At 38.1% G+C, this 57,671-nt stretch carries 52 protein-coding genes, 2 tRNA genes and 1 pseudogene (1 of these 55 running past the window's edge); 39 read left to right on the top strand and 16 right to left on the bottom strand.

From position 1 onward, the window contains the following. The 3 genes in view from LB465_RS15130 to hemL are tightly spaced (at most 6 nt apart) and all read left to right on the top strand, a layout consistent with a single transcriptional unit that may run on beyond the window. A protein-coding gene (locus LB465_RS15130; RefSeq protein WP_224470764.1) for a 1-aminocyclopropane-1-carboxylate deaminase/D-cysteine desulfhydrase crosses the window boundary here: on the top strand, positions 1 to 793 show its 3' portion. The gene continues 146 nt to the left of window position 1, outside the view; 793 of the gene's 939 nt are visible here — the last part of the coding sequence; its start codon lies beyond the left edge, outside the window; it ends in the stop codon at positions 791 to 793. A gap of 1 nt (position 794) precedes the next feature. Next, positions 795 to 1,625 carry a glucosaminidase domain-containing protein gene (locus LB465_RS15125; protein ID WP_224470763.1) on the top strand — a complete coding sequence of 277 codons (831 nt, stop codon included), beginning with the start codon at positions 795 to 797 and terminating at the stop codon, positions 1,623 to 1,625. A 6-nt stretch (positions 1,626 to 1,631) separates the two neighbouring features. Further along, positions 1,632 to 2,921: a glutamate-1-semialdehyde 2,1-aminomutase gene (gene hemL / locus LB465_RS15120; protein ID WP_224470762.1), complete on the top strand. Its 1,290-nt coding sequence runs from the start codon at positions 1,632 to 1,634 to the stop codon at positions 2,919 to 2,921. A gap of 262 nt (positions 2,922 to 3,183) precedes the next feature. On the opposite strand, the gene LB465_RS15115 is transcribed toward hemL, so the two are convergent. From LB465_RS15115 to LB465_RS15105, 3 genes are all read right to left on the bottom strand, one after another. After that, positions 3,184 to 4,644, bottom strand: a complete 1,461-nt coding sequence (locus LB465_RS15115; RefSeq protein ID WP_224470761.1) for a glutamate synthase subunit beta — start codon at positions 4,642 to 4,644, stop codon at positions 3,184 to 3,186. A 2-nt stretch (positions 4,645 to 4,646) separates the two neighbouring features. Next, complete coding sequence (gene gltB / locus LB465_RS15110) at positions 4,647 to 9,173, bottom strand: glutamate synthase large subunit (RefSeq protein ID WP_224470760.1); 4,527 nt, start codon at positions 9,171 to 9,173, stop codon at positions 4,647 to 4,649. Positions 9,174 to 9,411: 238 nt separating this feature from the next. Further along, the gene (locus LB465_RS15105) at positions 9,412 to 10,554 is read right to left on the bottom strand and encodes an acyl-CoA dehydrogenase (protein ID WP_224470759.1); all 1,143 of its coding nucleotides are present in this window, start codon (positions 10,552 to 10,554) and stop codon (positions 9,412 to 9,414) included. A 93-nt stretch (positions 10,555 to 10,647) separates the two neighbouring features. Between LB465_RS15105 and LB465_RS15100 the strand changes: the two genes are divergently transcribed. The 8 genes from LB465_RS15100 (at position 10,648) to LB465_RS15065 (ending at position 16,681) form a co-directional block, all read left to right on the top strand. Continuing rightward, positions 10,648 to 11,712 carry an anhydro-N-acetylmuramic acid kinase gene (locus LB465_RS15100; RefSeq protein ID WP_224470758.1) on the top strand — a complete coding sequence of 355 codons (1,065 nt, stop codon included), beginning with the start codon at positions 10,648 to 10,650 and terminating at the stop codon, positions 11,710 to 11,712. 65 nt (positions 11,713 to 11,777) lie between these two features. Beyond that, a complete protein-coding gene (locus LB465_RS15095) occupies positions 11,778 to 13,004 on the top strand; it encodes a Glu/Leu/Phe/Val dehydrogenase dimerization domain-containing protein (RefSeq protein WP_224470757.1) in 1,227 nt (408 codons plus the stop codon). A 221-nt stretch (positions 13,005 to 13,225) separates the two neighbouring features. Continuing rightward, a complete protein-coding gene (locus LB465_RS15090) occupies positions 13,226 to 13,927 on the top strand; it encodes a MotA/TolQ/ExbB proton channel family protein (RefSeq protein WP_224470756.1) in 702 nt (233 codons plus the stop codon). A gap of 1 nt (position 13,928) precedes the next feature. Continuing rightward, complete coding sequence (locus LB465_RS15085) at positions 13,929 to 14,321, top strand: ExbD/TolR family protein (RefSeq protein ID WP_224470755.1); 393 nt, start codon at positions 13,929 to 13,931, stop codon at positions 14,319 to 14,321. Positions 14,322 to 14,329: 8 nt separating this feature from the next. Beyond that, complete coding sequence (locus LB465_RS15080) at positions 14,330 to 15,148, top strand: energy transducer TonB (protein ID WP_224470754.1); 819 nt, start codon at positions 14,330 to 14,332, stop codon at positions 15,146 to 15,148. After that, a complete protein-coding gene (locus LB465_RS15075; RefSeq protein WP_224470753.1) occupies positions 15,149 to 16,369 on the top strand; it encodes a bifunctional folylpolyglutamate synthase/dihydrofolate synthase in 1,221 nt (406 codons plus the stop codon). It begins immediately after the preceding gene. A 66-nt stretch (positions 16,370 to 16,435) separates the two neighbouring features. Then, positions 16,436 to 16,510, top strand: a tRNA-Val gene (locus LB465_RS15070). Between the two features lie 96 nt (positions 16,511 to 16,606). Continuing rightward, a tRNA-Val gene (locus LB465_RS15065) sits at positions 16,607 to 16,681 on the top strand. 241 nt (positions 16,682 to 16,922) lie between these two features. Here the strand turns inward: LB465_RS15065 and LB465_RS15060 are convergent. Beyond that, positions 16,923 to 17,645 carry a hypothetical protein gene (locus tag LB465_RS15060; protein WP_224470752.1) on the bottom strand — a complete coding sequence of 241 codons (723 nt, stop codon included), beginning with the start codon at positions 17,643 to 17,645 and terminating at the stop codon, positions 16,923 to 16,925. A gap of 240 nt (positions 17,646 to 17,885) precedes the next feature. After that, complete coding sequence (locus LB465_RS15055; protein WP_224470751.1) at positions 17,886 to 18,938, bottom strand: flavin-containing monooxygenase; 1,053 nt, start codon at positions 18,936 to 18,938, stop codon at positions 17,886 to 17,888. Between the two features lie 96 nt (positions 18,939 to 19,034). Here LB465_RS15055 and LB465_RS15050 point away from each other — a divergent pair, with 96 nt between their 5' ends. From LB465_RS15050 to LB465_RS15040, 3 genes are read left to right on the top strand one after another with little or no spacing between them, the layout of a single operon-like run. Continuing rightward, positions 19,035 to 19,805 carry a creatininase family protein gene (locus LB465_RS15050; RefSeq protein ID WP_237690534.1) on the top strand — a complete coding sequence of 257 codons (771 nt, stop codon included), beginning with the start codon at positions 19,035 to 19,037 and terminating at the stop codon, positions 19,803 to 19,805. 14 nt (positions 19,806 to 19,819) lie between these two features. Next, positions 19,820 to 20,152, top strand: coding sequence for a CidA/LrgA family protein (locus tag LB465_RS15045; protein ID WP_224470750.1), 333 nt, complete (start codon positions 19,820 to 19,822; stop codon positions 20,150 to 20,152). Continuing rightward, entirely contained in the window at positions 20,152 to 20,856 is a 705-nt protein-coding gene (locus tag LB465_RS15040) for an LrgB family protein (RefSeq protein ID WP_224470749.1), read from the top strand. Before LB465_RS15045 ends, LB465_RS15040 begins: the two co-directional genes overlap by 1 nt. On the opposite strand, the gene LB465_RS15035 is transcribed toward LB465_RS15040, so the two are convergent. Further along, on the bottom strand, positions 20,833 to 22,104 hold the full coding sequence (locus LB465_RS15035) for a cation:proton antiporter (protein WP_224470748.1): 1,272 nt from the start codon (positions 22,102 to 22,104) through the stop codon (positions 20,833 to 20,835). The two genes, LB465_RS15040 and LB465_RS15035, sit on opposite strands and share 24 nt — an antisense overlap. 275 nt (positions 22,105 to 22,379) lie before the next feature. Between LB465_RS15035 and LB465_RS15030 the strand changes: the two genes are divergently transcribed. From LB465_RS15030 to LB465_RS15005, 6 genes are all read left to right on the top strand, one after another. Next, positions 22,380 to 23,573, top strand: a complete 1,194-nt coding sequence (locus LB465_RS15030; RefSeq protein ID WP_224470747.1) for a GAF domain-containing sensor histidine kinase — start codon at positions 22,380 to 22,382, stop codon at positions 23,571 to 23,573. A gap of 205 nt (positions 23,574 to 23,778) precedes the next feature. Next, complete coding sequence (locus LB465_RS15025) at positions 23,779 to 24,165, top strand: hypothetical protein (protein ID WP_224470746.1); 387 nt, start codon at positions 23,779 to 23,781, stop codon at positions 24,163 to 24,165. A gap of 11 nt (positions 24,166 to 24,176) precedes the next feature. Next, on the top strand, positions 24,177 to 26,543 hold the full coding sequence (gene ppsA, locus LB465_RS15020; RefSeq protein ID WP_224470745.1) for a phosphoenolpyruvate synthase: 2,367 nt from the start codon (positions 24,177 to 24,179) through the stop codon (positions 26,541 to 26,543). Between the two features lie 11 nt (positions 26,544 to 26,554). Then, positions 26,555 to 29,182 carry a cation-translocating P-type ATPase gene (locus tag LB465_RS15015; RefSeq protein ID WP_224470744.1) on the top strand — a complete coding sequence of 876 codons (2,628 nt, stop codon included), beginning with the start codon at positions 26,555 to 26,557 and terminating at the stop codon, positions 29,180 to 29,182. 78 nt (positions 29,183 to 29,260) lie between these two features. Continuing rightward, positions 29,261 to 29,701 (top strand): hypothetical protein, encoded by a 441-nt coding sequence (locus LB465_RS15010; protein WP_224470743.1) that lies wholly within the window; start codon positions 29,261 to 29,263, stop codon positions 29,699 to 29,701. 103 nt (positions 29,702 to 29,804) lie between these two features. Continuing rightward, positions 29,805 to 30,104, top strand: a complete 300-nt coding sequence (locus tag LB465_RS15005) for an HPF/RaiA family ribosome-associated protein (protein ID WP_224470742.1) — start codon at positions 29,805 to 29,807, stop codon at positions 30,102 to 30,104. A gap of 102 nt (positions 30,105 to 30,206) precedes the next feature. Here LB465_RS15005 and LB465_RS15000 read toward each other — a convergent pair whose 3' ends face one another. Together LB465_RS15000 and LB465_RS14995 are read right to left on the bottom strand one after the other, a co-directional pair. Next, positions 30,207 to 30,704, bottom strand: a complete 498-nt coding sequence (locus LB465_RS15000) for a DUF456 domain-containing protein (RefSeq protein WP_224470741.1) — start codon at positions 30,702 to 30,704, stop codon at positions 30,207 to 30,209. Between the two features lie 15 nt (positions 30,705 to 30,719). Next, positions 30,720 to 33,398 carry a cation-translocating P-type ATPase gene (locus LB465_RS14995; RefSeq protein ID WP_224470740.1) on the bottom strand — a complete coding sequence of 893 codons (2,679 nt, stop codon included), beginning with the start codon at positions 33,396 to 33,398 and terminating at the stop codon, positions 30,720 to 30,722. Between the two features lie 311 nt (positions 33,399 to 33,709). Between LB465_RS14995 and LB465_RS14990 the strand changes: the two genes are divergently transcribed. From LB465_RS14990 to LB465_RS14960, 7 genes and pseudogenes are all read left to right on the top strand, one after another. Continuing rightward, entirely contained in the window at positions 33,710 to 34,072 is a 363-nt protein-coding gene (locus LB465_RS14990) for a BlaI/MecI/CopY family transcriptional regulator (RefSeq protein ID WP_224470739.1), read from the top strand. Next, on the top strand, positions 34,072 to 35,523 hold the full coding sequence (locus LB465_RS14985; RefSeq protein WP_224470738.1) for a M56 family metallopeptidase: 1,452 nt from the start codon (positions 34,072 to 34,074) through the stop codon (positions 35,521 to 35,523). Before LB465_RS14990 ends, LB465_RS14985 begins: the two co-directional genes overlap by 1 nt. A gap of 22 nt (positions 35,524 to 35,545) precedes the next feature. Then, positions 35,546 to 36,664 carry a tetratricopeptide repeat protein gene (locus LB465_RS14980; RefSeq protein ID WP_224470737.1) on the top strand — a complete coding sequence of 373 codons (1,119 nt, stop codon included), beginning with the start codon at positions 35,546 to 35,548 and terminating at the stop codon, positions 36,662 to 36,664. A 51-nt stretch (positions 36,665 to 36,715) separates the two neighbouring features. Further along, positions 36,716 to 37,114: an ExbD/TolR family protein gene (locus LB465_RS14975; RefSeq protein WP_224470736.1), complete on the top strand. Its 399-nt coding sequence runs from the start codon at positions 36,716 to 36,718 to the stop codon at positions 37,112 to 37,114. A gap of 68 nt (positions 37,115 to 37,182) precedes the next feature. After that, a complete protein-coding gene (locus LB465_RS14970; protein ID WP_224470735.1) occupies positions 37,183 to 37,752 on the top strand; it encodes a hypothetical protein in 570 nt (189 codons plus the stop codon). 100 nt (positions 37,753 to 37,852) lie between these two features. Beyond that, a pseudogene (locus LB465_RS14965) lies at positions 37,853 to 37,993 on the top strand (type II toxin-antitoxin system HicA family toxin); the annotation flags it as partial. A 6-nt stretch (positions 37,994 to 37,999) separates the two neighbouring features. Continuing rightward, a complete protein-coding gene (locus tag LB465_RS14960; RefSeq protein ID WP_224470734.1) occupies positions 38,000 to 38,404 on the top strand; it encodes a type II toxin-antitoxin system HicB family antitoxin in 405 nt (134 codons plus the stop codon). Here the strand turns inward: LB465_RS14960 and LB465_RS14955 are convergent. Both LB465_RS14955 and LB465_RS14950 read right to left on the bottom strand, forming a co-directional pair. After that, positions 38,401 to 38,676, bottom strand: coding sequence for a YciI-like protein (locus LB465_RS14955; protein WP_224470733.1), 276 nt, complete (start codon positions 38,674 to 38,676; stop codon positions 38,401 to 38,403). The two genes, LB465_RS14960 and LB465_RS14955, sit on opposite strands and share 4 nt — an antisense overlap. A 2-nt stretch (positions 38,677 to 38,678) precedes the next feature. Next, on the bottom strand, positions 38,679 to 39,818 hold the full coding sequence (locus tag LB465_RS14950; protein WP_224470732.1) for a glycosyltransferase family 2 protein: 1,140 nt from the start codon (positions 39,816 to 39,818) through the stop codon (positions 38,679 to 38,681). Between the two features lie 186 nt (positions 39,819 to 40,004). On the opposite strand from LB465_RS14950, the gene ruvC reads away from it, so the two are divergent. The 8 genes from ruvC (at position 40,005) to LB465_RS14910 (ending at position 46,986) form a co-directional block, all read left to right on the top strand. Then, positions 40,005 to 40,556, top strand: a complete 552-nt coding sequence (ruvC, locus tag LB465_RS14945; protein WP_224470731.1) for a crossover junction endodeoxyribonuclease RuvC — start codon at positions 40,005 to 40,007, stop codon at positions 40,554 to 40,556. A 32-nt stretch (positions 40,557 to 40,588) separates the two neighbouring features. Further along, complete coding sequence (gene hemW, locus LB465_RS14940) at positions 40,589 to 41,722, top strand: radical SAM family heme chaperone HemW (RefSeq protein ID WP_224470730.1); 1,134 nt, start codon at positions 40,589 to 40,591, stop codon at positions 41,720 to 41,722. A 228-nt stretch (positions 41,723 to 41,950) separates the two neighbouring features. Then, positions 41,951 to 42,697: a cyclase family protein gene (locus LB465_RS14935; protein WP_224470728.1), complete on the top strand. Its 747-nt coding sequence runs from the start codon at positions 41,951 to 41,953 to the stop codon at positions 42,695 to 42,697. Positions 42,698 to 42,717: 20 nt separating this feature from the next. Further along, on the top strand, positions 42,718 to 43,068 hold the full coding sequence (locus LB465_RS14930; protein ID WP_224470727.1) for a DUF4260 domain-containing protein: 351 nt from the start codon (positions 42,718 to 42,720) through the stop codon (positions 43,066 to 43,068). A 1-nt stretch (position 43,069) separates the two neighbouring features. Continuing rightward, complete coding sequence (locus LB465_RS14925) at positions 43,070 to 43,684, top strand: DUF4230 domain-containing protein (RefSeq protein ID WP_224470725.1); 615 nt, start codon at positions 43,070 to 43,072, stop codon at positions 43,682 to 43,684. Positions 43,685 to 43,738: 54 nt separating this feature from the next. Then, complete coding sequence (locus LB465_RS14920; RefSeq protein WP_224470723.1) at positions 43,739 to 44,104, top strand: MmcQ/YjbR family DNA-binding protein; 366 nt, start codon at positions 43,739 to 43,741, stop codon at positions 44,102 to 44,104. Then, on the top strand, positions 44,097 to 45,875 hold the full coding sequence (locus LB465_RS14915) for a MutS-related protein (protein ID WP_224470721.1): 1,779 nt from the start codon (positions 44,097 to 44,099) through the stop codon (positions 45,873 to 45,875). The genes LB465_RS14920 and LB465_RS14915 overlap by 8 nt, the downstream gene beginning before the upstream one ends. 103 nt (positions 45,876 to 45,978) lie before the next feature. After that, entirely contained in the window at positions 45,979 to 46,986 is a 1,008-nt protein-coding gene (locus LB465_RS14910) for a metal-dependent hydrolase (RefSeq protein WP_224470719.1), read from the top strand. An 18-nt stretch (positions 46,987 to 47,004) separates the two neighbouring features. Here LB465_RS14910 and LB465_RS14905 read toward each other — a convergent pair whose 3' ends face one another. Then, complete coding sequence (locus LB465_RS14905; protein ID WP_224470718.1) at positions 47,005 to 47,301, bottom strand: type II toxin-antitoxin system RelE/ParE family toxin; 297 nt, start codon at positions 47,299 to 47,301, stop codon at positions 47,005 to 47,007. Next, positions 47,289 to 47,471 carry a hypothetical protein gene (locus tag LB465_RS14900; protein ID WP_224470716.1) on the bottom strand — a complete coding sequence of 61 codons (183 nt, stop codon included), beginning with the start codon at positions 47,469 to 47,471 and terminating at the stop codon, positions 47,289 to 47,291. Before LB465_RS14900 ends, LB465_RS14905 begins: the two co-directional genes overlap by 13 nt. Before the next feature lie 151 nt (positions 47,472 to 47,622). Between LB465_RS14900 and LB465_RS14895 the strand changes: the two genes are divergently transcribed. Beyond that, positions 47,623 to 49,329 (top strand): DUF885 domain-containing protein, encoded by a 1,707-nt coding sequence (locus LB465_RS14895; protein WP_224470714.1) that lies wholly within the window; start codon positions 47,623 to 47,625, stop codon positions 49,327 to 49,329. A 71-nt stretch (positions 49,330 to 49,400) separates the two neighbouring features. Continuing rightward, positions 49,401 to 49,982, top strand: coding sequence for a PhnA domain-containing protein (locus tag LB465_RS14890; RefSeq protein ID WP_224470712.1), 582 nt, complete (start codon positions 49,401 to 49,403; stop codon positions 49,980 to 49,982). A 1-nt stretch (position 49,983) separates the two neighbouring features. Here the strand turns inward: LB465_RS14890 and LB465_RS14885 are convergent, their stop codons facing one another. The 4 genes from LB465_RS14885 to LB465_RS14870 all read right to left on the bottom strand — a co-directional run bounded on the left by LB465_RS14885 (position 49,984) and on the right by LB465_RS14870 (position 54,017). Then, complete coding sequence (locus tag LB465_RS14885; RefSeq protein ID WP_224470711.1) at positions 49,984 to 50,682, bottom strand: ABC transporter ATP-binding protein; 699 nt, start codon at positions 50,680 to 50,682, stop codon at positions 49,984 to 49,986. 45 nt (positions 50,683 to 50,727) lie between these two features. Further along, on the bottom strand, positions 50,728 to 51,540 hold the full coding sequence (locus LB465_RS14880; RefSeq protein ID WP_224470709.1) for an O-methyltransferase: 813 nt from the start codon (positions 51,538 to 51,540) through the stop codon (positions 50,728 to 50,730). A gap of 127 nt (positions 51,541 to 51,667) precedes the next feature. Further along, the gene (locus tag LB465_RS14875; protein WP_224470707.1) at positions 51,668 to 52,030 is read right to left on the bottom strand and encodes a four helix bundle protein; all 363 of its coding nucleotides are present in this window, start codon (positions 52,028 to 52,030) and stop codon (positions 51,668 to 51,670) included. A gap of 115 nt (positions 52,031 to 52,145) precedes the next feature. Then, a complete protein-coding gene (locus LB465_RS14870; protein WP_224470705.1) occupies positions 52,146 to 54,017 on the bottom strand; it encodes an ABC-F family ATP-binding cassette domain-containing protein in 1,872 nt (623 codons plus the stop codon). A gap of 165 nt (positions 54,018 to 54,182) precedes the next feature. Between LB465_RS14870 and LB465_RS14865 the strand changes: the two genes are divergently transcribed. Together LB465_RS14865 and LB465_RS14860 are read left to right on the top strand one after the other, a co-directional pair. Continuing rightward, complete coding sequence (locus LB465_RS14865) at positions 54,183 to 54,980, top strand: polysaccharide biosynthesis/export family protein (RefSeq protein ID WP_224470703.1); 798 nt, start codon at positions 54,183 to 54,185, stop codon at positions 54,978 to 54,980. After that, positions 54,981 to 57,452 (top strand): polysaccharide biosynthesis tyrosine autokinase, encoded by a 2,472-nt coding sequence (locus LB465_RS14860; RefSeq protein ID WP_224470702.1) that lies wholly within the window; start codon positions 54,981 to 54,983, stop codon positions 57,450 to 57,452. It abuts the gene before it with no gap. Positions 57,453 to 57,671: the final 219 nt, after the last annotated feature.

Genomic DNA, 57,671 nt, shown 5'->3' with positions numbered 1-57,671 from the left:
CAATATTCTTGAAGCTAAGAAACAAGAAAAGAAAACCTTGTTGACTTTTGGTGGAGCTTATTCGAACCATATAGCAGCTACAGCTGCGGCTGGAAAAATTTCGGGTTTAAATACTATTGGAGTTATTAGAGGAGAAGAATTAGGAGAAGATCTCGAGAAAACTTTAGCTCAAAACAGAACTTTAAATTTTGCTCATTCCTGCGCAATGCAATTCAATTTTGTTTCCCGGGAAGCGTATCGGGAAAAAGAAACATTAGAGTTTCAGCAGAAACTTAATGAAGAATTCGGTGAATTTTATTTGATTCCCGAAGGTGGTACCAATGAATTAGCGATAAAAGGTTGTGAGGAGATTTTAAGCGAGAAAGATAAAGAATTCGACTTTATAGCTGCTTCAGTAGGAACAGGAGGAACACTTTCTGGCTTGATAAATGCCTCTACCGAAAATCAGAAAATACTGGGATTTCCTGCTTTAAAAGGTGATTTTCTTTCCGAAGAAATTAAAAAGTACAGCACTAAGAATAATTGGGAATTAATACTAAACTACCATTTTGGCGGTTATGCTAAGGTAGATTCGCATTTGATAAATTTTATTAATAAATTCAAAGAAAAATATCAAATTCAATTAGATCCGGTATATACGGGAAAATTAGTTTTTGGTATTTTTGACCTGATAAAAACCGGATATTTTCCTTCCGGGAGTAAGATTTTAGCCGTTCACACCGGTGGTTTACAGGGAATCCAGGGAATGAACACACTTTTAAAAAATAAAAAATTGCCTCTAATCACTTTTTAATATGAGAATCAACCGGTTTTTTGTTTTGCTTTTTCTGTCATTATTTGCGGTTTCCTGCGGAAGCAAGAAAAAAGTAGTCACTACTAAAAAAGATTCAAATAGAGAGAATGCTATTGAGTCTGCTGAAAATAGAGTGGTAGAAGGGATGAAGCCTTTAGGAGAAACTCCCAAATTACCACCTGTGAATCCCAGGTTGTACACCGTAGAAGATTATATTAGGGATTTTGCGGCTGTGGCAATGGAAGAGATGCGACTTTACGATATTCCCGCAAGTATTACCCTGGCCCAGGGAATTTTAGAATCTGGTGGAGGTAAAGGAGACCTTACCATGCGGGCCAATAATCATTTTGGAATTAAATGCCACGACTGGAAAGGAGCACGAGCTTATCATGATGATGACGCTCGAGATGAATGTTTTAGAAAATATAAAGACGCACGTTATTCTTACAGGGACCACTCTCTGTTCCTAACAGAAAGAAAACGTTATGCAGATCTATTTGAATTGGACAGAGATGATTATAAAGGCTGGGCTAAAGGTTTGAGAAAGGCAGGTTATGCTACTGATAGACGTTATCCTGATAAATTAATCAGTTTAATAGAGCGTTATAGGCTTTATCAATTTGACGCCACTGTCTTAGAACGGCCTTCCCCAAGTTATACGTACACCCCTGAATCACCCGAGTCGGTTACTTACACGGTTAAAAAAGGCGATACTTTATATGGGATTGCGAAACAGCATAATACCACTGTAGAAGAATTACAGCGATTTAATAATTTAAGAGATACTAATATTTCCGTTGGGCAAATGTTGGTGATTATCTCTTCAGAATAAAAATTTATGATTTATAAAAGAAGTAGTGAATTGTTTGCTTCGGCACAAAAAGTAATTCCCGGTGGGGTTAACTCTCCGGTGAGAGCATTTAAGGCGGTGGGCGGAGAGCCTATTTTTATCAAAAGAGCCGAAGGAGCATATTTGTATGATGAAGATGGAAACAAATTAATAGACTATATAAATTCGTGGGGTCCGTTAATCTTAGGTCACGCGCACAAACCGGTAATTGATGCGGTAATTGATATTGCCAAAAAAGGAACTTCTTTTGGTACACCTACCGAAATTGAAACCAAAATCGCAGAATTAGCGGTAAAAATGGTTCCGAATATCGATAAGATAAGAATGGTGAATTCTGGGACCGAGGCTACCATGAGTGCGGTTAGACTTGCTCGTGGTTTTACTGGAAAAGAAAAGATCATCAAATTTGCCGGCTGTTATCACGGGCATAGCGATTCTTTTCTCATCCAGGCCGGGAGTGGTGCGATTACTTTTGGAACCCCAAATAGCCCGGGAGTTACAAAAGGTACGGCAAAAGATACATTGCTTGCAAAATATAATGATCTTGAAAACGTAAAGTCTTTAATTGAAGCCAATAAAGATGAAATTGCCTGTCTTATTATAGAACCGGTGCCGGGAAATATGGGATGTATTCCTCCAAATAAAGGCTTTTTAGAAGGTTTACGCGAACTTTGTGATCAACACGATATCCTATTGATTTTTGATGAGGTAATGAGTGGGTTTAGGCTTGCTGCAGGTGGTGTTCAGGAACGATTGGGAGTGAATGCAGATATTGCTTGCTTCGGAAAAGTTATTGGAGGTGGTTTGCCGGTTGGTGCTTTTGCTGCCCGAAATGAAATTATGGATTACCTTGCTCCCATTGGTCCTGTTTATCAGGCGGGAACTTTAAGCGGAAATCCTTTAGCAATGGCTGCCGGACTAGCGATGTTAACCGAATTAGATAATAACCGAAGCATTTTTGAAAGTATAGACAAGAAGACCGCTTATCTTCACGAAGGAATAGAAAAAGTACTTTCTGAAAATAAGGTTGCACATACCATAAACCGTATAGGTTCTATGATCTCGATTCATTTTGGGGAAGAGCCGGTGGTAGATTTTGAATCTGCCGCTAAATCAGCACGAAATGGGATTTTCAATAAATTTTTCCACGGAATGTTAGAAAACGGAATTTATATTGCGCCAAGTGCTTTTGAAACCTGGTTTATAAGTGATGCACTGTCCTATGAAGATCTTGATAAAACTATTGAAGCAGTAGATAAAGTTGCTAAAACGCTTTAATTCGTCAAACTAATTTTCGTCCGTTCAGGCGGGTTTATTTCAGGATCTAAGATGATCCGAAATGTTAGAAGCGGAAACAATACAGTTTTACTCGATAATCGAGATTGAATGCTCCGAGGCTTGTCTCGAAATCAAATTATATTTTTCAATTATAATGCTTCGTGAGCTTGCTCCGAAGTAGTTTACTGGAACAATAATTAAAAAAAGATAAAAGCGCCCGAAATCCGGGCACTTTTAAATTACAATTTATTCAAAATTCAAATTAAGCAGCGGGAAGATCGCCTTCCCCTTTTCTTGGTAACATAGATTTTCCCATTAGGTATTTATCTACGTGATAAGCTGCTTCACGGCCTTCAGAAATTGCCCAGACAATTAAAGATTGTCCGCGGCGCATATCCCCTGCAGCAAAAATGTTTGGAACGTTGGTTTGGTAGCTTTCATCACCTTTTATATTGGTTCGGCTATCCAGTTGCAAACCTAATTGTTCACTTAAGGTTTTTTCAGGTCCGGTGAAACCTAAGGCCAAAAGCACCAATTCACAAGGCCATTCTTTTTCTGAACCTGCTATTTCTTGAAGCTGTGGTCTTCCGTTTTCACCTTTAACCCATTCTATATTTATGGTTTTTAAAGCTTTTAATTTTCCTTCTTTATCCCTAATAAATTCTTTAGTATTAATACTCCAGTTACGCTCTACACCTTCTTCGTGAGAAGAAGTGGTCTTTAGCGTAAAAGGCCAGTAGGGCCATGGATTTTCATTATCTCTATGCTCTGTTGGCATTGGCATAATTTCAAAATTCGTGACAGATTTTGCACCGTGTCGGTTAGAAGTTCCTACACAGTCAGAACCGGTATCACCACCTCCAATAACAATGACATTTTTACCTGCAGCCGAATATTCTGCGGTTAGTTCTTTTAATCCGTCAACAACTTCGTTGTTGTTTTTAAGGAAATCCATTGCCTGCATTACACCGTCACCTTCAATACCTTCTATTGGAAGATTACGGCGTTTAGTAGCGCCACCGCAAAGTACTACGGCATCAAATTCTTTAAGTTTTTCAGCTTCATAATTTTCACCTACATGAACCCCTGTTTCAAATTTAATCCCTTCTTCTTTCATAACGTTTACCCGACGATCTATCACTTGCTTTTCCATCTTAAAATCGGGGATTCCGTAACGTAAAAGTCCGCCAATTTTCTTGTCTCTTTCAAACACGGTAACCTCGTGCCCGGCGCGGTTCAATTGTTGGGCTGCTGCGAGCCCGGCAGGACCAGAACCTACAACTGCAACTGCTTTTCCTGTTCGAGATTCTGGAGGTTGGGGTGTAATCCAACCTTCTTTGAATCCGCGTTCTACGATATATTTTTCAATAAGTTCAATCGCAACCGGCGGATCTGTGATCCCGAGAACACAAGCCGATTCGCAAGGTGCAGGGCATAATCTGCCTGTAAATTCAGGAAAATTATTTGTTCCGTGTAAAATTTTAAGTGCTTTTTTCCAGTCGTTTTTATAAACCGCGTGATTAAAATCGGGAATCAAATTCCCAACCGGGCAACCGCTGTGACAAAACGGAATCCCACAATCCATACATCGCGCTCCCTGAACACCTAATTCCTCGGGAGACATTTCTTTAGTAAATTCTTTATAATCTTTAACTCGTTTTTCAACAGCTTCTGTCTCTTCAACCTTACGGTCATATTCCATAAAACCTCTTATCTTACCCATAATTATGCTGTTTTGAGTTCTACTTGTTCTTTTTCCATTTTCTCTTCTTCCATTTTTTGTAATGCTTTTTTAAATTCGGTTGGCATCACTTTTATGAATTTACCGGCATTTTCGTTCCAGTTTTCAAGAATTTCCTTTGCTACATCGCTCTCGGTGTAGCGGTAGTGATTTTCAATAAGTTCTTTTAATTCTTTTTTATTTTCTTCTGAAGGATCTTCTAAACCAATCATTTCCATATTGAAATTATGATGGTCTACAGTAGAATTGTCGGGGTTATAGATATAAGCAATTCCCCCGCTCATTCCGGCAGCGAAATTTCTCCCTATTCTTCCCAGAATTACTGCAATTCCACCGGTCATATATTCACAACCGTGATCTCCAATTCCTTCAATAACGGCTTTGGCACCGGAGTTTCTTACGCAGAAACGCTCACCGCCCATTCCGTTAATATATGCTTCACCATCTGTAGCGCCGTAAAGTGCGACATTACCAATAATGACGTTCTCGTTAGATTTAAAGGATGCTTCCTTGGGCTTTCTTACACTTAAAGTTGCTCCAGAGAGCCCTTTTCCTAAATAATCGTTTGAATTACCATTAATATTCATCGTTAGACCCTTGGTAGCAAAAGCACCAAAACTTTGCCCACCGGAACCGGTGAAATTTAAAGTAAGCGTGCCATTAGGTAATCCTTTTGCCCCGTGAATTTTTGAAATTTCATTACTTAAAATAGCACCGGTTGTACGGTTAATGTTGCTAATTGGGAAATCCAGGCTCATTTTTTCTTTTCGATAAATCGCCGGATGCGCCTGCTTTAATATTTCGAAATCCAGCACGTTTTCAAGATTGTGATCTTGGGTTTCGGTATTATATAGCGGCATATCTTCATCGATCTTCGGCTTATATAGAATATTAGAAAGGTCTAACCCCTGAGCTTTGTAATGTTCTATCGCCCGGTTCATGTCCAGCTTTTGACTCTGGCCAACCATTTCGTTGATATTCCTAAAGCCGAGATCGGCCATAATCTGTCTTAATTCCTGCGCGATGAAATACATAAAATTAATTACGTCTTCAGGAGTACCTTTAAATTTCTTACGAAGTTCAGGGTCTTGTGTTGCGATTCCAACGGGACAGGTGTTTAAGTGGCAGGCACGCATCATAATGCAACCTGAGGCGACAAGCGGTGCCGTAGAAAAACCAAATTCTTCTGCACCAAGTAAAGTAGCAATAGCTACATCACGACCGGTTTTTAATTGGCCATCACACTCAACAACAATCCTGTTTCTAAGATTATTTATAAGTAATGTTTGCTGGGCTTCGGCGATTCCTAGCTCCCAGGGCAGACCTGCGTGTCTAAGCGAGGTGAGGGGAGAAGCTCCCGTACCGCCGTCAAAACCTGAAATAAGAACGACATCGGCTTTTGCTTTTGCCACACCGGCAGCAATAGTTCCCACGCCAACTTTAGAAACGAGTTTAACGTTGATTCTGGCTTCGCGGTTCGCATTTTTAAGGTCGAAGATTAATTGCGCCAAATCCTCGATGGAATAAATATCGTGGTGAGGTGGTGGTGAAATTAATCCTACATAAGGAGTGGAATTTCTGGTTTTAGCAATATCGGGATTTACTTTTGGTCCCGGCAGTTGCCCACCTTCTCCGGGTTTTGCACCCTGAGCCATTTTAATTTGAATTTCTTTAGCGTTGCTCAAATAATTAATAGAAACCCCAAATCTTCCTGAAGCAACCTGTTTTATAGCAGAATTCCTCCAGTTTCCATCAAGATCTTTATGGAAACGCTGCGGATCTTCTCCTCCTTCTCCCGAATTACTTTTTCCCTGCATACGGTTCATAGCAACCGCAAGGTTTTCGTGCGCCTCTTTACTTATGGAACCAAAAGACATGGCGCCTGTTTTAAAACGTTTTACGATCTCTGTCCAGGGTTCTACTTCATCAACTGGAATAGGATTTAAATCACGGAACTTAAACATTCCGCGAAGCGTCATTAAACGTTCGCTTTGGTCGTTGATTAATTTTGAATATTCTTCGTAAGCTTTAGTGCTGTTTTGCTTTACCGCCTGTTGCAATTTAGCCACACTGGCCGGATTAAACATATGTCTTTCTCCGGTTCTTCTCCAGCGGTAATCACCTCCAATTTCCAGATCCAGATCGGTATCTGTTTTCTTTGGAGCAAAGGCGTTTTCAAAGCGTTTTTGAATTTCTTTTTCTACTTCATACAATCCAATTCCCTCAATTCGGGTTGGTGTATTGGTGAAATATTTATCTACAAATTTCTGGTTTAATCCAAGGATTTCGAAAATTTGGGCACCACGATAGGAGTGAAGGGTAGAAATACCAATCTTATTCATAATCTTCACAATCCCTTTTCCAATCGCTACGTTAAAATTCTCTACGGCAACTTCAGGATCATCAACTTCAATTTCCTTTTCTTCGACGAGGCTGTAGATAATTTCATTTACCATATAAGGATTAATGGCGCTGGCACCATAACCGAATAATAAAGCGAAATGATGTGGTTCTCTTGGTTCAGCCGATTCTATTACAATTCCGAAGGAAGATCTTCTGTTGTATTTCTTCACTCGGTGATGCACAAAAGAACAAGCCAAGAGCGAAGGAATTGGCGCTAATTTTGGATCAGCATTTCGGTCTGTAAGAATTATCACATTACATCCATCATCTACTGCATCATTTATTTCGTAAATAATTTCATCGAGTCTTGTTTCGAGTCCATTTAGACCTTTTTCGGCTTCGTACAAAATCGAAATAGAGGCGGTTTTGAAATCGGGATGCTCTATATATTTTATTTTATCCAAATCCTCGTTGGAAATCACGGGATTTTGGATTCTTAATTTCTTGGACTGCTCCGGAATGATATCGAACAAATTTCGGTCTTCCCCAATTGCAAGGCTGATATCGGTTACAATTTCTTCCCTTATTCCGTCTAAAGGCGGGTTTGTAACCTGCGCAAATAATTGCTTAAAATAATTGAATAACAGCTGCGATTTGTCTGAAAGTACCGCCAAAGGAATATCCGCACCCATAGAGCCAATCGCCTCTTTTCCCTGAAGCGCCATCGGGCTAATTATGGTTTTTATGTCTTCCTGTGTATATCCAAAAAGCTTTTGCCTGGTATTGATGTCTATTTTCTCAACCGGGGTTTTATTCCCGGTATAAGCTACTTCAGATAGATTAAGTAAATTCTCGTCTAACCATTTACGATAAGGTCTTTCTGAAATTATTTTTTGCTTTACTTCCTCATCACCAATAATTCGGCCTTCCTGCATATCTACCAGGAACATTCTCCCCGGCTCTAATCTTCCGTGCAATTCAACATTTTCCGGTTTAACCTCTAAAACCCCGGTTTCAGAAGACATAATTACGTAACCATCTTTTGTAAGCGTGTATCTGGAAGGACGTAAACCATTTCTGTCTAATAGTGCACCTATATATTTCCCATCCGTAAATGGAATAGAAGCCGGTCCATCCCAGGGCTCCATAATACAGGCATTATATTCGTAAAATGCTTTCTTTTCATCGGCCATGGTAGGGTTTTTCTCCCAGGCTTCCGGTACCATCATCATAATAGCTTCAGGTAAAGAACGCCCGGTTTGTAGCAACAGTTCCAAAACCATATCCATAGAGGCTGAATCTGATTTTCCTTCCGGAACAATAGGGATAACCTCCTTTAGGTCTTCTCCAAATTTTTCGCTTTCAAAAAGCTCTTCCCTGGCTTTCATTCGGCTTAAATTTCCGCGAAGCGTGTTTATCTCCCCATTGTGACACATATAGCGGAAGGGTTGTGCTAAATCCCAGGTTGGAAAAGTATTGGTGGAAAAACGCTGGTGTACCAAAGCAAGTTTGGTGACAACATCTGGTTCGTTAAGGTCACGGTAATAGATGTTGATATCCTGTGGCATCAACAAACCTTTATAGATAATGGTATTTGTTGATAAACTTGGCAGGTAAAAATATTCTGCTTCAGAAAGTTCTGATTTTTCAATTCTATGTTCGGCGATTTTTCTGGCAGCAAAAAGTTTTGCATTAAAACTTTCATCAGATACATCGTCTCCTTTTCCTATAAAAACCTGTTGTACATTGGGTTCAGTGAGTGAAGCGATGCTTCCCAAACACGCTCTATTCACTGGCACTTCACGCCAGCCAATAAGATTAAGCCCTTGCCCAATAATTTCTTCCTCAAAAATCTCACGACAGATTCTACGCTGATTTTCAGACTGTGGAAGAAAAACCATTCCTACTGCATATTCCTTAAAATCCGGAAGTTTGAATTCACAGGTTTTTTTGAAGAAATCGTGAGGTATTTCAATTAATATTCCGGCACCATCGCCAGTTTTGCCATCTGCACTTACCGCCCCTCTATGTTCTAAGCGAATAAGAATATCTAAGGCTTTATGAATTATATCGTTTGTACGCTTGCCTTTTAGATTACATATAAATCCTGCGCCACAATTATCATGCTCAAATTCGGGTGAATAGAGCCCCTGTTTTTTTAATTTCATGTCCTTGTCGTCCTTAAGTTATCGTCTCAAAATTACCTATTTAGATAAATATTATGAAGCGTTTGTTCCTTAAAGTAAGAAGAAATTCAGTAAAAACAATTAAATTTATTAAAAATGATAATTATGTAATTTGACCCCATTTCTATTATTGATTCTATAAATCAAATATTTGTTTTAGGGCATAAAAAAAGTCCGATTTTAGAAAAACCGGACTTAATTACAATAATTAACAAGAAAATTAATCTTTAAGGATAGCCCTTGAAATTACAATTTTTTGAATTTCTGAAGTTCCTTCGTATATCTGGGTAATTTTTGCATCACGCATTAAACGTTCTACGTGGTATTCTTTTACATAACCATTCCCACCGTGCACCTGTACAGCTTCGGTAGTAACATCCATCGCGGTTTTTGAGGCGTAAACTTTAGCCATTGCACCGGTAAGGTCATAATTACCGCCCTGGTCTTTATCCCAGGCTGCTTTCATTACCAAATGTCTTGAAGCTTCAATTGACGTGTACATATCGGCCAGCTTAAATGCGATAGCCTGGTGATTACAAATTTCGGTGCCAAAAGCTTTACGTTGTTTGGAATAATCTAAAGCCAATTCGTAAGCTCCCGAAGCAATCCCTAATGCCTGGGCAGCAATCCCTATTCTTCCGCCAGAAAGTGTTTTCATAGCGAATTTGAAACCGAAGCCATCTTCGCCAATTCTATTTTCCTTTGGAACTTTAATATCGTTGAAATTTAAAGAATGCGTATCGCTTCCGCGAATTCCCATTTTCTGTTCTTTAGGTCCAATTTCAAAACCTTCGGTTCCTTTTTCTACTATAAAGGCATTAATTCCTTTATGTTTTTTCTCGCGATCGGTTTGGGCAATTACAATATAATAATCGGCTGAATTCCCGTTGGTAATCCAATTTTTTGTTCCGTTTAATAAATAATGATCTCCTTTATCTATAGCGGTGGTGCGCTGTGAAGTTGCATCGCTTCCAGCTTCCGGTTCAGAAAGACAGAATGCTCCAAGTTTCTCCCCGGTAGTAAGTTTAGAAAGGTATTTTTCTTTTTGTTCCTGGTTTCCGTAGGTGTCAAGCCCCCAGCAAACCAGGGAATTATTAACTGACATTACCACAGAAGCAGAAGCATCAATTTTTGAAATTTCTTCCATTGCAAGAATGTAAGATATGGTATCCATACCGCCGCCGCCAAATTCTGGAGAAGCCATCATGCCAAGAAAACCAAGCTCTCCCATCTTCTTCACCTGCTCGGCAGGGAACTCCTGTTTCTCGTCTCTTTCTATCACACCAGGCAATAATTCGTTTTTAGCGAAATCACGCGCGGCATCGCGAATCATTATATGTTCTTCTGTAAGTTTGAAATCCATATTATTATTTTAATTTAGGAAAATCTAATTTTAGTCACCAAAGGTAAAGTTTTGGTGTGTAATTTTCAATTTAGTTTCATTAATTTTACGAATATGAAAAAAGCTAATTACAAAGTTATTGGTGTGATGTCGGGGACATCCTTAGATGGTATTGATATGGTCTATGTTAATTTCGACTTTAAAAACTCCTGGAGTTATAAGATATTAAAGGCTGAAACCATTCCTTATCCCTTGAACTGGCAGGAAACTTTTGCTGCAGCCATTAATTATTCAGACGAACGCTTAGAAGCGCTAAATAAAAAATACACAAATTTTTTAGCCGGAATCATCTCCCGTTTTATTGAAACCCATCATATAATGGATATTGATGCAATTTGTAGTCACGGGCATACTATTAAGCATGAGCCCGAAAATAATTATACTTTACAAATAGGGAATTTACCAGAACTTGCTTATCTCACAGGTCAAACAGTAATTTGCGATTTTAGAGTTCAGGATGTTGAACTGGGCGGGCAGGGCGCACCCCTTGTTCCAATTGGTGATCAGTTGCTTTTTTCAGATTATAAATATTGTCTCAATTTAGGTGGATTCGCAAATATCTCTACCCAAAAAAATGAGGAACGTCTTGCCTATGATATTTGTGCCGTAAATACTGTTTTAAATTATTACGCTCAAAAATTAGGAAAAGAGTTTGACGAAGGTGGGAAACTGGCAGCTTCCGGTAAACTGAATAAAGAATTACTCAAAAAGCTGAATAAGCTGACTTTTTATAATCAAAAACCACCAAAATCCTTAGGCATAGAATGGGTTAAGTCTGAAGTTTTCCCCATTTTGGAAGAATATGCAGAAAACCTTCAGGATATTCTTCATACTTACACTGTTCACGTGTCTCAGCAGATCGCAAAAACGCTGGATGACAATTCCGACTCAAAAGTTTTTATGACCGGCGGCGGAACATTTAATAATTTTTTAATCAGGCTTTTGAAAAAAGAGTCTAATTGCCATTTCACGATTCCTTCAGATGAAATTATAAATTATAAAGAGGCTTTGATTTTCGGATTATTGGGCGTGCTAAAACTTCGAGATGAGGTAAATGTATTAAAATCGGTAACCGGCGCTAAAAAAGATCATTCTTCAGGAGTAATTTACGAGATCTAAACTTTTTGCTGAAAAATTAAAAATATACCTCTTAGTTTATATATTTGCGAAAAATTAGAGTATAAATGAAGGAATTATTAAAATTATACGAAAATAAAGAACCCGAAATAGTTTTTAACTGGAAAGATTCTGAAACCGAAGCCGAAGGTTGGACTGTAATTAATTCTTTACGTGGCGGTGCTGCCGGTGGAGGAACGAGGATGCGTGTAGGATTAGACCAAAATGAAGTGCTTTCTCTTGCTAAAACCATGGAAGTGAAATTCACCGTTTCAGGGCCTCCAATTGGAGGAGCGAAATCGGGAATAAATTTCGATCCAAATGATCCTCGAAAAAAAGGCGTTTTGGAGCGTTGGTATAAAGCTGTTTCCCCATTGTTAAAGAGTTACTACGGCACCGGTGGCGATCTAAATGTAGACGAAATAAATGAAGTAATTCCTATTACTGAAGATTGCGGGGTTTGGCATCCACAGGAAGGCGTTTTTAACGGGCATTTTAAGCCTAGTGAAGCCGATAAAATTAATAGGATTGGACAGTTACGTCAGGGTGTAATTAAAGTTTTGGAAAACACTCGCTTTTCTCCAGATGTTACTCGAAAATATACTGTGGCCGATATGATTACCGGTTACGGCGTTGCCGAATCAGTGAAACATTACTATGATATTTATGGTGGCGATGTTACAAAGAAAAAGGCAATTGTTCAGGGTTTTGGTAATGTAGGTTCTGCAGCAGCGTATTACTTGGCGCAAATTGGCGTTAAAGTAGTTGGAATCATAGACCGTGCAGGTGGTTTAATAAATGAAGACGGATTCACTTTTGAAGAAATTAAAGAGCTTTTCCTTAATAAAGAGGGAAATACTCTTAAGCACGATAACCTGATTCCTTTTGAAGAAATCAACGAGAAGATTTGGGAAATTGATGCAGAGATCTTTGCTCCTTGTGCAGCTTCCCGTTTAATCACGCAAGACCAGATTAATAGTCTTATTGAAAGAAAATTAGAGGTAATTACCAGTGGAGCAAATGTTCCTTTTGCCGATAAAGAAATTTTCTTTGGTTCTATTATGGAATCTACCGATGAAAAAGTTAGCCTTATTCCCGATTTTATAGCAAACTGCGGAATGGCGAGGGTTTTCGCATATTTTATGGAGAGAAGAGTACAAATGACCGATGAGTCTATTTTTAATGATACTTCTATGACCATTAAAAATGCAATTCAAAATACCTACGATCATAATAGTAGTAAAACCAATATAAGTAAGACCGCTTTTGAAGTTGCACTGAAGCAATTGGTATAAATTTTTGATTAATCTTTTAATTTTAGTTGATTGAGATTATTTCTGAAGATCCCGCTTTCGAGCGGGATTTTTTTATGAATAAAAATTATTAAAAATCAGATTCAAAAAATAAAAAATTCCCAATTGGGATAAAGCAGTTTGCACTGCTGATTATTTTACTAAATTTGGATTACAATTAAATCTGGTTTATCACGTTACATTAAAAACCCAATTAGAAACTTATGCTATACTTTTTTCAGCAGGACGGCGTTGCCGAAGCCGCCCAGGAGGCAGAGCCGGTGGTAGAAGAAAAAACCCTGTCTTTATTCGATTTAATGCTTAGTGGAGGCCTTGGAGGCCAAATTATTATTCTTATTTTATTTATCCTTTTGTTCGCTGCAGTTTACATTTACTTTGAAAGGCTTTTTGCAATAAAATCGGCCAGCCAGGTAGATAAGAATTTTATGCTCCAGATAAAAGATAATGTTTTAAATGGGAATATTGAATCGGCTAAAATGCGTTGTGCACAAAGTGATTCTCCAGTAGCGAGATTAACTGAAAAAGGAATTTCCAGAATAGGAAGTCCTTTGGACGATATTAATACCGCTATAGAGAATGCAGGCCGCTTAGAAGTTTACAAACTTGAAAAGAACGTAAGTATTTTGGCAACCATTGCCGGAGCTGCACCTATGATTGGGTTTTTGGGAACTGTTATCGGTATGGTAATTGCCTTTCATGAACTGGCAACAAGTAGTGGCCAGGCTCAAATGGGAGCGCTAGCCGAGGGTATTTATACCGCGATGACCACAACCGTTGCCGGACTTATTGTAGGTATTATCGCTTATATTGGTTATAACCATTTAGTGGTAAAAACCGATAAAGTAGTGCATCAAATGGAAGCTACGGCAGTAGATTTCCTTGACCTGTTAAACGAGCCCGCTTAATATGAATTTGAGAGGAAGAAATAAAGTAAGCCCCGAGTTTAGTATGAGCTCAATGACAGATATTGTGTTTCTGTTATTGATCTTTTTTATGCTTACCTCGCCGGTAATTACTCCAGAAGCTTTAGATCTAATACTTCCAAAAGCCAAAGGGAAAACGACCAGTGTTCAAAATGTAGCGGTGAGCATTACTAAAGACCTTCAATTTTATGTTGACGATGAACGCATTTCACAGGCAGCATTAGAAAGCACCTTAAGGACGAAACTGGCAGGCAAAGAAAAACCAACTATTGTATTAAGGGCAGACGAAGGGGTGCCTATCGAAAAGGCCGTAAATGTTATGGATATCGCAAATCGAAATAGTTACAGAATCGTTTTAGCGGTTAAACCTGAATAAATCTAATTATGTTAGAAACCAAACACGAAAAAAAATCTTTTACCATCACGGTTGTTTTGCACGTGCTGTTAATTGCATTGTTATTTCTGTTGGGTTTTAAATATTTAGATCCACCACCAGAGAGTGGTATTGCTATAAATTTTGGTACATCTGAAGTTGGTTCCGGAGAAGAGCAACCTACCGAGCCGGTAAAATCTGCTCCTCAACAAACCACTGTACCTGAAGCTCAAACACAGCCAGAACCGGTTATAGAGGAAGAAGTTGTAACACAGCAAATGGAGGAAGCTCCGGTGATTCAGGAAAAACAAAAACCAAAGCCGGTAGTAGAAAAAAAACCAGAAAAACCTGTAGAAGAACCACCAGCTAAAAAGCCCGAACCCAAACCAGACCAGTCTACTACCGATGCTATGAGTAGTATTCTAAACGGCCCGGAGCGTTCCGGTACCGAAAGTGGAGGAGAAGGCAACGATAATCAGGCAGGAGATAAAGGCGACCCAGACGGTGACCCTAATGCAAGCTCTTACTACGGAACTGGCTCAGGCCTGGATGGTGATGGTAATTATCGCTTAGGTGGAAGGCGTGCTTTAAATAAAGAAAAATTTGTTCAGGATTGTAATGAATCCGGGATTGTGGTGGTGCGTATTGAAGTAAACCAAAACGGACAGGTAATTAACGCTACACCGGGTGTAAAAGGAACAACTAACAGCGCTGCCTGTTTAACAGATCCTGCAAGAAGAGCGGCGATGGCAACTCGTTTTAATAGCGATAGCAATGCACCTTCTCGCCAGGTTGGAACTATAATTTATAACTTCAAACTTTCTGAATAAGTGGAGGCATATACTAAAACTGTTGAATGGATGTTTCAGCAGTTGCCTATGTACCAAAGAGTAGGTGCGCAGGCATTCAAAAAAGATCTTTCCCGCACCATAAAACTTGCAGAACATTTAGGTAATCCGCATAAGAAGTTTAAGTCAGTTCATATTGCCGGCACCAATGGCAAAGGTTCTACCAGCCATATGTTGGCTTCTGTTTTACAGGAAGCCGGTTTCAAAGTTGGGTTATATACTTCCCCGCATTTAAAAGACTTTCGGGAGCGAATTAAAGTCAACGGAAAATTTATTCTTAAAAAATCTGTAGTAGGTTTTATTAAAGAACACAAAGATTTTCTAACGGAAAATGAACTTTCTTTTTTTGAAATGACCGTGGGAATGGCTTTCGATCATTTTGCCAGGGTAAATGTAGATATCGCTATAATTGAAGTTGGCTTGGGCGGTCGTCTTGATTCTACTAATATTATTACTCCTGAAGTTTCAGTCATCACCAATATAGGATTAGATCACACCGCATTTTTAGGAGATACGTTACCCGAAATTGCGCGTGAAAAAGCCGGAATTATAAAAGATAATATTCCGGTAATAATAAGTGAAAAACAAAAAGAAACTACGGCGGTTTTTACTGAAGAAGTTCAAAAACATAATTCGGAAATTTACTTTGCACAAGATTTAAAACTTCCAAAATATCACACAGATCTAAAGGGTGATTACCAGAATAGGAATATTAAAAGTGTAATTGCTACGGTGAAAGTTTTGCGAGAAAAAGGCTGGGAAATTCCGGAAGAATGTCTTAAAAACGGACTTAATAGCGTAAAACTGCATACCTCGCTACAGGGCCGCTGGGATATTTTAAAGGAAAAGCCTAAAGTAATTTGTGATACCGCTCATAATAGTGAAGGTTTAACTTTGGTCTTCAAACAACTGAAAAAGGAGAAATTTCAGCATCTACACATTGTCTTAGGCGTGGTGAACGATAAAGATTTGAATAAAATTCTTCCTTTATTCCCTAAAACAGCCATTTATTATTTTTCAAAACCAGATGTTCCTCGAGGATTGGAGGCCGAAATTTTACAAGAAAAAGCGTCTGAATTTGAATTGGAAGGTAGATTATTTAGTTCAGTTCCAGAAGCCTACGATGCTGCAGTAGACGCGGCCTTGGATGAAGACCTGGTGTTTGTAGGGGGGAGCACTTTTACGGTAGCAGAAATAATTTAATTTTTTTGAAATTTTTCTTGGTGTAGATTAAAAACTAATCTATATTTGCATCCGCATTCAGGAATAGGGCGCGTAGCTCAGTTGGTTCAGAGCACTTGGTTTACACCCAAGGGGTCAGGGGTTCGAATCCCTTCGCGCCCACAGAAATTCAAAAGGCTTCTATAAAAGGAAGCCTTTTTTTAGCTTAGAGGGTTTAGCTTTTCTCTATAAACTAGAAGGTTAATTTATTGAAATTGGGGGCGCGTAGCTCAGTTGGTTCAGAGCACTTGGTTTACACCCAAGGGGTCAGGGGTTCGAATCCCTTCGCGCCCACTTTTACTCCCAAATCCCTAAGTTCACCTACTTTAGGGATTTTTTATGGTCGAAGCTTTATTGAAAACCTATGTTGCATCTGTAGTCAATCTATAGAAACATTTAATATTAGCAATGACTCTACTATGCCAGGTTTCTCTATTGCTTAAAAAAAAAGAGACTGCCTGATTAGACAGCCTCTTAGTATTATAAATGTTTGTTGACACCTTATAGTTGAAGATAGATTAGTCTTGCTGAAAGCCTAGTTTTCAATCTCTAGGTCAGTTGCCAATTCCAAGCCTTCTTCAACGATATCAAATATATCGGTATTAGAATCTTCACTTATCAGTATTATGCCATCCATATTTTTATTGGCATTTTCCATGTGCTCGTCAGTAACTCCTGCAAACCAGAATGATGGATCAAAAGTGATTTCTGCAATGGCCGATTGATTTTCGGTGAAAATTATGGTTCCTTCCCTTTCTACTTCAAACTCTTCATCTGAATTAAATTCAAAGCGAACCAGGTGAGTGGTTCCATCCGGGGAGGTGTAAGTACCATTTAAAACAACCGAGGGTTCGTCTGTCTCATCAAATAGCTCTACTTCTATTTCCACTTCTTCATAAGTTCCAGCAGGAATCGATATTGCTCTAATGTCCGGTGTCGGAATTCCTGTAGCAAAATCTATCACTATAACTTGTTCAAGTTCGAATTCCACCGTTTCCAAATCATTTTCTGATTCCGCTTCATATTCCAGTTCTGATATGGTAATGAATCCATCGCTAAACACAAAGTTACCTCCTGTAGCTTGTTTGTTAGATGCGGATCTCTCTGCCTGTACGTCAAAAGGTGATGTCACGGTATTAAAATTTACCGATAGGGTAGTTTGTTCCTGCTCTGGTTGCTCTGTAGAGTTATCTGAACTACAGGCAGAAATACCAGCCAAAAGTGTAACTGTGAGTAATTTGGAAAATAATTTTTTCATTTTTTTAGGGTTTAGGTTTAAGTATTACAACTACCCTGCCAACACTCCCCTAAGTAGAAAGAGATGTTTTTAGGAATTAGCAGCTTATATTTTTATAACGAACCTTAATAAAGATTGTTGTGATCAGACCTATAGTAATTCAGTATATTAATTAAACTGATTAAAAAGGTTTAGATAGGTAAAAATTTCTCGATGTAAAGTTTCAATTCTTCACGAACTTTTGAGAATAATACGGTTAGCCTATACAGGCTTATTCTGCTCTAATACAATATAATTGGCTAAATATTGAGCATCTTTTTTAATTCCGCCTAAAGTAGCTGAACCTCGAGTATGCAACCAGGGAAGTCCTATAAAATAAAGTCCTTCAATATTACTTATGCCTTGATGATGTTTGGGGTAGCCGTCTTTGGTAAGTTCCAGGCCTTCTATCCAGCTAAAATTGGGCCTGTAGCCGGTTGCCCAGACGATATTTTTTAAGTCTTCAATTTTTCGATTTTCAGTAACTATAATTTCACCTTTAGCATTTTTGGTTTTTCCCACGGGAATTACGTTGTTTCGTTTCAGAATGCCCTTTACATCAGTTCCGATGATTGGTTGTTTTGACTGACTCAACTTTTTACCTAACCAGGTTTTTCGGCTAAAACTTAGGAAACCGATTTTAGTGAACCACCACCACAATGTTTTTCCTAAAATCTCCTGCGGAAGTACTCGCACATCTGTAGCACCGGAAAAATAGGTGGTTCTATTTGTTTGAGAAACTTCATCCAGGATCTGGAATCCTGAATCTCCCGCACCTACAACCATAGCAGGACCTTCCTGCAATTGTCCCGGGTTTTTATAATAGTTACTGTGAATCTGGAAAACTTCCTCTGAAATCTTTTTTGAAAAGGAAGGCGTGTAGGGAATATGAAATGGTCCAGTGGCAATTACTACATTTTGGGACTTTATTTCCCCGTTTTGATGCTTTAGTATAAAGTAATCTTCCTCTTTAGTAATTTGTTCTACCAGCGTATTTAATCTAACTTCGATATTAAATTCGGCAACATACTTTTTAAAATAATCGGCTACATCCTCTTTGGTGGGATAATAACCTTTTTCTGCTGGGAATTTCATACCGGGTAAATTGTTAAATTCTGAAGGTGTAAAAAGCTTCAATGAATCCCATCGGTTTAACCACGAAGCTCCAACTTCCGTCTCTTTGTCTACCACAATATATTCCTTACCCATTTTATTAAGGTAATAGGCCATCGAAAGTCCAGCCTGAGCGCCGCCAACAATTATAAAGTCCAGCATTAAGTTTAATTTTGATTATAAAGGTAGGCTTTAATTTTTGCTCGTTAAATCCTGCAAAAAGATACAGAATTGCTAATTTTAAATGAAATTTAGTTTATGGAAAAAATAAGACCCTATGTGCTGGCTGAAACCAATTGGAAGCACATTCAAGATGAAGATTTTAGCATAGCGGTTTTGCCCTGGGGAGCTACCGAAGCTCATAATTATCACTTGCCATATGCAACCGATAATATTCTTGCGGAAGAAGCTGCAATAAGCGCTGCAGGGAAAGCCTGGAGAAAAGATGCTAAGGCTGTGATTTTACCTACAATTCCATTTGGAGTTAATACCGGTCAAATGGATGTAAAGCTCTGTATGAACCTTAATCCAAGCACTCAGTATGCGATTTTAAAAGATGTAGCACAGGTTTTAAAGAAACATAAAATCAACAAACTGGTAATTTTAAACGCTCACGGCGGTAATAATTTTAAACAGATGATTAGGGAATTAAGCCTTGAATTTCCAGAGATCTTTGCCTGTTCGGTAAACTGGTGGCAAACTACTGATGCCAAGCCTTATTTTGAAGAACCCGGAGATCACGCGGGGGAGCTTGAAACCGCAGCTGTGATGCATTTAAGACCGGAGTCGGTGTTGCCGCTTGGGGAAGCCGGAGATGGGAAAGCCAAAACGTTTAAGATTAAAGCTTTAAAAGAAGGTTGGGCGAGTGCGCAACGGAAATGGACACAGGTTACCGAAGATACCGGAGTGGGAAACCCTAAAGCTGCAACTGCTGAAAAAGGAAAAGTTTTCTTTGAAAAGGCCACCGATATGATCGCAGATTTCTTTGTAGAATTGCACGCTGCCGATCTTAAAGATATGTATCATTAATTTCTAAAAACGCAATGCTTAAAGCCTTAGCTTATATTTTTGGGTTTTTACTTATAGGTGAGTTAATCACCTATTTTTTTAAAATCCCAATTGCCGGAAACATTCTGGGAATGTTTCTTATTTTCCTGGCTCTACGGCTTAAAATTGTTAAGCTAGAGGATGTAAAACCGGCTTCAGATAAGTTAATAAAATACCTGGTTTTGTTCTTTATTCCCTACGGTGTGGGTTTAATGGTTTATTTTGAAATAATTGCCGATTACTGGCTGCCAATCTCAGTAGCGGTTATCGCCAGCACCGTCATTACGCTTTATGTTTCAGCAATAATTATTGAAAAATTCGGGAAGTAATGCAGGAATTTTTTCAATTACCGGTATTTGGGGTTTTTATAAGTATTATCGCCTTTGCAGGTGCCCGTGAACTTCGGAAGAAATTCAACTATGTGCTGCTGAATCCGGTTCTGGTAGCTATTGTATTTATTATTTCATTTTTATTGATTTTTAATATTGAATTTGAAGATTATAATCGCGGCGGAAAATTTATTAGTTTTTTCCTGGGGCCATCGGTGGTTGCGCTTGGCGTTTTCTTCTATGAAAAATATGAAGAAGTAAAACAGAATTTAAAAGTGTTCCTGCTCTCGGTAGTTGTAGGGGGAATTACCGGGATTTTAACCGTTATTATTTTTCTTTTACTCTTAAAAGTTCCTGGATTTATTATTGAATCACTAGCAGCAAAGTCGGTTACTACACCTATTGCTATTGAAATCACTAAACTTACCGGTGGAATTCCTGAAATTACTGCAGGAATTGTAATCGCCGTTGGAATTTTCGGAAACGCTTTCGGGCCATTTATTCTAAAGAAATTAGGGATTAAAAGCAAAATTGCCATTGGCACCGCTTTAGGAACAGCCGCACATGGGATTGGTACGGCCCGTGCTTTTGAAGAAAGCAAACTAGCAGGTGTTTACAGCGGACTCGCAATGTGTGTAAACGGAATTATCACTGCGCTTATTACTCCATATTTGCTTCAGTTATTCCTTGGGGGTATCTCCTGATTCGTTTTCGTTTTGTTCTGTTTTCTTCTTAAAATATTCAATAATTGAAGGTGCGGTGAATCCGTGAACAACTATAGATATTAAAATAATATAAGCAGTAATCGAGTAAAGTTCATTTTTATGTTCAAATCCTTCAAATTGAACAAAAGCCCAGGCAAGATAAAATACAGAACCAATCCCTTTAATTCCGAGGAAGCTAATGGCGAGTTTATTTTTAAAACTGTCTTTTATTCCAATCATACCAATTAATCCGGCAATGGGTCTAATAATTAAAACAAAGGCGAAAGCGAATGTAATTCCGCGCCAATCGGTTAGGTTTAACATTCCATTAATAATGGAACCACCAAAGAGAATAATCCAAACCACAAGCAGGATGCGCTCTATTTCGTGAACAAAATCATGCATTTTAGTTTTATAATCTCCACTAATTTTTTCGTAATGCCGTAGGCTTAAAGCGGTAAAGAATACCGCGAGAAATCCATATCCGTGTAAAAGTTCTGCGGCACCATAACTAAACAATGTGAGTGATAAAGCGAGGAAACCATCAAAAGTTTTAATGCCGGTGTGTTTATGTATTTTGTCCAGAATAAAACCGATAGCATTCCCAATCGCAAAACCTGCGATTGTTCCAATTATAATTTTCAAAAAAAACTTATCCAGCATCCAATCGGTAAAATCGAAAGCAGCCCAACCTCCGGCTTGGGCCACCAGGACCGCCATATAGGTAAATGGGAACGCCAGGCCGTCGTTTAAACCGGCTTCCCCGGTAAGTGCAAACCTAATTTTTCCTTTGTATTCCTTTTCTCTTTCAGGGTCGTTGAGTTGAGTTTCAGAGGCTAAAACGGGATCGGTGGGAGCAAGAACGGCTGCCAGTAATAACGAGGAGGGCACACTTAAGTAAAGAAAATTTTTCCCCAGGAAATAAGCAGAAATCATACAAAGCGGCATCGTTAAAAAAACTAATAAAAGAGGTCTTTTCCAGGCCTTAAGGCTATAATTATTTCCAATTTTTAAGCCGGCACCCATCAGGGAAATAATCACGATCATTTCAGAAAAATACATAAGCCCCTCATCGTCCCATAATGGATCTGGCCATCCAATAGGTAAATCCAATCCCACTAATAGAAAACCAATTAGTAAAAGAATTATAGGACCGCTAACTTTTATTTTCTTCGAAATGGAAGGGAGCCAGGCCATAATTAGGGTAGTAAACCCAATTCCTGCTAAGATCCAATAGTGCTCTTTCATAGTAAGTTAAAAATAGATCTTTTTAAAAAATTTAGTGCATAGTTTCACAAAACACTAACAGGCATAAATACATATTCTACCTTTTCAGATAAATAATTTTATATTACGGGAGTAATTATTACAGGTTAAACTCCCGTCAATAGGGATAATTTAATGCCTTGAATTCTTATTGATAAATCCTTAGTTATTAGGATGTTTTCCTGTAGATTTGCTCAAAATTAAGTATATAGTATTGCTCAGGCACAGCCACTATAAACTCAGTACAGCCCTACATAATGATAACCCCAAATACAGAATTTAAACGTCTTGTTGCTCTTTCAGAATTTGATCTTGACTATAATAAATTAAAAGAAAATTTTAAAAACCTTTCTGAACTCGCCGCAAAAGTTACCGGTACCGAAATATCGCTAGTAAATCTACTAGATCACCACACACAGTGGACAGTTTCAAATTATGGTGTAGAGATAGATCAAATGCCCAAGGAAGATTCGGTTTGTAAGCATACTATTACAAAAGAAGATTTTTTTGAGGTAAGAGATCTTTCAAGAGACGAACGATTTTTTAAAAAAGTATATGTAAACGGAGAATTAAAACTCAGGTATTATTTTGGTATTCCTTTAAAAACAAGCCAGCATCACGCTATTGGTGCGCTCTGTGTTATGGATAGAAAAGCGATGCCTATTTCTGAAGAAAAATTGGAAATACTAAAGCTTATTGCAAAGGAAATTGTAGAAAAGTTGGAGGTATTAAAAGCTGAAAAACAAATTCATCATAGTTTTAATGAAGCAGTGCAGGTTAAGAATAAGTTAGCACATGATATTCGTGGTCCTGTTCATGGAATTCTAGGTTTGAGTGAAATTGCCATAGAGGAACAAACTAAAGATACAGCAATGAGTGAGTATTTTAGTTTGATTGCAGAAAGTAGCTCCAGTTTACTTAAATTAACTTCAGAAATTCTTCAGGAGAGTAAAGCTTCAAAGGCTGATAAAAACTTCCAAACCTCGCTTAGTGCCTTGGCACAAAATTTAGAGGCCTTGTACATGCCGCAGGCCGGAATTAAAAATATTGATTTCAAGGTGACAATCACTGAAGAAATCCCAGGCGAAATGTTTAGCAGCTCAAAATTATTGCAAATTGGGGGTAATTTGATTTCTAATGCTATAAAGTTTACTCCCGAAGAAGGAGCTGTAACCATGCATCTCTCGCTATTGCCTGTAGCCGATAATCACAAAATGTTATTATTTAAGGTTGAGGATACCGGACCCGGATTCTCACCAGAAAAGATAGAAGAGATAGTAACCGGAAACGCGCACTCCACTACTGGAACACAGGGTGAAAAGGGACATGGACTCGGACTTAATATGGTTCAATATCTCGTAGAGAGCCTTTCTGGTAATTTCAGTATTAGTCCGCAGGATGATGGTGGTGTCATTCAAGTCGAAATTCCGATAATGATTTTAGAGAATTAGTGATTAAAAATCCTAATTCTTATTTTCTTCAAAATTAAAGCTGTTCAGATCATTTAAATCCTGCTTAAAGTCCTTTAAATTTTTCAAAAAGCCTAACACATTAGGTGAAACTTGTTTTTAAATTATTAGTTAATCAACTGATATTTATCATATTAAAATCTCTTTTTACAGTCTAAATTTGGGAGGCTAACCAAATGCTGTAAAGATGGATACTTCTCTATTTCTCGCTAAATTCTGGGGTTGGTACCTCTTGATTTTCTTTTTTGTGCTCAGTTTTAATCCCAGACGCATACAACAGATCTTTAAAGATTTAAGAGATCAAAAATTCCTGATTTTAGCTGCTTTTGCCGCTATAATTATAGGTTTGCTCAATATTTTATTTCACAATACATGGGAACTGGGTTGGGAATTTATAATAACTGCCCTTGGCTGGACTTCCCTCTTTATAGGCCTTGGGCTCTTCGTATTTCCTGAACCTACCTCTCGAAAACTTACCGTCCTTAACCTCAAATTTGTACAGGTAATATACGTGCTGCTATTCCTTTTAGGAATTTTCCTACTGAATATGGGTTATCAACTCGTTTTATACTAAAAAATAAGCTTATGAAATTCATTAAAAAATTTAGGGAACTCTCTATAAAAGACGTGGCTGAGGTAGGTGGAAAAAACGCTTCCCTGGGCGAAATGTATAACGAATTATCTTCTGAAGGTGTTCTGGTGCCAGATGGCTTTGCGACTACATCTGAAGCCTTCTGGATTTTTATTAAATCGAATAATATTGAAGATAAAATAAATAATCTGCTGAAGACCCTGGATCGGGATAATTTTAAAAATCTAAGTAGCATTGGCGCTGAAGCGAGGGATTTAATTTTATCAGGAAATTTTTCTGATGATTTTTCCAGAGAAATAATTACCGCCTATCAGGAGTTGGGCAAAGATGAAGATATACAAGTTGCTGTAAGAAGTAGCGCTACCGCCGAGGATTTACCCAATGCGAGTTTTGCCGGCCAGCATGATACGTTTTTAAATATCAAAAGTTCTGAAGCTTTGCTAAATGCGGTTAAAGCTTGTTTTGCTTCCCTGTATACCAACAGGGCTATCAAATACCGCGAAGATAAGGGTTTTCTGCATCACGACGTCGCACTTTCTGTGGGTGTTCAAAAAATGGTGAGATCAGATATTAGTTGCTCTGGAATTGGTTTTAGCCTCGATCCTGAATCAGGTTTTAGGAATATTATTCATATTTCCGGAGTTTGGGGATTGGGAGAAAATATTGTGCAGGGAATGGTTAATCCCGATGAATTTGATGTTTTTAAATCAACTATTGATAAAGCTGAAAATCCCATTATTCAGAAAAAACTGGGACATAAAGAACTTTCTATGGTTTACGCCGAATCCAGCGGCCATTCTTCAACAGTAAATATTGAAACTCCGCTCGAAAAACAGGATAGTTTTGTTTTGAGTGATGAGGAGGTGATTAAACTTTCCCGATGGATTTTACTTATCGAAAAGCATTACAACCGTCCAATGGATTTAGAGTGGGCAAAAGATGGTTTAACTAACGAGCTTTTTATCACTCAGGCCCGGCCAGAAACTGTGCATAAAGATGAGGACAAACGTTTTTATATAGAATATCATCTAAAGGAAAAAGGGGAAGTTTTAACCAGCGGAAGTGCCATTGGTTCTAGCATCGCAACCGGAAAAGCCAGGTACTTAAAATCGCCGGAGGAAGGCCATAAATTAAATCCCGGAGAAATTTTAATCACCAATAACACTAGCCCGGATTGGGATCCATTATTAAAATTGGCAGTAGCAGTAGTAACCGAAAGAGGCGGGAGAACAAGTCACGCGGCAATTGTAGCTCGCGAACTTGGTGTTCCGGCAATTGTAGGAACCAATGATGCTACCCAGAAGATTAAAGATGGCGAAATGATAACTGTTTCCTGCGAAGGAAAAACAGGTTTCGTCTATAAAGGGGCCCTGGAATTTGAAACAAATGAAATTGATTTCGGTAAAATTACCCTGCCAAAAACCGAAGCTAAATTTATTCTTTCAGATCCGGATAGGGCTTTTCAGCTTTCATTTTACCCAAATAATGGAGTGGGTTTATTGCGTATGGAATTCATTATCACTCATAAGGTGAAAATTCACCCTATGGCTTTGGTGAAATATGATGAGGTTAAAGAAACCGCAGCAAAAAAGATTATTGAAGAACTAACCTGGCAGTATAAAGATAAACGTGACTTTTTCGTTGAAGAATTATCACGAGGAATTGCGGTTATGGCCGCAGCTTTTTATCCTAAGGAAGTAATTGTAAGGCTTAGTGATTTTAAAAGTAACGAATATGCAAACTTAATAGGAGGTCGTCAATTTGAGCCTTTAGAAGAAAACCCTATGCTCGGTTTTAGAGGTGCTGCCCGTTATTATCACCCGAATTATAAGGAGGCTTTTGAACTGGAATGCAAAGCTATAAAAAGGGTGCGGGAAGAAATGGGACTTGACAATTTAAAAGTTATGATCCCTTTTTGCAGAACCATAAATGAAGCGAAAAGTGTGATCGATTTAATGAAAGAATTCGGTTTGGAACGCGGAAAAAATTCCCTCGAAATTTATATGATGGTTGAAATTCCCTCTAACGTAATTCTCCTGGAGGAATTTGCTGAATTTTTCGACGGATTTTCGATTGGCTCCAACGATCTTACCCAACTAACCCTGGGAGTTGATCGCGATTCAGAATTAATGGCCGGTGTGTTTGATGAAAATAATGCAGCTGCAAAAGAAATGATTGCAACCGCAATACAAAAAGCTCGCAAGGCCGGGAAGAAAATAGGACTGTGCGGACAGGCACCCAGCGATTTTCCGGAATTTGCTTCTTTTTTAGTAAATGAAAAAATCAGTAGTATTTCGTTTAATCCCGATGCGCTTTTAAAAGGGGTAGAGAATATTAATCAGGCTGAAGCCGGGCAGTAAAACACAAGAAAATGTTGAAAGATCCGCACGCTATTCCTTCTGAAAAAATCCTTTCAGAATTAAAGGTCGATCCCGATAAAGGATTGACAGCCGCTGAGGTAACTTTAAGATTAAAAGATCATGGTCCCAACCGTTTAAAAAAATCAAAGTCTAAAAATATCGGACTTATATTTTTAGAACAATTTCTTGATCCTATAATTTATATTCTGGCTGCCGCGATGGCTCTTGCTTATTTCTTTGGTGAATGGCTGGAAGGCACGGCCGTTTTAATAGTGATTCTCATTACCGCGCTTATAGGTTTTTTTATGGAATGGCAGGCGATTCGCTCTGTAGAGGCTTTGCAAAAAATGGTAGAAACCAAGGCCAATGTTTTGCGCGATGGCAAAGAACAGGAAATTAAAGCGGAAGGATTAGTTCCAGGAGACATTGTAATTCTGGAAAGTGGAGATGTTATTCCTGCAGATTGCCGAATGCTTGAAACCGAAAGTTTTGCGGTAAAAGAAGCGATCCTAACCGGGGAAAGTAATCAGATAGAAAAAAATATAGAAGCGCTTCCCGATAAAGTTCCACTGGCTAACCGAAAGAATATGCTTTACAAAGGCACAATTGCGGTTAGAGGAAAAGCGAAAGCTATTGTGATTTCCACAGGAATTAAAACTGAAATTGGTCGAATTAGTGAACTCACCAGTAGTGCTAAAAAGGAAAGCACACCCTTAGAAAAGAAGTTGAAGCGATTGAGTAGGTGGCTTATCTGGCTCACTTTAATTCTCGCAATTCTTATTGTTGTCACCGGTTATTTTCAGGGCAAAGATTTAATGCTGATGATTAAAACGGGTATAGCCTTGGCCGTCGCTGCAATTCCGGAAGGTTTGCCTATTGTGGCTACTATTGCTCTTGCCAGGGGAATGCTTCGGCTTTCTAAAAGGAATGTGGTAATTAAGAAATTAGAGGCTGTTCAGACCCTTGGTGAAACTGGGATTATTTGCACCGATAAGACCGGTACGCTTACCGAAAATAAAATGAGTGTTCATCACTTAATGCTGGGTACTTCAGATTTTCCTGCTACAGAAGCCGCAAACTTCAAAAATGATCTTGCTTTTGAAAAACTGATACATATAGGTAGTCTCTGTAATAATTCAAAATTGAAAGATGATAAATTCACGGGAGATGCCGTAGAGATTGCTTTAATTGAATTCGCTACCGAAATGGGATTCGATTATAAAGAACTTCAGGAGAAATATCCAAAAATAGGGGAAATTCCTTTTGATGCGGAAATCAAAAAAATGGCCACTTTACATACTTTCGAAAGTGACTATTTAACTTGCGTAAAAGGAGCGTTGGAAGCTTTACTCAATTCCTGTGATTTGGTTTTAACCGAAGATGGGCCTAAGGAATTTCAGGATAAAGAAAAATGGGACCAACAGGCAAAACTAATCGCTGCGGAAGGAATGCGGGTGCTGGCCTTCGCATATAAGGAAAGTAAAGAAAAGCCTGCCCAGGAAACCTTGATGGAGCACCTCACATTCGTTGGGATCTTAGGATTTTTAGATCCGCCGCGGAAAGACATAAAACAAGCAATTGAAACCTATAAAAACGCCGGAATAAGAGTGGTGATGGTTACCGGGGATCATCCCGACACCGCGAGAAAAATTGGGGAAGAAATCGGGTTAATTGCTGTAGATGCACCCAAAGAAATGGTGGTGCACGGCGCGGATCTTGAGGAAATTGCTTCGTTAACCGAAGACCAACAAAATACCTTAATGCAGGCCGGAATATTTGCCAGAATGGTTCCCGGTCAGAAACTGGATTTGGTAGAATTTTATCAAAAAAATAAAGCAATTGTGGGAATGCTGGGTGACGGGGTGAACGATGCCCCGGCCCTTAAAAAGGCAGATATCGGCATTGCTATGGGAATTCGTGGAACCGAGGCCGCTAAAGAAGTCGCTGATGTAATTTTAATGGACGATAAATTTACCTCTACCGAGCTTGCTATAAGGCAGGGACGAACCATTTTTGAGAACATCAGGCAGTTTGTGGTCTTTTTACTTTCCTGTAACCTGGCAGAGATAATTTCGGTTGCCCTGGCTTCTTTGGGTAATTTACCAATGCCATTACTTCCGCTGCAAATACTTTTTCTAAATCTCATAACCGATGTTTTCCCTGCTTTGGCTTTGGGAGTTGGGAAAGGAGATCCAAATATTATGAAAGATCCTCCCAGGGATCCGCAAGAGCCTATTCTTACTAAAAAGCTTTGGACTGCAACAGTGATGTATGGTTTAAGTATTACAGCCTCGGTGATTGGGGTAGTGGCTTACACACATTTTAAAATGGGATTAAACTCGATTTTGGTGAATAATATTGCATTTTACACTCTTATTTTAGGACAATTGCTGAATGTCTTTAATCTTCCTAGACGAAAAATATCTTTTTGGAAAAATGAAGTAACCTCCAATCCATGGGTTTGGGCAGCCTCGGCTTTTTCGATTTTAACTATGGTTGTTGTTTATCATATTCCTTTGATGGCAGAAGCTTTATCGCTGGTGCCCCTATCAGCTAATCAATTTGTTGTTATAATTGTTTTTGGTACTGCTTCATTAATGATATCGCAGATCTTAAAGCGTTTGAAATTGGCTAATTAAACTTAGTCGTGACTGACGAAAATCATACTTTTTTAGAGCGTTTTGTTTTAATTTCAATGAATACTAAAACTATTAATTATGGAAAGTATAAGGAAAAGGCCAAAAGGCGATTTTATTGCCGAGGCCAATATGGAGCAGCTCTATACGCTTACCAAACACTGGAATTCAGATTTACATTTTTTTAGGGACGATCTCAGTTTTCTACATAAACTTTTAGACAGCTATTTTATATGGATAGATAAAGATGAGAATTACAGGGTAGCATCAAAAATGAAGAATGAACTCCTGAGGTTGAAAGAACGTTGCCAGGATCTATTGGAAAAAACCGATAAGCATAGACAACAAATAGGAAAAATGATTTTAGAAAAAATGGAAGATTCCAGGGTTTTTAGATTAGAACATGAACATCTGGAAGACGAGATAGTAAGTTTTGTAAAGGCGTTCAGGTTAAACAGGTTAGAACTTTTCAAGATCACCGAATATATAAAAGACACCGATAAGGTGCTGGAAATTTCCTGAAATGGATACTGAAAAACAGGCTAATCTATAGCAAAGTGACCCTCATCATATTTTTTGAAATCCCTTAAACCTAATTTTGAACTAACATTAAAAACCTACTACTATGCTCATCAATATTCAATTTATAAAGACAAAAGGAAGTGAAGCTTTAACTCAAAATGTATCAAAAAGCCTAAATAAACTATCAGATAAATATGACTGGCTTATAAAAGCCGAAGTTTATTTTAAAGAAGAAAATGACCCTACAGGAAAATCAAAGATTTGTGAGATCGAGCTAAGTGCGCCCGGTCCCAGGATTTTTGCTTCCTCAACCGAAGAAAGTTTTGAATTAGCCATCAAAAAGACCATCTTCGAACTGGAACAGCAACTCAAAAAACGAAAAGCTGTTTTCGTAGCACATTAAGATGCTTGCAGAGACTGTTTAAAAGAAAATGTGTTACAATTCATTCCGGTTAAGCTCAATTTATCCGACTTAGAGTGAAATTATTTTAAGCAGTCTCTCTTTTTAGAAGATCAATTCCCGAAATTCCCAGGCTTTATAGCTGAAGAAAATTAAAAATCCTACCGCTACAACCAACTCCATAAAGGCAGAAGCTAGTAAACCGATAAAGGATCCATAAGCCGCACGTAGAGCCGATTTAGAATCAGCTTTATTGATGATTTCACCAATAAAAGCTCCGGCAAAAGCTCCAATTACTATTCCCAGCGGGATAGGGACAAAAATCCCAATTACCAGGCCGATAGTGGCACCCCACATTCCGGCTTTACTACCACCGTATTTTTTTGTTCCCATTGCCGGGATTATAAGTTGCAAAGCATAAATTATAGCGGCGAGAATAAAAGCGATTCCCAAAACCCAGAAATTTATAGGAACCGAAGGTGCTAAATAAAGAAGCAATAATCCTACCCAACTAAGTGGTACACCGGGCAAAACCGGCAAAAAACTTCCCAGGATGCCAAGGACCATACAAATAGCTGCTAGCGTAAATAAAAGTATATCCATAAGGTTAGAATGGGTTTAAAAATCTTTTTTGATTTCTTTAATGAACTGAATAATTATTAGCGGCGCAATACTACTAATACCTATAAGAATCCAACTCTGTAAACTGAGTTTTTCAAAAGACAAAACATCAGCAAATACCGGCACAAAATAGGCAATTAAAACTAAGCTAATACATAGCAGTAATGCCATCCAGATAAATTTATTTCTGGTAACCTGGTTGTTAAACATATTCTCATCCCCATCACGCAAATTAAAAACGTGAAGAAATTGAGCGAAAGCAAGACTAAAAAATGCGATGTTATTATTGATACTTTCAGATTGCTGTAATATAAAATGAGAGTAGAGGTAAGCGCCACTTACACTTGCAGTTATTATTAAACCATAAGAAATAATCTGTCGCCAGTTCTGCTTTTTAAGTACTGGTTCCTTAGGATCTTTTGGCGGATGCTCAAGTACTTTTTTGTCACCTTCGCCAACTCCTAGTGCGAGTGCAGGAAAAACATCAGATAAAAGATTTAAAAAAAGCAGCTGAAGCGGTAAAATAGGCAAGGTAAATAAACTGAAACTCATTATCGCAATGATAAGAATCTCACTAAGGTGATAAGAAAGTTGATAGACTACAAAACGCCTAATATTGCCAAATATAATTCGTCCTTGTGCAACTGCATTTATTATAGAATCAAAAGAATCATCTTTTAATACCACATCGGCTACTTCCTGGGCCACCTGGGTTCCCCTTTTTCCCATCGCAATACCAATATCAGCTTTCTTCAATGCGGGAGCATCATTCACTCCATCCCCGGTCATAGCTACTATTTCACCATTATTTTTGTAAGTTTCAATAAGCTTTAATTTTTGCCCCGGAGCAACACGGGAGAAAACATAAGAATCCTTTATTTCTTCGTATGGAATATCCTTATCATTTAAGTCTTTACCGTGCACAGCCACATCGTTATTTTCTTCATCTTCGGAAAAAAGGTGAACCGTTTTCCCTACGTTTTTAGCTGTGCCGGGATGATCTCCTGTAACCATTAATACTTTAATCCCTGCTTTTTTACAGGTTTCTATAGATGAAGCAATTTCTTCCCGCGGCGGATCTATAAATCCTATTAATCCAACAAAGCATAGTTTCTCTATAAAATTGTCTTCATCTTCAGGTTTCTTTTCTGTTTTTCTGTAGCCAAAGGCTAAAACCCGTAATCCATCTTCAGAAAGCTCATTATTTTTCTGCTGCCATTTTTCTTTTTGTTCTTTATTGAGTTCTGTTTCTTCATCATTTTCCAAAATATGCGTACTTCTATCTAAAATTGCACTCGTAGATCCCTTGGCAGCAATGTATATTTTGGCATTTTCACTTTTAGAAGCCACACCCATTGTCATGGTGTCAGAGTCAAAAGGTTTATGAAGAATACGCTCTTTTTTCTTGTTTTCGGTATAGAATTCTTCATCTAAATTCTTAGTGAACTTTAATAGGGCAATTTCTAAGGGATCACCATTTTCTGTCCCATCGTCTTCCAAATTTGCATCGTTTGCAAGAACTGATATTTTAAATATTTCCTGAAAATTAGAGTTCTCCTTATTTTCAACTTCGGGTTTTTCATCTTTCCAATTAACTTTTAGGTCCTCTTTTTTCGGCAAAGAGAAATTTTTGACAGTAAGTTTATTTTTAGTTAGCGTTCCGGTTTTATCGGTAAATATTACGGTAGTTTCTCCAAGGGTTTCTACGGCGCTTAATTTTTTAACCAGTACATTTTGCTTAGACAATCTATACATCCCGCGGGCAAGGGCAATACTGGCAACAATGGGTAAACCTTCCGGGATTGCGGCAATGGCCCAGGCAATTGAGGTCTGGATCAGTTGATAAAGGTCTTTATCGGTTAACCAGCCAAATAAGAAAAATGCCGCTGCCATAGCAAGAATGACCCATATTAGATTTTTGGTAAGCTGGTTAAGTTTGGTAGTTAAGGGCGTTTCGTCTTTGTCCTGTTCCTGGACCATAGCCGAGATATTTCCTACCTCGGTGTGCATAGCCGTGGCAAAAACCACAGCTTTCCCGGTTCCGGCAGTAACGGCAGTTCCTTTGTAAATGGTATTGTTACGATCGGCCACTTGTTTTTCATCTTCAATGGCTTCAGAAGATTTGTTAACCGGTACAGATTCTCCTGTTAAGGCCGCTTCGTCAATTCGAAGTTCGTTAGCTTCAAGTAAACGGGCATCTGCCGGAATTAAGTCGCCTGCATCTATTTTTAGAACATCTCCGGGCACAATTTCTTCGGCATCAAGTTCAGTTTCTTTCCCGTCTCTAATCACCGTTATTTCGGTTTTATCCATTTTTTTAATGGCTTCCATAGACTTCTGTGCCTGGAACTCCATCCAGAAACCGATAATGGTATTTACAATAAGAACAACAAGAATTACTATGGCTTCGGGAACATCGCCAAAAAGAAATGCGATTACCGCAGCGGCAGTAAGGAGATATATTACAGGATTATTTAACTGGCTAAGAATAATACTCAGAATACTTTTTCCCGATTTTTCTTCGAGCTGGTTTTTTCCGAATTTCTCCTGGCGATCCTTAATATTATTTTCATCTAAACCATTATTGGCATCGGTTTGTAGTTTTTCGATAACCTCTTCGGAAGAGAGTTGATAAGCTTTTTTGCGTAGATCTGAAAGTTCTTTTTCTGAAATCATAGCTTAAAAGTTAAGGATTTTTGCTGTTTTGGTGCGGACCTTATAATTATTTTAAATTTTTTTTGGCATCCTCTATTAATTTTTTTTAACTAAATAATTAGGTTAAACTAAAATGTTAGTTTATATTAGCATTATTAAATTGAATTAAACGTCATCCAGAATTCGTCACTCCGAGCGGAGTCGAGAAGTCAGGATCTAATTTCAATTCAATTTAGAATCCCGAAGTCAATTCGGGATAAAGTCTGAAAATTCAGTCCGGTGTAGAAAAATTAAAATAGATTTCCGCCTTCGGGAAATGACAAAAGGAACTTATGAAACAACTAACCAAAGCCGAAGAAGAGATTATGCAAATTCTCTGGAAACTGGAGAAAGCCAATGTCGCTTCAATTATCGAGGAAATGCCAGAGCCTAAACCCGCATACAACACGGTTTCTACCATTGTAAGAATCCTGGAAGATAAAGGTTTTGTAGATCACGAAAAGAAAGGGAAAGGTTATTTATATTTTCCGCTTTTGGCTCGTGAGACTTATAGCAATCAAAGCATCAATAAATTGATGAATAATTATTTTAACGGCTCCTTTAAAAGTATGGTTTCCTTTTTTATGAAAAAGAACGATATGGACACCAAAGACCTGGAAGCGATTTTAAAGGAGATCAATAAAAAAGAGCAATAATGTTACAGTATATAATTCAGGTGGTATTGTTCCAACTCGGTTTTTTGCTGATGTATGAACTGCTGCTAAAAAAAGAGACGTTTTTCAATATAAACAGGTTGTATTTATTAGTAACACCGCTTGTTTCGCTTTTACTTCCTTTATTGAAAATTGAAAGTTTATCGACATTGGTGCCGGCAGAATCCATCTCGGCGCTTTCGCAGGTTTGGCTTCCGGAAGTTTATATTGGCGGTGAGCCTGAAAATGTTCATCAGTTGCCTGCCGTGAATATAGCACAAGAGCAAGGTTTACAAATAAACTGGTGGTTAGTTACCTATATTTCAGGAGTGGTACTTAGTTTAATTTTATTGCTCAAGAAATACCAAAACCTGAACAATTTATTTTGTTTCCGAAGAATTTCAGAAAATAAAGAGCTGAGAATTATTGAAGTTCCGAATTCAAATATTGCCTGTACTTTTTTTAAAACCGTGTTTTTGGGCGATAAATTATCTGAAGCTGAAAAGCAACAAATTTTATCGCACGAATTAGTTCATGTTAGGCAAAAACACAGCCTGGATTTGGTGTTTTTTGAAGCTTTAAAGATCATATTTTGGTTTAATCCTTTGGTATATATCTATCAGAGTAGGATTGCCGCTTTGCACGAGTTCATCGCCGATGCAAATGTGGTAAAAACCACCACTAAACGCAGCTATTACGAACAGTTGCTTAACACCGCGTTTAACACGCAGAATATTTCATTCATCAATCAATTTTTTAATCATTCATTAATCAAAAAACGAATTATTATGTTACAAAAATCAAGATCAAAAACAATCGCAAAATTCAAGTACCTATTTGTACTTCCGTTACTCTTTATGATGCTCACCTATGTGTCGTGTTCTGAAGATAAAGAAGGAATAGACGATAATCAGTCAATTTCTGAACAATTAGCAGAAATTAAAATGGCCATTGATGATGGTAAGAAATTATCTGACACTGAAAAGCAGCAATTATTTGAAATTCTAGATGCGATGGGTCAAAATGAAAATCGTCCAACTCCACCGCCATTACCACCTTTTGAAAAATCATCAGCTTCAGGAGATAATTCGAACGCTGTTCCGTTTGCAGTAATTGAAGAAGTTCCTGTATTTGAAGGTTGTGAAGGCTTAAGTTCTAATAAGGAGAGAAAGGAATGTATGAGTCGCCAGATTTCCCAATTTGTAAACAAAAACTTCAATACAGGTTTAGGTGAAGAATTAAACCTAAAAGGTGTAAATCGCGTAATAGCTCAATTTAGAATAGATGAAACCGGAGAAGTTGTAGATGTAAAAGCGCGAGCTTCACATCCAGCCTTACAAGAAGAAGCCATAAGAGTTATTTCTGAACTTCCTAAAATGCAGCCCGGGAAACAGGACGGAAAGGAAATTAGCGTGATGTATTCACTTCCAATAGTTTTTCAGATAGGTGAATAAGTTTAGTTTCATTATTATTTTAATGTTAGTAGCCTTTAAAGCCGAAGCTCAAACTTCGGCTTTGGCCATTTCAGACAGTTTGTATGCTGTGGGGGAATATTCCGAAGCGATAAATAAACTCCAGGAGATAAATCCTAAAACAGAGAAAACTTATCTTAAGCTGGCTAAGAACTATGCGGCGAATCGACAATCCGAAATCGCGCTGGAGAACTACAAAAAGGTTTTAAACCAAAATCCAGATCGTATTCTAACCACCATAGATTATGGCGACTTACTGGTAAAAACCGGAAAACTAAAAGCAGCCGATAGCCTTTTTAAAGTTTTGAGTGAAAAATATCCGAAGAACGCCAGTTTTAAATATCAGCAAGGATTAGTCAAAGAAAAACTTAAGGATAGTACGGCTCAGCATTATTTTATGTACACGGTAATGCTGGACACCACGCACCAGGCAGCGCTTTACAAAGTAGCTAAAGATAAATTAAGGAACCGGCAGTACACCATGGCAGAGCATTATAGTAAACGCGGGCTTCGGGCAAATCCTAATAATCCCTCTCTGCTTTCTATTCTGGCCCAAACTTATTCCTCGTTAACCCTTTATAAAGAAGCGATTCCGCCTTATAAAAAGTTGATTGATCTTGGGCAGGGCACCGAGTTTATCTTCAATAAACTTGGTTTTGCTTATTATCAAATGGGAGATTATGAGAAAGCGATAAAAATGTATAATAAGGCGCTTGAGTTTGAAGACCGAAACTCGGCTACGCATTATACCCTTGGAAAATTATATGCCTTAACAGGGGATTTAGACAAATCTGAAACTCATTTATTAATGTCCATCCTTATTAAAAAGCAACCGGTAGATGCCGAATATTTGAGTTTGGGACTCACCTACAAAATGCAGGAAAAGTATAAAGATGCGCTGGATTATTTTAATAAAGCCCTGGAGGAAAATCCAGAAAATGAAAGAGCTTTATACGAACGTGCCGTAGCGGCAGATAATTATATGGAAGATGATGAGACCGCAATTGGTTATTACCAGGCTTATTTTAATAAATACGAAAGTACTGGAAACGATGGAATGCTCTATAGAGCAAAAACCAGGATCAGTGACCTTAAGAAAAAAATACACTTAGCTGGAAAATAACTGGAAAAGGCTTCGAATGGATTTTTAGTAATTCCTTTTAAATTAACACCTATGAAATTTAAGATTATTACACTTTTTATAAGCCTTTTTCTTATCACTGTTTCCGGTTTTGCCCAGGAGGCTTTTCAAGTAAATGTATTTGTAGATGCTGATAAGAACATCTATTTGGAAGATCGAAATGTGACGATAGGCGAACTTTCTAAAGAAACTAAAGATTTAATCTACAAACAACCTGCGACCAAGTATAACCGACTCATTTTTAATATTTACGGAGATAAAAATCTGAAACACGGTTTTATTATTGATGTAAACCATAAGCTTATATCCGCAGTTGAAGGTCTACAGTCTAAGACCAATAAATACCTTTTGGAATATAAAAATATCAATCTTGAGAACTCCGGCTGGCAGCAAGAAGTAAAGTCGCTGAAGCTGGATGCTATAAAAGATTAGCCGTTGATTTTCACAAAGCTTTCTTTTAAATTTCATTACTTTTGCTCAAAGTCCAAGCGCGTTTGCCAATGAAAAAAGCTTTACTCGATAATCGAGATTTAAATGCTCTGAAACCAGTCTCGAGATTTAAGTGTTGTTATTTCTATAATTACTTCCCGATTCTGTTTCGGCGAAGTTTACTTGCAATTGCTGTTTTAGTAGTTTTCTCCTGTAATTTTGAGACTAAGAAAATTTCTTCAGAAGAGGTGCTGGAGCTGGAATCCAAAACGCTTAACTGGAAAGAAGTAGACGCATATCCTGCTTTTGAAGATTGCCAAAACGAAACAGAACTCCTTGCGGCACGCGAATGTTTTGAGCGGGAAGTTGCTGAAAATATTTACGCTTATCTTTCTAAACAACAACCTGTAGTTACTGAATCGATAGACGATACGCTTTATCTTTATCTTGAAATTAACAGCTCGGGTCATCCCGAGATAGATTCGGTACAAATAGATTCTACATTAAACGATCAGCTTCCGGAATTAAGAATGTGGTTAGACCAATCTATAGATTCCCTTCCAAAAATATATCCCGCCAGCAAGCGTGGGGTGCCTGTCTCTACCGTTTTTAAAATGCCAATTGTAATTAAAGCTGAATAATCTCTCAATTTCACATATTATAGCAGTTTTGTTATATAACATTTTTGTTATAAATTTATAAGGAGAACTTGGTTTCCCCTATTAAGGCAAGAAAGATGGTTGGTTTCTGGTAAGAACGAAAGGAAGTCATCATCACTTCAAACATCCAACAAAGAAGGGAATTGTTACCATTCCGCATCCTAAGAAAGATATTCCCAAAGGAACCTTGAATGCAATTTTAAAACAAGCCGGAATTAAATAAACTGTAATGAAAAAGGTAGAGATTTATGTTGAAAAGGCAGAGGATGGAACTTACTGGGGAAGCACTCAAAATATTCCCGGTGGTGTAAGTGCCTTTGGAAGTTCATTAGATGAACTAAAGCAAAATCTAAGGATTGCATTTCAGGATTACAAAGAAGTAGCCGAAGATCTTAATGAAGACTGGTTAAATGAAATTAAAGATTTAAACGAATTTGAATATAAGCTGGATATAGCTTCGTTCTTTAAACTTCTACCGATAAAAATTTCAGCTATCGCCGAAAAGACCGGTATAAATCCATCACTAATGCGCCAGTATGCCAGCGGAAAGGCAAATGCTTCAGAAGAAAGGGCAAGAAAAATTGAAAAAGCTATTCACGAATTAGGCGAAGACCTTCTTTCCATTTCTATCTAATTTCCAATCACCACATTCCATTTTTTTACCGTCCAGGCTTTTATGAGTCCGTTTTTTACATAGGGATCGTTTTCTGCAAAAGCTTTGACAATTTTATCAGAACCTGCTTTAAAAACCAGTATAGCTTCGTTGGCTGAATCTATAGCACCACCAAGAGTGAGGTAGCCTTCATTAAAATATTCGGTGGCGTGGTTTAAATGTTCTTGTCGGTATTTCACCCGTTCTTCCAGGTAGTTTTCCCCGGTTGTATAACTTAAAATATAATAATTCATCTTTATCTTTTGAATTGTCTTCCTTTCCAGTAAAAACCCGAAAATAGGGATTTCACTGCTACATAAGTGCTAAAAAAAGGATAAAAGATACTGCTCCAAAAATAACTTCGTAATACGGTTTCCCGCTTAAAAAATTTAGCTGAGCTGTAGATCAAAATAAAATCCAAATTAAACTTTATTAGAAAAATGATCAAAATAGACTGATATGACAAAACCTGAAAAAACACTAAAATAGCGGCAATGACAAGGCTTAAATTCATTAAAAGAACGGTGATTCCCGTAAATTTTGCAAATAAGGTTTTATAAGCCGGTGTTTTAGAAGCCCATCTTATTCTTTGAGAAACCAAATTACCTAAATTATTTTGAGGCTGGGTAGAAACAATCGCTTCCCTACTTTTCAAAAAACTGATTTTATAATTTTCTTTCTGAAATTTTTGAAGCAAAAACACATCATCGCCACTGGCAATTTTATCATTTCCCGAAAACCCGGAAACCTTAAAAAAGGCGTTCTTTTCATAACATAAATTAGCGCCATTGCACATAAATGCTTTTCCTATCCCAAAAGTTCCTGCGGTTGATGCCTGCAGACTTAAAACGTCTAATGCTTCAAAATTTCTAAATTTGGATTTTTGTTTGTTTTTCGAAGAAAACGGAATTAAAGTTACCGGACCTGCAATAAGTTTATTTCCGGTTTTTAGAATAAAATCGTTATAAGTTTTTAACCAGTTTTCAGGGACCTGGCAATCGGCATCGGTGGTAAGGATATATTCAAATTTTGCAGAATTAATCGCGGTAGAAATGGCATCCTTTTTCGGAGAATTTGAAACTCTTTTGTTTTCTAACAGTTTTACACTGAATTCTGAGTGATTTTGCTGAAACTCTTCGATGATTTCTACCGAGTTATCTTGAGATTCATCATTAACCAGTAAAATTTCAAATTTCGTTTTTGAGTAGTTTATTTCGGTGAGTGAACTTAGTAAATCCGGTAAATTTTCGGCTTCATTTCTGAAAGGAATAACTATGGAAAACCCGATTTCCGCAGGTGAATTTTCCGAAGGGAATTCCTGTGTTTTTTTCCAGCCATAAAGTAGCATTAACATTAAAACTGCATAAAAAAAACAAATAATTATAAAGAAAATCATATTCGGTTTTTAGTTTCTTATTCCCTGTAAAGTAAACTAATTTACAGCAAAACCACGGGCGGTAAAGTAGAAAAGTGCTTCCAGTAATTGCGTAATTAGAACCTCGCTTAGCGGGTAAGGAAATGAAATTGCTTAGCTTTGCGAAGCTGGCTGAAATTATGCGAGCTTTAAATCGAAACAGCTATTTTGAAGAGCGAAAAAATTATTTTAGGAATTGATCCCGGGACCACGATTATGGGCTTTGGACTCATAAAAGTGGAGAACAAAGAGATGAAATTTATGCAGCTGAACGAATTACAGCTGAGTAAATACAGCGATCCCTACGTAAAACTAAAATTGATTTTTGAGCGTACCATAGAGTTGATTGACACCTATCATCCCGATGAAATCGCGATTGAAGCCCCATTTTTTGGTAAAAATGTACAATCTATGCTAAAACTGGGCAGGGCACAAGGTGTGGCAATGGCCGCCGGGCTTTCGAGACAAATACCCATTACCGAATATTTACCCAAGAAAATAAAAATGGCGATTACCGGCAACGGAAATGCCAGCAAGGAACAGGTAGCGAAAATGCTGCAAAGTTTACTAGGTTTGAAATCCCTGCCAAAAAATCTCGACTCAACCGATGGGCTTGCGGCAGCGGTTTGTCACTTTTACAATTCGGGCCGGACTGAAGTCGGTAAAAATTATACCGGCTGGGCAGCTTTTGTAAAGCAAAATCCGAAAAAAATCAAATAATTCAGATTATTCCAAATCCTCAAATTATCAAAATGTCTGGTATCTACATCCACATTCCTTTTTGTAAGCAGGCCTGCCATTATTGTGATTTTCATTTTTCTACCTCTTTAAAAAAGAAAGGGCAGCTGGTAGATATGCTTTGCAAAGAATTGGTATTACGAAAAGACGAACTTACATCACCTGAAATTCAGACAATTTATTTTGGAGGTGGCACTCCGAGTTTGCTGGAAGCCGATGAACTTCACCAGATTTTTGAAACGATTTACGCTAATTATAAAATTACTGAAAACCCCGAAATCACCCTGGAGGCAAATCCCGATGATTTAACCGAAGAAAAAATAAAAATGCTGGCTGCTTCTAAAATCAACAGATTAAGCATTGGAATCCAGTCATTTTTTGAAGACGATTTAAAGTTGATGAACCGCGCCCATAATGCCGAAGAAGCTTTAAAAAGTATCAAACTGGCCAAACAATATTTCGATAATATTTCTATAGACCTTATTTACGGAATTCCCGGAATGAGTGTGGAGCAGTGGAAAAGAAACCTCGAAATCTCGCTTGAACTCGGCGTACCGCATATTTCCAGTTATGCGCTAACGGTAGAACCGAATACTGCGCTTCAGAAGTTTATTGAAAGAGGGAAAATTAAACCGGTAGACGATGAAGCTGCTAAACTTCACTTTGAAATTTTAGTCCACACGCTTACCAAAAATGGCTTTGAACATTATGAATTTTCCAATTTTGGCAAACCGGGCTGTTTTTCACAAAACAATACCGCTTACTGGTTGGGGAAACCTTATTTGGGAATTGGTCCTGCTGCCCATTCCTACGATGGGAATTCAAGGAAATGGAATATCTCGAATAATCCTTTATATATAAAAGCCCTGGGAAATGATGAAATTCCGCAGGAAACTGAAGACTTATCCCTTTCTGATAAGTACAATGAATATGTGATGACACGCCTTCGAACAAAATTCGGGGTTTCCCTGGTTGAGCTTGAAGAAAAGTTCGGAGTCGCTTACAAAGATCATTTTCTAAACCTGACACAGGCACTTCAAACAGAAAACCTGTTAGCAGAAGAAAAAGGGATTTTCCATATCACTTCAAAAGGAAAATTTTTAAGCGATGGGATTGCGGCAGATTTATTTTTTCTTGAGGAAAATTAGCTTTGGTTTTTACTTTAAATCTAAGGAGTATTTTAAAACTTTGATTTCGTCAAGCTGAATTTATTTCAGCTTCTAACATATTCTAATTACGAACAACTTAGATCCTGACTTCTCGACTCCGCTCGAAGTGACGAGTTCAGGATGACGATCTGATTACATTTCACAAAGACTCATCTCATTCTATATCAATCTTGTTTTAGAGCAAAACTTTTTTAATACATTTAACTTGTGAAAGCAAGTATAGAACTCAACAATAAAACCTACCAGACAGATTTTTCGAAACCCTTAGATATTTCCATCGGGTTGCGGGGGGATGCAAAAAATCCTGTGGCCTGGTATTTGGATGCGCCCAAAATAAACCCGGTGAAAGACGGTGATTTTATTGGGAAGGTTTCCGAAGGTGCTTCGGTTAATTTTAATAACATTCAATTTAATCCGCACGCCCACGGAACACATACCGAATGTGTTGGTCATATTTCCAGGGAATTTTATAGTATCAATCAAACGCTGAAGAGGTTTTTCTTCTTTTCAAAATTGATTTCCGTAGAACCCGAAACAATAGGAGGAGATCAGGTGATTTCCGAGGCAATTTTAAAGGAAAATTTTCAGTCTAAAAACACCGAAGCTTTGATTATTCGGACGCTTCCTAATTTCAGGGAAAAGCAAACCAGAAAATATTCGCATACCAACTGGCCTTATCTTAGCGAGGAGGCGATGGTTTACCTTAGAAGTTGCGGGGTAAAGCATCTGCTCATCGATTTGCCTTCAGTAGATAAAGAAAAAGACGGTGGAAAGTTGCTGGCGCACAAAGCTTTTTGGAATTACCCGAAAAATACCCGTTTTGAAGCTACAATTACCGAGCTTATTTATGTCCCAAATTCTATCGAGGATGGGGATTATTTATTAAACCTGCAGTTCGCTTCTTTTGAAAATGATGCCAGCCCTTCAAAACCTGTTTTATATAAAATTCAATAAAAGTCTTATAAGATTAAGCCATGAAAATAACACTCAAACTGGAAGAACTCGCGATGTTACTGTTGGGAGTCTTCGCTTTTAGCCACTTAGATTTTGCCTGGTGGTGGTTTTTGGTTTTGTTTTTCACACCAGATTTTGGAATGCTGGGTTATCTCTTCGGAAATAAAATCGGCGCTCTTATCTACAACATTTTTCACCATAAAGGACTTGCTATTTTGCTATGGTTTTTGGGATTTTATCTTCAAGACGAGGTATTTCAATTAATAGGCGTAATTTTGTTTTCGCACGCGGCTTTTGATCGTATTTTGGGCTACGGACTCAAGTACGAAAAGGGCTTCAAATTCACTCATTTGGGAGAAATAGGAAATTAATATGGAATTTTTATTTATCGGTTTGGCCGTGGGAGCGGTCGTGGCTTATTTTATTTTTGCCAGGTTTAACAGAGAAAAATCAAAGCTTAAAACCAATGAGCAATCGCTGGTGATTATGGATAAAATAAAAAGCGTTTGCAAGTTCATTACGGTTGAAGGCGATTTTTCTGAAATCTATCATTACGAGAATTTAAAGGAAAAATACCTGAGTTTGTTACTTGGAAAGAAAAAAGCGATCGTTCTGGTTAATGCCAAAGCGCACGTTGGTTTTGACCTTAGCAAGATTAGAATGAATAGCGACAACGAGAAAAGAACGATTTTACTTACCAATTTTCCGCAACCGGAATTACTTACCGTAGAAACCGATTTTAAGTATTACGATAAGCGTGAAGGCTGGGCCAACCCGTTTACCACTTCAGATCTTACTGATATTAATCGAGATGCAAAAAATTATATCGTCGATAAAATTCCACAAAGCGGACTTTTAGACCAGGCGCGAAAAGAGGCTTTAGATACTATTTTATTGATGGAAAAAATTGTTGAAACCATAGGCTGGAAACTTGATTATACCGCGCTGACCTTAGAGGATAAAAAACAAGCGAAAATTGAAAAATAGATTTCTTTTGGTAAAATTAGATTTCCGTCTTCACGGAAATGACAGGACTTAATTATGGACATTGAAAGCCTAAGAAATTACTGTATTGCCAAAAAGGGCGTGACGGAAGAATTACCTTTTGGTCCAGATACGCTGGTATTTAAAGTAATAGGAAAGGTTTTTGCATTGGCAGGGCTGGATTCGGCGCCACTTAGTGTAAACTTAAAATGCGATCCAGTGAAAGCAGTGGAACTTCGCGAAGAGTATGAAGCTCATATTTTGCCCGGTTACCATATGAATAAGAAACACTGGAATACCGTGATCCTGGATGGGCGTTTGAAACCAAACTTTGTGTATGAGTTGATAGACCATTCATACAATTTGGTAATAGCGGGTTTAACCAAAAAACAACAACAAGAACTTAAAGATTTAGATGAATAATCCACTTGAATTTTACACAAAACAAAAAGGAATACACCAGCAGGAATTAAGCAAGATATCCAAAAAGCTGATGGTTTCCAGTTTAATTCGCTTACTGATTTTCCTGGCAATTTGTTTCGCTATTTATTATTTCTTTGGAAATATGAACGTGATCGTTCCGGTAATTATCGGCGGGATTGCGCTTTTCCTGTTTTTGGTTTCCCGGCACAGTGATCTTAAAGACAAAAGTGACAAGCAAAAGGAAATAATTCGGCTTAACGAACTGGAAATTGATATTCTTAAAACCAGGAATTTCCACGATTTGCCTAATGGGAGCGAATTTGAAAACCCGTTGCATCCCTATAGCCAGGATATCGATTTGTTTGGGCGGGGATCGTTTTTTCAATATTCCAACCGCACCTCGCTTTATGAAGGCACTAAAAAACTGGCGGCTATTTTTACCGAAAATAGTATTGAGGATATCCAGCAGAAACAGGAAACTGTAAAAGAATTAGCAGAGAAACCGGAATGGCGGCAGGAATTTACCGCGCTTGCCAAATTGGTAAAGACCGAAACCCCTTCAAAAACCGTGATTAATTGGTTTAAAAACTATAAAAACTTTGTCCCGAAGTACATCAAATGGTTGCCCGCAGTATTTTCGGTGATTTCTATTTTAGTGATCGCGGGTTATTCTTTTGATTATTTAAAAGGCATCCATCTTTTCCTATGGTTTCTGGCAGGATTGCTTTTTACAGGAATTCACCTGAAAAAGATCAATTTACTTTCAGGGAGTGTGAGTAAGATTCAGGATACTTTTCATCAATACCATTTTTTACTCGGACTTATAGAACGAGAAAATTTTTCCTCAGACACCTTAAAAAAGAATCAGCAACTTATTAATGCTGAAAAGAAAAAAGCCTCGGCGATTTTTAAAGAATTTTCCAAAGCGATAGATTCTTTAGACCAGCGTAATAATATGCTTTTTGGGATTTTTGCCAACGGATTTTTGCTTTGGGACCTTCGGCAAAGCTATAAGCTGGAAAAATGGATTTCAGCCTACCGTCAACACGTTGAAAACTGGTTTGAAGTGATTGAATTTACCGATGCCTATAATTCGCTAGGTAATTTTGTGTTTAATCACCCAACCTATGTTTTTCCTGAAATCATCAATGAAAAAAGAGGGATTTCTGCAGAGAAATTAGCGCACCCGCTTTTAGATCCTGAAAAAAGAATAGCCAACGATTTTGCAATTGGCGATGAAGAATTCTTTATTATCACCGGGGCAAATATGGCTGGGAAAAGTACGTTTCTAAGAACGGTTAGCCTGCAAATTTTAATGAGTAATATTGGGCTGCCGGTTTGTGCTGAAAATTGCAAATATTCGCCAATTAAACTTATTACCAGTATGCGTACCAGCGATTCGCTAAGTGACGATGAATCGTATTTCTTTTCGGAATTAAAGCGACTAAAATTTATTGTAGACGAAATTAAAACCGATCGTTATTTTATTATTCTGGACGAAATTTTAAAAGGAACAAATAGCAGCGATAAAGCTATCGGCTCCAAAAAATTCATCAGGAAATTGGTTAATTCCAATTCCACCGGAATTATCGCGACGCACGATTTAAGCTTATGTGAAATCACTTCAGAATTAAGTCAGGTGAAAAACCATTATTTCGATGCAGAAATCATCAATGACGAGTTACATTTTGACTATAAATTCAAAGACGGGATTTGCCAGAATATGAATGCGTCTTTTCTTCTTCGGAAAATGGAGATTGTAGATGATTGATTTCTGTCTTTTTTCGTCATCCCGAATTTGTCACTTCGAGCGGAGTCGAGAAGTCAGGATCTAATCTGTGAAAAAAATAAATTTACAAGAGCCAAAATCATAAATGGATTCACTAACTCAAATAGTATTAGGTGCTGCGGTAGGTGAAGCAGTTCTCGGAAAAAAAGTAGGTAACAAAGCGATGCTCTACGGTGCAATTGCTGGCACTATCCCAGATCTGGATACTTTTGCCAGCGTTTTTACCGATACTATAACTGCCATTGAGATCCATCGCGGATTTACACACTCTATTGCGTTTTCCATACTTTTTGCACCTGTTTTTGGTTGGCTGATCTCAAAAATTGAAAGAAAATCTATTGCTACCTGGCAAAACTGGTCGTGGTTGATGTTTTGGGGCTTTTTTACGCACCCCTTACTAGATTCCCATACAACCTGGGGTACACAGTTATTCTGGCCTTTAGAAGTGCGTTTGGCGTATAAGAATATTTTTGTGATAGATCCTTTATACACTTTGCCTTTTCTTGTGTTTTTAATCCTGGCGATGCGGCAAAAAAGAGGAACCGCAAAAAGAAGAAAACTTAATAATTTTGGACTTATAATTAGCAGTATTTATTTATTGATGATTACCCCGGCTTTAAAGCTTTATACTTTTGACAAGTTTGTTGATGCTTTAGATAAACAGGGAATTGACTATAAAAAGATAGAAACAAAACCCTCACCCTTAAATACTATTTTATGGTCGGCCAATGTGGAAGTGGATAAGGCTTACTTAATTGGCAATTATTCAATTTTTGATACACAACCGATCGAGTTTGTATCGCATCCTAAAAACCACGACTTGCTGGGCAATTGGAGTGAAAAAAGAAATGTAAAACGACTTATCGATATTTCCGAAGGTTGGTATACCATTTCAGAAAAAGAAGGAGAAATTTATTTTAATGATCTTCGTTTTGGCACCTTAAGCCCAATAGCCAGGGTAGACGCCGACTTTGCTTTTAGTTATAAACTGATTGAAGAAAATGGTGAAATCAAAGCCATAGAAACAGAAAAAACACGAGGCGATGCAAAGGAATTATTATCGCAGTTGGGAAACCGAATCTTGGGGAATTAGGGCTTGTTCAATTAATAATTACAACTTTTCTCCTTTAAAATTGCGTGCGGAGTGGTGTACAGTTAATATGTCTATTCTTAGGTCATTTACAATTTTATAAATAATTCTATAATTCCCTTCGATCAACTCCCGAATTTCTGGCTGATTTATTTCAGGTACTAATTTTCCGGAATAGGGTTGAGTCTTTAAAATTTTTGTTCGGTTTCTAAGTTTAATGATTTGCAGTTCCGCATATTTCTTAGAATCCTTACTAATAAATTCAGCAATACTATTTAGGTCATATTTTGCTTGAAAAGTCCAGTTTATTTGAACCATTTTTCAATTTCATTGTCCAGTTCAGTCTCAGAGATTACTTCCCCCTTTTGTGACTGACTTATACCTCTTTCAACTTTTTCAATAAAGATTAAGCGTTCTACCAGCTCATCAATGGAGAATGTGTCTGGTAGTTTTTCAATTTCCTCTCTTAATTTACTTTTTGTAAGCATTTTTTTATCAATTTAAACTTACTACAAGATACAATTTTAAATTTATCGAGATGATTATTGCAAATAGAGGATATTCGTGCACTAGTGGCGAAACTTTCCGCCAAAACCATTTCTTCAGAAATCTTATCTTTATTGAAAATTCCCTTTTTCTATGAAATATTTATTTACACTTGTTTTTACTTTTTTATTTATTTCCGGTTTATCGGGCCAACAGAATTCAAAAAACCTTGATTCGATTATCAGTAAAATTGAGGATCTTAAAGCCTACGATAGGGAGGAATTTCCGTTAGGACTTTATACCGAAGAATATTATAAAGAGGAAGCTAAATTTGCCGAAAAACATATAGAGGAACTTCAGGAGATCAATGCTGATTCTTTAAGCGAAACTGAACAGATTTCGCTGGAAATGCTAAAGTTTAAGCTTCAGGAAACCATAGATCGCTATGAGTATGAAGCCTATTTGAATCCTTTGCTTTCTGATTCTGGTTTTCATTTAAGCCTGGCTTACCAGGTGCGTGATTTAAATAATTATGCACAGGTGAAAGCTTATTTAAATAAACTGAATGCGATTCCCACTTATGTAGATCAGCATTTCGCTTTATTGCGTGAAGGTTTACAGAAAGGAAATACCCAGCCACGAATAATTTTTGAAGGTTATGAATCTACTTATAACGACCAGATCGTGGAAGATCCAAAAGAAAGCTATTTCTATGAACCTTTTGAAAATCTACCAGGGATACTTTCCGAAGCGCAAAAGGATTCGGTTTTAACGGCTGCAGAAAATGCGATTGCCAATAATGTGATTCCGCAGTTTATAAGAATTAAAGAATTTTTTGAAACCGAATATTTGCCAGGAACCCGAACAAGTTTAGGTGTTTCCGAAATTCCGAACGGTCGTGAATATTATCAAAATCGCTTGGATTATTATACCACTTTAGACCTGAGTGCAGAAGAAATTCACCAGATTGGTTTAGAAGAAGTAGCGCGGATTAATTCAGAAATGAAGAAGATTATTGCTGAGGTTGAATTTGACGGGAGTTTCGAGGAATTTATCCATTATTTAAGAACCGATGAGCAGTTTTATGCAAAAACCGGGGAAGAATTATTAAAGGAAGCCCGCGACATCGCCAAGCGAATTGACGCAAAACTTCCGGCATATTTTAAAACCTTACCAAGAAAACCTTACGGGGTTACAAAAGTGCCCGATGCCATCGCTCCGAAATATACCACGGGCCGTTATATTGGTGCTTCAGATGAAACCCAACCGGGCTATTACTGGGTGAATACTTATAATTTATCTAATCGTCCGTTGTACGTATTGCCATCTTTAACCGCTCACGAAGCCGTGCCTGGTCACCATTTACAAAATGCGCTTAATGCCGAACTGGGAGACAGTATTCCTAAATTCCGTAGGAATATGTATTTATCGGCTTATGGAGAAGGTTGGGGCTTATATTCTGAATTTTTAGCCGAAGATATGGGAATTTATACCACGCCTTACGAGCTGTTTGGAAAACTCACCTACGAGCAATGGCGCGCCTGCCGACTGGTAATCGATACCGGAATCCACGCGATGGGTTGGAGCAGGGAAGAAGCAGTAGAATATTTCGAAAAAAATACCGCGCTTTCTATGCATAATATTAACACCGAAGTAGATCGATATATTTCCTGGCCGGGACAGGCGGTTTCCTATAAGATTGGCGAGATTAAAATCAGGGAATTACGCAAAAAAGCAGAAGAAACTTTAGGAGCAGATTTCAATATTCGAGATTTCCATGAAGTTATTTTAGAGCAGGGGGTGGTTACGCTTCCTATTTTAGAAGAACGGGTGAATGCTTTTATTGAAGAAACCAAATAGCTGTTATAAACGATTGATACCTCTATGGTTTCTTCTTTAATATCCTATCTTCGCGACTTCAAAAATCAATAATGAATTTAGAAAAGGAATTAAGGGAGCGCAGCGATAGTACCTGCGAACTTTGTAGCGCTACAGATAATTTACAGGTTTATAGTCTTGAGGATTTCCCCGGTGAAGTTACCGATGGAAGTTTTATGGCGTGCCAGGTTTGCACCGAACAACTGGAAGATTTTGATAAAGTTGAGGTAAATCATTGGCGTTGTTTAAACGATAGTATGTGGAGTACGGTTCCTGCTGTTCAGGTAACTGCTTTTCAGATGCTGACCAAACTAAAGGCTGAAGGCTGGCCTCAAGACTTGCTTGATATGATGTATATGGAAGACGAGTTGAAAGCTTTTGCTCAATCCCAGTTGGTTTCCGAAGAAAATACTACCACAGAAGTAATCCATAAAGATAGCAACGGAGCCCTAATTGAAGCCGGGGATACGGTTGTACTTACCAAAGATCTAAATGTAAAAGGCAGTAGTCTTACTGCAAAACGCGGTACTGCAGTTCGCAGGGTTTCTTTAGTGCACGACAATCCTGAACAAATTGAAGGTAAAGTAGAAGGTCAGCAAATTGTAATTCTAACCAAATTTGTCAAGAAGGTTTAAGCTAGTTGCTTAACACCTCTTTTCGCTCATCACTTTCTATAATTCCATCGCGAAGGCGAATAATTCTATGGGCGTGGTTGGCAACTTCTTCTTCGTGAGTAACCAGAATTACCGTATTTCCTGCTGCGTGGATTTCATCAAAAAGATTCATAATTTCCAATGAAGTTTTTGAATCCAGGTTTCCGGTAGGTTCATCGGCAAGAATTATGGAAGGTTTATTAACTAAAGCCCTTCCTACAGCAACTCTTTGGCGTTGTCCACCCGAAAGCTGATTGGGTTTATGGTCCATTCTGTCTCCAAGCCCTACGTTTGTTAAAACTTCTTCCGCACGTTTAATTCGGTCTGCTTTGCTGTAACCGGCATAGATCATTGGTAAGGCTACATTTTCTAAAGCAGTAGTTCTTGGAAGCAGGTTAAAAGTTTGAAAAACAAAACCGATTTCCTTGTTTCTGATTTCAGCGAGTTCATCGTCGCTCATCTGGCTTGCATCTTTTCCATTTAGAATATAGTGTCCGGAAGTTGGTGTGTCAAGACAACCCAGCAAGTTCATTAAGGTAGATTTTCCCGAACCGGAAGGTCCCATAATGGCTACATATTCACCACGATCTATATCAAGATCGATTCCTTTTAAAACTTTTACGATTTCATTTCCTAAAGGAAAATCCCTGGTAATTTGTCTGATTTCAATGACTTTACTCATGCAGAAATAATTTTGTGCTTATAGGACGCCGCTTTACGGTTTTTGTTACAACCTGATTGTAAAATGCTGTTTAGCCTGTTCTTTTCTAAAAAATATGAGTCCGAGGAAAAATGTATCAATACTCACCCTTACTTCTGGATGCGCTTTAATTTCTTCCCAGGCAGCTTCCATCCCTGGGGACCAGTGAATATCGTCAAAAACAAATACCGAATCATTATGAGCGGTTGGTAGTAATTGATGGAAATATTTTAAGGTTGCTTCCTTGGTATGATGCCCATCGAAATATATAAGATCGAAAGTTATTCTTGGTTTGTAGTTTTTGGTTTGGTGTTTATTGTTTGTTGTTTTTCGTTGTGTTCTTTCTAAATTTCCTGAACTTTCGGTTTTTGTTTTATTTTGTGAGTGGGTTAAAATTCTGGAAAGTATTTCCTCAAACTCCCCCACAACAAGCTTTACAGTGTTAATGCCAAATTTCTTTAACTGTTGCCGCGCTATATCAGCTGTTTGCGGGCAGCCTTCAATACTCGTTACATTACTTTTTTTATTTGCAGATAGTGCAGCTGTACCAATTCCCAGAGAAGTTCCCAATTCCAGAATATTTTTGCACTTTAAATAATTAACCAACCGAAATAAAAACCTGGCTCTTTTCTTCGGAATTCCAATATTCTTTGTAATGGCTGAAATCATACGTTCATTAGAGGTAAACACCCTGCTCCCGGCACCAAAATCGGTAACTTTAATCGTCTTATGGTTTTTTAAAAGATCTTTTCGGTACTCGTTTAGAAGCGTATATTCCTTGTGTTTCTTTCTATCATAAAAACAATTCGTCACCAAATCATAAACAAAAGGGGAGTGCAACCCGTGTTGATTTTGGGATTTAAGAAGGAATTTTATGTAGGATTTTAGAAGCAAGCTATCGGTTGTCAGTTATGAGTTGTCAGTTTTCGGTTGTGGGTTTCGATTCTTAATATTCGGTTATAAATTATTAAGTCTTCCAATTCTTTTCCACGTATTGTATAAACGAATAAATCTTTCCCCCTAAAAGATCGTATTTTGTTCTTAGTATCTTTATTTCTTTGATTTCATATAATTCGTCAATCATTTCCAATTGTGATAAACATTCTAAAAGTGAGGCGTGTGCGTATACCAGGAATTTTATAAAATCTTGTTTATAAGCTCTTCTTCCATATCCTTCAACAATATTGTCTTTAATACTTTTTGAAGATCTTCTTAACTGACTGCCCTGTTCATATAATTCGAATTTAGGAAGCTTAAGTGAGGCTTTATGAACTTCTAATGCGTATTCAAAAGATAGATTGTAGATATCTAAGTCCCGGTAGCTTTTCATATGTTATATTTAAAAATTAATTTTAACTCACAACTCACAACTCACAACTCACAACTCACAACTCACAACTCACAACTCACAACTCACAACTCACAACTCACAACTCACAACTGAACTACTCCGCCTTCGCCCCAAGCTCGAACCAACGTTCGGTTTTTTCTTCTATCTGGTCTTCAATTTTTTTGAGTTCAACTGAATTTTCGGCTACTTTTTCGCCGCTGAGGTCCTGTAGGAATTTCTGCTGAATTTCCTCTTTTTTCTTCTCGAGTTTGGCGATCTCTTTTTCCAGTTTTCCGTATTCTTTTTGTTCGTTATAATTCAGTTTACTGCCCGAACTGGTTTTTTTCCAGTCCTTTTTATTGTCTTTTTGCTCGGTAGATTGAGATTCTTGTTTAGATTCTGCGGCAGCGCTTTCTTCATATTCACGGTAATCGCTATAATTTCCGGGGAAATCCTGAACTTCGGTATCTCCCTGAAATACGAACAGGTGATCTACGATCTTATCCATAAAATACCTGTCGTGGGAAACCACCACCAAACATCCCGGGAAGTCCAGTAAGAAGCTTTCTAATACATTTAGCGTAACGATATCAAGATCGTTGGTAGGCTCATCCAGAATAAGGAAGTTGGGGTTTTGAATAAGAACCGTACACAGGTAAAGTCGTTTGCGCTCGCCACCACTTAGTTTTTCAACAAAATCGTATTGTTTTTTGCGATCGAATAAAAAGCGTTCTAAAAGCTGCTGCGCCGAAATTTGCCGTCCTTTCTTCAGTGGAATATAATCACCGAATTCCTGAATTACCTCGATAACTTTCTGGCCGGGTTTAATATTGATACCAGCCTGGGTATAGTAACCAAATTTTATGGTCTCACCAATAACCACTTTTCCGGCATCGGGTTTTATTGCTCCGGTGAGAATATTCAGGAAAGTAGATTTTCCGGTTCCGTTTTTACCAATTATTCCTATGCGTTCTCCTCGCTTAAAATTATAGCTGAAATTTTTGAGTAACTCATTATCTTCAAAGGATTTCCCGATATTATGAAGCTCCACAATTTTGCTGCCCATTCGTTCCATATTGAGTTCAAGCTGCACTTCGTGGTCCTGGCGGCGTTTATGCGCCCGGTCTTTAATATCCTGAAAATCGTCTATCCTGGATTTAGATTTTGTGGTACGCGCTTTTGGTTGGCGGCGCATCCAGTCCAGTTCTTTTTTATAAAGTTGCTTGGCTTTATCGGTATTGACAGCTTCCTGGGCCATACGCGCATCTTTTTTATCAAGATAATAGCCGTAATTTCCTTTGTAGGTGTATAGTTGGCCGTGATCCAGCTCCACGATTTCATTACAAACCCGTTCCAGGAAATACCTGTCGTGTGTTACCATAAAAATGGTGAAATTCTCTTTCTTAAAATATTCTTCCAGCCACTCGATCATATCCAGGTCCAGGTGGTTGGTAGGCTCATCCATAATGATGAAATTTGGCTTTTGCAACAGCATTACCGTAAGGGCAAGCCTCTTTTTTTGTCCGCCGGAAAGATATTTCACTTCCTTAGAAAGATCATCCAACTTCAGTTTAGAAAGGATCTGCTTGTATTGAGTTTCAAAATCCCAGGCCTGTGCAGCATCCATTTCTTCAAAAGCTTTCTGATAAGCATCAGCATCATCGGGATTTTTAAGCGCTTTTTCGTATCGGTTTATAATATTCAGAATTTCATTATCTGAAGAAAATATGGTTTCTTCCACCGTTAAATTCGGATCTAAATTGGGTTCCTGCGGAAGAAAAGCAGTGGTGATATCCTTTCTATACACCACTTTACCGGCATCTGGCGAATCGAAACCTGCCAGTATATTTAGGAGGGACGTTTTCCCGGTTCCGTTTTTGGCAATAAAACCTACTTTTTGGCCTTCATTAATTCCGAAGGAAATATCTTCGAATAATACATGTTCGCCATAGGCTTTGGCAATATTTTCTACACTTAAATAATTCACAGACTTGAGTTTTGTGCAAAATAAAAGGAAAATTGCGACTTAATTTTATTATTAGCCTACAAAAACTATATTTGTTAAAACTATCTAAATTAGGATGATGATGGGAAGCTCTAAAGTGCATTGGGCGAGTTAATTCATCCTGATGTCCCGAACCAATAGTAAAATATGCTGAAGAGATACTATTTAATCCTAATCTTACTGGCGGGAGTTTTGAGTTTCTCGTCCTGTATTTCTACTAAAAAAACCACTTATCTCCAGGATAATGACGAAAGGCTGGATAGTATTATTCAAATTCAACAGCTAAAAAAACCTTATCGTATACAAACCGGCGATCTTTTGAGTATCCGGGTAAAGGCTTTGGACCAGGAACTAGTAGGAATGTTTAATCCGGTTGGAGAAGCAAATCCGAACGCAACTACTGAAGAGGCAGTTTATTTTGACGGGTTTACCGTAGACGATCACGGCAATATTCGCGTTCCTACTTTAGGCGAGGTAAACGTATTAGGTTATACCGAAAGGGAAATAAGAGAGAAAATAGAAGAGCTTTTATTAGAAAATTATTTTAGGGAAGAAGCCAATATTTTTGTTACTGTAAAGCTGGCAGGAATTAGATATACCACGCTGGGCGAGATAGGAACCGGCAGCCAGGTAATTTATAAAGAAAAAGTGTCTATTATGGAAGCCGTGGCCAATGCCGGGGGAATTACCGAATATGGTGATATGGAAAATGTAAAGATTATCAGGCAATATCCCGAAGGGGAAAAGATTCATCATATAGACCTAACCGATATAGATGCTACGAAAAGTGAGTATTATTATATACAACCCAACGACCTTATTTTGGTAAATGCCCTCCCGCAAAAAGCACTGGGGTTAGGCACTACAGGACTGGAGATATTTAGAACCGGAGTGACAATATTATCGTTTGTTACAACCACAATTTTATTATTTAGCAGGATATAAATGGCGCATGAAGATGATCACATATCAGATGTAGGCTCAACCTTCGATTTTAAAGGTTTTGTGCTTAAAGTAATAAGCTACTGGAAGTTGATCTTACTTTCGGTGGGGATAAGTTTGGCTGTGGCGTACTATAACAATGTTAGAAAATTACCTGTTTATAACCTGGGGAATTCCATTTCAATAAAAGACGATCAAAATCCGTTTTTTACCAGTAACACCAGTTTAACCTTTAACTGGGGCGGCACTTCAGATAAGGTGAATACCGCGATGACGATCTTAAGATCGCGTTCACATAATGAAGAAGTGGTAGAAAAACTTCAGTTTTATACCCAATATTTAAAAGACGGGGAATATCAGCGAATTGATGCTTATGGAAGTGCACCTTTTAAAGTAGTTGCCGATACCACGATGTCGCAAGCTTTAAATGTAACCATGACGATTACATTTTTAGATTCGTCAACTTATAATTTAAAAGCGAATGTACCCTCGAGTTTGAGTCTTCAGAATTATAAAACCAAAGAGAAATCATACAGGGAGGTAGATCCTAAAGAATTCAGTAAAAATTATAAATCGGGAGAACAGGTACGGCTTCCATTTTTTAGCGGAACTATTCTTAGGGTAGAACAGCCCCTGCAGGTGGGAACTCCTTTTTACGTGAGTTTTATGAATTTTGACTCGGCGGTGGGGAGATATAGAGGTGTTAATGTAAGTCCTGAATCCCAGGGATCTTCGGTATTAAGGATGAGTCAAACCGGTGGAAATAAGTCCCGGATTGTAGATTATTTAAACGGAACCGTGAAAGTGCTTAGCGATAATATGCTGGCGCGGAAAAACCTTTTTGCTACCAAGACCATTCGTTTTATAGATTCCAGTTTAGCGGTCCAATCTGAAGCCTTAAAACTGGTAGAAGCAGAACTGAACCAGTTTCGGAATGAAAACGCGATAATGGATATTTCTGCGGAAAGTTCCCAGCTTTCCAATCGGCTTTCAACCTTAGACCTCAGGAAAGAAGATATAAGACGGCAACTTTCTTACTATGAAACTTTAAGAAATTACCTGGAAACCAGAAATGATTATTCCAATGTTCCCGCGCCATCTGTAGCCGGGATTTCAGAAGGAAGCATTGCCAGCGGGGTTTCCCGAATTATTTCCCTGGCGGAAGAAAGAAGCAATTACCAGTATTCCTTAAAAGAAGATTCCCCGGTTTTTGACGATATAGACCGTCAAATCAATTCGGTTAAATCTATTTTGCTGGAAAATATCAGTTCCTCTAAAGGTTTGTTGCAGGATGAACAAAGGGATATAAATAGGCAGATCGCACAGCTGGAATCTGAAATAAGTAAACTTCCGCAGGAAGAACAGGACTTGCTTAAAATTCAGCGCCGTTATAGTCTCAACGAGAAATCCTACAATATGTTCCTCGAGAAGCGAAGCGAAGCGGGACTTATTAAGGCCGCGAATGTAAGCGATGTGATGGTGATCGATTCGGCTAAAGATACCGGCGGCGGGCAAATTGGTCCGAATACCCAACTTAATTACGTAATGGCCGTACTGGTTGGGGGCGTGATTCCACTAACATTTGTGTTTTTATTGGTTTTCTTAAATACAAATATCCACAATGCGCAGGAAGTAACTCGTTTATCCCCGATTCCTATTTTAGGAATGATCGGGAAAAGTAAAATGGACTCGAACCTGGTGGTTTTTAGCAATCCAAAATCTTCTATTGCTGAAGGATTTAGGGGCTTGCGATCCAGCCTTCAGTTTATGTATAAAAAACAGGGCGTCACCGGATCTAAGACTTTGCTTATTACCTCTTCGGTTTCCGGGGAAGGAAAAACCTTCTGTGCGATGAACTTAGCAACGGTTTTCGCCTTAAGTGAACGAAAAACGGTACTGGTGGGGGTCGATTTAAGAAAGCCAAAGATCTTTGATGATTTCCAACTGAATAATGATGTAGGAGTGGTGAATTATTTGATAGACCAGGCAGGAGCCCATGAGATTATACAGCAAAGTAAAATTCCTTATCTGGATGTAATCACCGCGGGGCCGGTGCCTCCGAACCCATCAGAGTTATTGATCAATGAACAGATGGATAAGCTGATGGAGGAATTAAAACAGAAATACGATTATATTATCCTGGATACCCCGCCAATTGGGATGGTTGCCGATGCTTTAAACCTGGTGAAACACGCTGATGCTACAATTTACCTGGTACGTCAGGATTATACCAAACGCGGGATGTTGGAATCTATCAACGAAAAATATCACAAAGGGGAAATTAAAAACATCAGTTTTGTATTAAACCACTTTGTACACCGCGCTAAATACGGTTATGGTTATGGCTATGGTTATGGCTACGGTTATGGCTACGGCTACGGCTACAACCGATATTCTAAAGGCTACGTTGAAAAATCTGATCCCACTCGAAAATTTAAACGCTGGTGGAAGAAGGCGATGAGGAATTTTGAGTAGATTTTTGTTTTTCTGTTTTGCCACGAATACACGAATATTTTAATGTCTTGCGTTTTGATTATAAGACAGGAGTAAATGCTCCTTCCCTTTTTTAAGCTACCGTGTGTACACATCTTTTGCCAGTTCTAACCCTTCCATAATATAGTTGAACCTTTCCATTCCTCTTTTTAGAACGATTACTCCAGGTGGACCTTGAGATTGATACCCTTTCCATCCACC

Origin of the sequence: Salegentibacter lacus (genome assembly GCF_020164555.1) — a bacterium.
Taxonomy (GTDB): Bacteria; Bacteroidota; Bacteroidia; order Flavobacteriales; family Flavobacteriaceae; genus Salegentibacter; species Salegentibacter lacus.
Note: the sequence above shows the minus strand (reverse complement) of the source record. Positions and strands in the feature narration are given on the sequence as shown.

What these genes read in the sequence shown, in the direction of transcription:
- LB465_RS15015 (WP_224470744.1), top strand. Translation starts at nt 26,555, where the DNA reads ATGTTGAAAGATCCGCACGCTATTCCTTCTGAAAAAATCCTTTCAGAA.
- LB465_RS15085 (WP_224470755.1), top strand. Translation starts at nt 13,929, where the DNA reads ATGAATTTGAGAGGAAGAAATAAAGTAAGCCCCGAGTTTAGTATGAGC.
- LB465_RS15115 (WP_224470761.1), bottom strand. Translation starts at nt 4,644, where the DNA reads ATGGGTAAGATAAGAGGTTTTATGGAATATGACCGTAAGGTTGAAGAG.
- LB465_RS14875 (WP_224470707.1), bottom strand. Translation starts at nt 52,030, where the DNA reads ATGAAAAGCTACCGGGACTTAGATATCTACAATCTATCTTTTGAATAC.
- LB465_RS15100 (WP_224470758.1), top strand. Translation starts at nt 10,648, where the DNA reads ATGAAAAAAGCTAATTACAAAGTTATTGGTGTGATGTCGGGGACATCC.
- ppsA (WP_224470745.1), top strand. Translation starts at nt 24,177, where the DNA reads ATGAAATTCATTAAAAAATTTAGGGAACTCTCTATAAAAGACGTGGCT.
- LB465_RS15035 (WP_224470748.1), bottom strand. Translation starts at nt 22,104, where the DNA reads ATGAAAGAGCACTATTGGATCTTAGCAGGAATTGGGTTTACTACCCTA.
- LB465_RS14975 (WP_224470736.1), top strand. Translation starts at nt 36,716, where the DNA reads ATGAAATTTAAGATTATTACACTTTTTATAAGCCTTTTTCTTATCACT.
- LB465_RS15080 (WP_224470754.1), top strand. Translation starts at nt 14,330, where the DNA reads ATGTTAGAAACCAAACACGAAAAAAAATCTTTTACCATCACGGTTGTT.
- LB465_RS15010 (WP_224470743.1), top strand. Translation starts at nt 29,261, where the DNA reads ATGGAAAGTATAAGGAAAAGGCCAAAAGGCGATTTTATTGCCGAGGCC.
- LB465_RS14920 (WP_224470723.1), top strand. Translation starts at nt 43,739, where the DNA reads ATGGACATTGAAAGCCTAAGAAATTACTGTATTGCCAAAAAGGGCGTG.
- LB465_RS15055 (WP_224470751.1), bottom strand. Translation starts at nt 18,938, where the DNA reads ATGCTGGACTTTATAATTGTTGGCGGCGCTCAGGCTGGACTTTCGATG.
- LB465_RS15030 (WP_224470747.1), top strand. Translation starts at nt 22,380, where the DNA reads ATGATAACCCCAAATACAGAATTTAAACGTCTTGTTGCTCTTTCAGAA.
- gltB (WP_224470760.1), bottom strand. Translation starts at nt 9,173, where the DNA reads ATGAAATTAAAAAAACAGGGGCTCTATTCACCCGAATTTGAGCATGAT.
- LB465_RS15125 (WP_224470763.1), top strand. Translation starts at nt 795, where the DNA reads ATGAGAATCAACCGGTTTTTTGTTTTGCTTTTTCTGTCATTATTTGCG.
- LB465_RS14895 (WP_224470714.1), top strand. Translation starts at nt 47,623, where the DNA reads ATGAAATATTTATTTACACTTGTTTTTACTTTTTTATTTATTTCCGGT.
- LB465_RS14910 (WP_224470719.1), top strand. Translation starts at nt 45,979, where the DNA reads ATGGATTCACTAACTCAAATAGTATTAGGTGCTGCGGTAGGTGAAGCA.
- LB465_RS15090 (WP_224470756.1), top strand. Translation starts at nt 13,226, where the DNA reads ATGCTATACTTTTTTCAGCAGGACGGCGTTGCCGAAGCCGCCCAGGAG.
- LB465_RS14995 (WP_224470740.1), bottom strand. Translation starts at nt 33,398, where the DNA reads ATGATTTCAGAAAAAGAACTTTCAGATCTACGCAAAAAAGCTTATCAA.
- LB465_RS14915 (WP_224470721.1), top strand. Translation starts at nt 44,097, where the DNA reads ATGAATAATCCACTTGAATTTTACACAAAACAAAAAGGAATACACCAG.
- LB465_RS14955 (WP_224470733.1), bottom strand. Translation starts at nt 38,676, where the DNA reads ATGAATTATTATATTTTAAGTTATACAACCGGGGAAAACTACCTGGAA.
- LB465_RS14890 (WP_224470712.1), top strand. Translation starts at nt 49,401, where the DNA reads ATGAATTTAGAAAAGGAATTAAGGGAGCGCAGCGATAGTACCTGCGAA.
- LB465_RS14970 (WP_224470735.1), top strand. Translation starts at nt 37,183, where the DNA reads ATGAAAAAAGCTTTACTCGATAATCGAGATTTAAATGCTCTGAAACCA.
- LB465_RS14925 (WP_224470725.1), top strand. Translation starts at nt 43,070, where the DNA reads ATGGAATTTTTATTTATCGGTTTGGCCGTGGGAGCGGTCGTGGCTTAT.
- LB465_RS14905 (WP_224470718.1), bottom strand. Translation starts at nt 47,301, where the DNA reads ATGGTTCAAATAAACTGGACTTTTCAAGCAAAATATGACCTAAATAGT.
- LB465_RS15005 (WP_224470742.1), top strand. Translation starts at nt 29,805, where the DNA reads ATGCTCATCAATATTCAATTTATAAAGACAAAAGGAAGTGAAGCTTTA.
- LB465_RS14885 (WP_224470711.1), bottom strand. Translation starts at nt 50,682, where the DNA reads ATGAGTAAAGTCATTGAAATCAGACAAATTACCAGGGATTTTCCTTTA.
- LB465_RS15060 (WP_224470752.1), bottom strand. Translation starts at nt 17,645, where the DNA reads ATGAAAAAATTATTTTCCAAATTACTCACAGTTACACTTTTGGCTGGT.
- LB465_RS15045 (WP_224470750.1), top strand. Translation starts at nt 19,820, where the DNA reads ATGCTTAAAGCCTTAGCTTATATTTTTGGGTTTTTACTTATAGGTGAG.
- LB465_RS14960 (WP_224470734.1), top strand. Translation starts at nt 38,000, where the DNA reads ATGAAAAAGGTAGAGATTTATGTTGAAAAGGCAGAGGATGGAACTTAC.
- LB465_RS14900 (WP_224470716.1), bottom strand. Translation starts at nt 47,471, where the DNA reads ATGCTTACAAAAAGTAAATTAAGAGAGGAAATTGAAAAACTACCAGAC.
- LB465_RS15025 (WP_224470746.1), top strand. Translation starts at nt 23,779, where the DNA reads ATGGATACTTCTCTATTTCTCGCTAAATTCTGGGGTTGGTACCTCTTG.
- LB465_RS14980 (WP_224470737.1), top strand. Translation starts at nt 35,546, where the DNA reads ATGTTAGTAGCCTTTAAAGCCGAAGCTCAAACTTCGGCTTTGGCCATT.
- LB465_RS14930 (WP_224470727.1), top strand. Translation starts at nt 42,718, where the DNA reads ATGAAAATAACACTCAAACTGGAAGAACTCGCGATGTTACTGTTGGGA.
- LB465_RS14985 (WP_224470738.1), top strand. Translation starts at nt 34,072, where the DNA reads ATGTTACAGTATATAATTCAGGTGGTATTGTTCCAACTCGGTTTTTTG.
- LB465_RS15095 (WP_224470757.1), top strand. Translation starts at nt 11,778, where the DNA reads ATGAAGGAATTATTAAAATTATACGAAAATAAAGAACCCGAAATAGTT.
- LB465_RS15000 (WP_224470741.1), bottom strand. Translation starts at nt 30,704, where the DNA reads ATGGATATACTTTTATTTACGCTAGCAGCTATTTGTATGGTCCTTGGC.
- LB465_RS14865 (WP_224470703.1), top strand. Translation starts at nt 54,183, where the DNA reads ATGCTGAAGAGATACTATTTAATCCTAATCTTACTGGCGGGAGTTTTG.
- hemW (WP_224470730.1), top strand. Translation starts at nt 40,589, where the DNA reads ATGTCTGGTATCTACATCCACATTCCTTTTTGTAAGCAGGCCTGCCAT.
- LB465_RS15050 (WP_237690534.1), top strand. Translation starts at nt 19,035, where the DNA reads ATGGAAAAAATAAGACCCTATGTGCTGGCTGAAACCAATTGGAAGCAC.
- LB465_RS14860 (WP_224470702.1), top strand. Translation starts at nt 54,981, where the DNA reads ATGGCGCATGAAGATGATCACATATCAGATGTAGGCTCAACCTTCGAT.
- LB465_RS14990 (WP_224470739.1), top strand. Translation starts at nt 33,710, where the DNA reads ATGAAACAACTAACCAAAGCCGAAGAAGAGATTATGCAAATTCTCTGG.
- hemL (WP_224470762.1), top strand. Translation starts at nt 1,632, where the DNA reads ATGATTTATAAAAGAAGTAGTGAATTGTTTGCTTCGGCACAAAAAGTA.
- LB465_RS14950 (WP_224470732.1), bottom strand. Translation starts at nt 39,818, where the DNA reads ATGATTTTCTTTATAATTATTTGTTTTTTTTATGCAGTTTTAATGTTA.
- LB465_RS15105 (WP_224470759.1), bottom strand. Translation starts at nt 10,554, where the DNA reads ATGGATTTCAAACTTACAGAAGAACATATAATGATTCGCGATGCCGCG.
- LB465_RS15040 (WP_224470749.1), top strand. Translation starts at nt 20,152, where the DNA reads ATGCAGGAATTTTTTCAATTACCGGTATTTGGGGTTTTTATAAGTATT.